The organism is Nocardia sp. FBN12 (genome assembly GCF_050320175.1).
In the GTDB taxonomy this organism is placed as follows: Bacteria; Actinomycetota; Actinomycetes; order Mycobacteriales; family Mycobacteriaceae; genus Nocardia.
The window spans coordinates 3,408,728-3,464,768 of the sequence record NZ_CP190048.1 but is presented as its reverse complement, the minus strand read 5'-3'; the positions used below and the strand labels follow the sequence as shown (position 1 = coordinate 3,464,768).

55 protein-coding genes and 2 pseudogenes (2 of these 57 cut by a window edge) are annotated in these 56,041 nt (G+C 67.8%); 33 read left to right on the top strand and 24 right to left on the bottom strand.

The window, feature by feature from the left end:
- From ruvX to ACQHI0_RS16680, 4 genes are all read left to right on the top strand, one after another.
- A protein-coding gene (ruvX, locus tag ACQHI0_RS16695) for a Holliday junction resolvase RuvX (RefSeq protein WP_427908846.1) crosses the window boundary here: on the top strand, positions 1-171 show its end. It extends 393 nt beyond the left edge of the window; only the last 171 of its 564 coding nucleotides appear in the window; its start codon lies beyond the left edge, outside the window; the stop codon is at positions 169-171.
- On the top strand, positions 168-1,718 hold the full coding sequence (locus tag ACQHI0_RS16690) for an endolytic transglycosylase MltG (protein ID WP_427908845.1): 1,551 nt from the start codon (positions 168-170) through the stop codon (positions 1,716-1,718). Before ruvX ends, ACQHI0_RS16690 begins: the two co-directional genes overlap by 4 nt.
- Position 1,719: 1 nt before the next feature.
- A complete protein-coding gene (locus ACQHI0_RS16685; RefSeq protein ID WP_427908844.1) occupies positions 1,720-2,538 on the top strand; it encodes a shikimate dehydrogenase in 819 nt (272 codons plus the stop codon).
- Between the two features lie 86 nt (positions 2,539-2,624).
- Positions 2,625-3,071, top strand: coding sequence for a B-4DMT family transporter (locus ACQHI0_RS16680; protein ID WP_427908843.1), 447 nt, complete (start codon positions 2,625-2,627; stop codon positions 3,069-3,071).
- 111 nt (positions 3,072-3,182) lie between these two features.
- On the opposite strand, the gene aroB is transcribed toward ACQHI0_RS16680, so the two are convergent.
- The 4 genes and pseudogenes from aroB to ACQHI0_RS16660 all read right to left on the bottom strand — a co-directional run bounded on the left by aroB (position 3,183) and on the right by ACQHI0_RS16660 (position 7,859).
- Positions 3,183-4,301 carry a 3-dehydroquinate synthase gene (gene aroB, locus ACQHI0_RS16675; RefSeq protein WP_427908842.1) on the bottom strand — a complete coding sequence of 373 codons (1,119 nt, stop codon included), beginning with the start codon at positions 4,299-4,301 and terminating at the stop codon, positions 3,183-3,185.
- Positions 4,302-5,272: 971 nt separating this feature from the next.
- Positions 5,273-5,767 (bottom strand): annotated as a pseudogene (locus ACQHI0_RS16670) (shikimate kinase); the annotation flags it as partial.
- Positions 5,768-5,994: 227 nt separating this feature from the next.
- On the bottom strand, positions 5,995-7,203 hold the full coding sequence (gene aroC, locus ACQHI0_RS16665) for a chorismate synthase (RefSeq protein WP_427908841.1): 1,209 nt from the start codon (positions 7,201-7,203) through the stop codon (positions 5,995-5,997).
- A 182-nt stretch (positions 7,204-7,385) separates the two neighbouring features.
- The gene (locus ACQHI0_RS16660) at positions 7,386-7,859 is read right to left on the bottom strand and encodes a prepilin peptidase (protein WP_427908840.1); all 474 of its coding nucleotides are present in this window, start codon (positions 7,857-7,859) and stop codon (positions 7,386-7,388) included.
- A gap of 160 nt (positions 7,860-8,019) precedes the next feature.
- Between ACQHI0_RS16660 and ACQHI0_RS16655 the strand changes: the two genes are divergently transcribed.
- The 5 genes from ACQHI0_RS16655 to ACQHI0_RS16635 all read left to right on the top strand — a co-directional run bounded on the left by ACQHI0_RS16655 (position 8,020) and on the right by ACQHI0_RS16635 (position 11,702).
- A complete protein-coding gene (locus tag ACQHI0_RS16655; RefSeq protein ID WP_427908839.1) occupies positions 8,020-9,141 on the top strand; it encodes a M24 family metallopeptidase in 1,122 nt (373 codons plus the stop codon).
- A gap of 64 nt (positions 9,142-9,205) precedes the next feature.
- A complete protein-coding gene (efp, locus tag ACQHI0_RS16650; protein ID WP_427908838.1) occupies positions 9,206-9,769 on the top strand; it encodes an elongation factor P in 564 nt (187 codons plus the stop codon).
- 2 nt (positions 9,770-9,771) lie between these two features.
- Positions 9,772-10,290 carry a transcription antitermination factor NusB gene (gene nusB, locus ACQHI0_RS16645; protein ID WP_378945470.1) on the top strand — a complete coding sequence of 173 codons (519 nt, stop codon included), beginning with the start codon at positions 9,772-9,774 and terminating at the stop codon, positions 10,288-10,290.
- A gap of 3 nt (positions 10,291-10,293) precedes the next feature.
- Positions 10,294-10,560, top strand: coding sequence for a YciI family protein (locus ACQHI0_RS16640; protein WP_427908837.1), 267 nt, complete (start codon positions 10,294-10,296; stop codon positions 10,558-10,560).
- Positions 10,561-10,742: 182 nt separating this feature from the next.
- A complete protein-coding gene (locus ACQHI0_RS16635) occupies positions 10,743-11,702 on the top strand; it encodes a hypothetical protein (RefSeq protein ID WP_427908836.1) in 960 nt (319 codons plus the stop codon).
- 153 nt (positions 11,703-11,855) lie between these two features.
- Here ACQHI0_RS16635 and ACQHI0_RS16630 read toward each other — a convergent pair whose 3' ends face one another.
- The 5 genes from ACQHI0_RS16630 to ACQHI0_RS16610 form a co-directional block, all read right to left on the bottom strand.
- On the bottom strand, positions 11,856-14,324 hold the full coding sequence (locus ACQHI0_RS16630; protein ID WP_427908835.1) for an NERD domain-containing protein: 2,469 nt from the start codon (positions 14,322-14,324) through the stop codon (positions 11,856-11,858).
- Positions 14,325-14,650: 326 nt separating this feature from the next.
- On the bottom strand, positions 14,651-15,274 hold the full coding sequence (locus tag ACQHI0_RS16625) for an alpha-ketoglutarate-dependent dioxygenase AlkB (RefSeq protein ID WP_427908834.1): 624 nt from the start codon (positions 15,272-15,274) through the stop codon (positions 14,651-14,653).
- Positions 15,275-16,302: 1,028 nt separating this feature from the next.
- Entirely contained in the window at positions 16,303-16,581 is a 279-nt protein-coding gene (locus ACQHI0_RS16620; protein WP_427908833.1) for a hypothetical protein, read from the bottom strand.
- A gap of 96 nt (positions 16,582-16,677) precedes the next feature.
- The gene (locus ACQHI0_RS16615; RefSeq protein WP_427908832.1) at positions 16,678-17,481 is read right to left on the bottom strand and encodes a class I SAM-dependent methyltransferase; all 804 of its coding nucleotides are present in this window, start codon (positions 17,479-17,481) and stop codon (positions 16,678-16,680) included.
- A gap of 400 nt (positions 17,482-17,881) precedes the next feature.
- Positions 17,882-18,790, bottom strand: a complete 909-nt coding sequence (locus ACQHI0_RS16610; RefSeq protein ID WP_427908831.1) for an NAD(P)-dependent oxidoreductase — start codon at positions 18,788-18,790, stop codon at positions 17,882-17,884.
- A gap of 64 nt (positions 18,791-18,854) precedes the next feature.
- Here ACQHI0_RS16610 and ACQHI0_RS16605 point away from each other — a divergent pair, with 64 nt between their 5' ends.
- On the top strand, positions 18,855-19,259 hold the full coding sequence (locus ACQHI0_RS16605) for a MerR family transcriptional regulator (RefSeq protein ID WP_427908830.1): 405 nt from the start codon (positions 18,855-18,857) through the stop codon (positions 19,257-19,259).
- A gap of 169 nt (positions 19,260-19,428) precedes the next feature.
- Here the strand turns inward: ACQHI0_RS16605 and ACQHI0_RS16600 are convergent, their stop codons facing one another.
- From ACQHI0_RS16600 to ACQHI0_RS16590, 3 genes are all read right to left on the bottom strand, one after another.
- Positions 19,429-20,160: a dienelactone hydrolase family protein gene (locus tag ACQHI0_RS16600; RefSeq protein ID WP_427908829.1), complete on the bottom strand. Its 732-nt coding sequence runs from the start codon at positions 20,158-20,160 to the stop codon at positions 19,429-19,431.
- Positions 20,161-20,388: 228 nt separating this feature from the next.
- Entirely contained in the window at positions 20,389-20,853 is a 465-nt protein-coding gene (locus tag ACQHI0_RS16595) for a YybH family protein (RefSeq protein WP_427908828.1), read from the bottom strand.
- A gap of 103 nt (positions 20,854-20,956) precedes the next feature.
- Complete coding sequence (locus tag ACQHI0_RS16590) at positions 20,957-21,922, bottom strand: quinone oxidoreductase family protein (RefSeq protein ID WP_427908827.1); 966 nt, start codon at positions 21,920-21,922, stop codon at positions 20,957-20,959.
- Positions 21,923-22,021: 99 nt separating this feature from the next.
- Between ACQHI0_RS16590 and ACQHI0_RS16585 the strand changes: the two genes are divergently transcribed.
- Entirely contained in the window at positions 22,022-22,597 is a 576-nt protein-coding gene (locus ACQHI0_RS16585) for a TetR/AcrR family transcriptional regulator (RefSeq protein ID WP_427908826.1), read from the top strand.
- Positions 22,598-22,631: 34 nt separating this feature from the next.
- On the opposite strand, the gene ACQHI0_RS16580 is transcribed toward ACQHI0_RS16585, so the two are convergent.
- Both ACQHI0_RS16580 and ACQHI0_RS16575 read right to left on the bottom strand, forming a co-directional pair.
- Entirely contained in the window at positions 22,632-23,672 is a 1,041-nt protein-coding gene (locus ACQHI0_RS16580) for a sensor histidine kinase (RefSeq protein ID WP_427908825.1), read from the bottom strand.
- A 55-nt stretch (positions 23,673-23,727) separates the two neighbouring features.
- Positions 23,728-24,411 carry a response regulator transcription factor gene (locus ACQHI0_RS16575; RefSeq protein WP_427908824.1) on the bottom strand — a complete coding sequence of 228 codons (684 nt, stop codon included), beginning with the start codon at positions 24,409-24,411 and terminating at the stop codon, positions 23,728-23,730.
- Between the two features lie 89 nt (positions 24,412-24,500).
- Here ACQHI0_RS16575 and ACQHI0_RS16570 point away from each other — a divergent pair, with 89 nt between their 5' ends.
- The 4 genes from ACQHI0_RS16570 to ACQHI0_RS16555 all read left to right on the top strand — a co-directional run bounded on the left by ACQHI0_RS16570 (position 24,501) and on the right by ACQHI0_RS16555 (position 29,352).
- A complete protein-coding gene (locus tag ACQHI0_RS16570; protein WP_427908823.1) occupies positions 24,501-25,091 on the top strand; it encodes a M15 family metallopeptidase in 591 nt (196 codons plus the stop codon).
- Positions 25,092-25,150: 59 nt separating this feature from the next.
- Positions 25,151-26,410: a DoxX family protein gene (locus ACQHI0_RS16565; protein WP_427909187.1), complete on the top strand. Its 1,260-nt coding sequence runs from the start codon at positions 25,151-25,153 to the stop codon at positions 26,408-26,410.
- A gap of 276 nt (positions 26,411-26,686) precedes the next feature.
- Entirely contained in the window at positions 26,687-28,219 is a 1,533-nt protein-coding gene (locus tag ACQHI0_RS16560; RefSeq protein WP_427909186.1) for an FAD-dependent monooxygenase, read from the top strand.
- Positions 28,220-28,440: 221 nt separating this feature from the next.
- Positions 28,441-29,352, top strand: coding sequence for an EamA family transporter (locus ACQHI0_RS16555; RefSeq protein ID WP_427908822.1), 912 nt, complete (start codon positions 28,441-28,443; stop codon positions 29,350-29,352).
- A 13-nt stretch (positions 29,353-29,365) separates the two neighbouring features.
- Here ACQHI0_RS16555 and ACQHI0_RS16550 read toward each other — a convergent pair whose 3' ends face one another.
- From ACQHI0_RS16550 to ACQHI0_RS16535, 4 genes are all read right to left on the bottom strand, one after another.
- Positions 29,366-29,734: a DUF6463 family protein gene (locus ACQHI0_RS16550; protein ID WP_427908821.1), complete on the bottom strand. Its 369-nt coding sequence runs from the start codon at positions 29,732-29,734 to the stop codon at positions 29,366-29,368.
- Positions 29,735-29,768: 34 nt separating this feature from the next.
- Complete coding sequence (locus tag ACQHI0_RS16545; protein WP_427908820.1) at positions 29,769-30,587, bottom strand: SDR family oxidoreductase; 819 nt, start codon at positions 30,585-30,587, stop codon at positions 29,769-29,771.
- A 99-nt stretch (positions 30,588-30,686) separates the two neighbouring features.
- On the bottom strand, positions 30,687-30,977 hold the full coding sequence (locus ACQHI0_RS16540; RefSeq protein WP_427908819.1) for a hypothetical protein: 291 nt from the start codon (positions 30,975-30,977) through the stop codon (positions 30,687-30,689).
- A 254-nt stretch (positions 30,978-31,231) separates the two neighbouring features.
- A complete protein-coding gene (locus tag ACQHI0_RS16535) occupies positions 31,232-31,789 on the bottom strand; it encodes a TetR/AcrR family transcriptional regulator (protein WP_427908818.1) in 558 nt (185 codons plus the stop codon).
- Between the two features lie 100 nt (positions 31,790-31,889).
- Between ACQHI0_RS16535 and ACQHI0_RS16530 the strand changes: the two genes are divergently transcribed.
- From ACQHI0_RS16530 to pyrF, 8 genes are all read left to right on the top strand, one after another.
- A complete protein-coding gene (locus ACQHI0_RS16530; protein WP_427908817.1) occupies positions 31,890-32,738 on the top strand; it encodes an SAM-dependent methyltransferase in 849 nt (282 codons plus the stop codon).
- Positions 32,739-33,044: 306 nt separating this feature from the next.
- Positions 33,045-33,680: a bifunctional pyr operon transcriptional regulator/uracil phosphoribosyltransferase PyrR gene (pyrR, locus tag ACQHI0_RS16525; RefSeq protein WP_427908816.1), complete on the top strand. Its 636-nt coding sequence runs from the start codon at positions 33,045-33,047 to the stop codon at positions 33,678-33,680.
- Positions 33,681-33,756: 76 nt separating this feature from the next.
- Positions 33,757-34,710, top strand: a complete 954-nt coding sequence (locus tag ACQHI0_RS16520) for an aspartate carbamoyltransferase catalytic subunit (RefSeq protein WP_427908815.1) — start codon at positions 33,757-33,759, stop codon at positions 34,708-34,710.
- Complete coding sequence (locus ACQHI0_RS16515) at positions 34,707-36,005, top strand: dihydroorotase (RefSeq protein ID WP_427908814.1); 1,299 nt, start codon at positions 34,707-34,709, stop codon at positions 36,003-36,005. The genes ACQHI0_RS16520 and ACQHI0_RS16515 overlap by 4 nt, the downstream gene beginning before the upstream one ends.
- A gap of 12 nt (positions 36,006-36,017) precedes the next feature.
- A complete protein-coding gene (locus tag ACQHI0_RS16510) occupies positions 36,018-36,524 on the top strand; it encodes a transporter (protein WP_427908813.1) in 507 nt (168 codons plus the stop codon).
- The gene (gene carA, locus ACQHI0_RS16505; protein ID WP_427908812.1) at positions 36,521-37,636 is read left to right on the top strand and encodes a glutamine-hydrolyzing carbamoyl-phosphate synthase small subunit; all 1,116 of its coding nucleotides are present in this window, start codon (positions 36,521-36,523) and stop codon (positions 37,634-37,636) included. The genes ACQHI0_RS16510 and carA overlap by 4 nt, the downstream gene beginning before the upstream one ends.
- The gene (gene carB / locus ACQHI0_RS16500; RefSeq protein WP_427908811.1) at positions 37,636-40,998 is read left to right on the top strand and encodes a carbamoyl-phosphate synthase large subunit; all 3,363 of its coding nucleotides are present in this window, start codon (positions 37,636-37,638) and stop codon (positions 40,996-40,998) included. Before carA ends, carB begins: the two co-directional genes overlap by 1 nt.
- 48 nt (positions 40,999-41,046) lie before the next feature.
- Positions 41,047-41,871 carry an orotidine-5'-phosphate decarboxylase gene (gene pyrF, locus ACQHI0_RS16495; RefSeq protein WP_427908810.1) on the top strand — a complete coding sequence of 275 codons (825 nt, stop codon included), beginning with the start codon at positions 41,047-41,049 and terminating at the stop codon, positions 41,869-41,871.
- An 88-nt stretch (positions 41,872-41,959) separates the two neighbouring features.
- Here pyrF and ACQHI0_RS16490 read toward each other — a convergent pair whose 3' ends face one another.
- Positions 41,960-42,331 (bottom strand): DUF6463 family protein, encoded by a 372-nt coding sequence (locus ACQHI0_RS16490; RefSeq protein WP_427908809.1) that lies wholly within the window; start codon positions 42,329-42,331, stop codon positions 41,960-41,962.
- Positions 42,332-42,361: 30 nt separating this feature from the next.
- Here ACQHI0_RS16490 and ACQHI0_RS16485 point away from each other — a divergent pair, with 30 nt between their 5' ends.
- The 8 genes from ACQHI0_RS16485 (at position 42,362) to ACQHI0_RS16450 (ending at position 50,271) form a co-directional block, all read left to right on the top strand.
- The gene (locus tag ACQHI0_RS16485) at positions 42,362-42,952 is read left to right on the top strand and encodes a TetR/AcrR family transcriptional regulator (protein ID WP_427908808.1); all 591 of its coding nucleotides are present in this window, start codon (positions 42,362-42,364) and stop codon (positions 42,950-42,952) included.
- Between the two features lie 348 nt (positions 42,953-43,300).
- Positions 43,301-43,621 carry an integration host factor, actinobacterial type gene (mihF, locus tag ACQHI0_RS16480; protein ID WP_056815410.1) on the top strand — a complete coding sequence of 107 codons (321 nt, stop codon included), beginning with the start codon at positions 43,301-43,303 and terminating at the stop codon, positions 43,619-43,621.
- Positions 43,622-43,627: 6 nt separating this feature from the next.
- The gene (gene gmk / locus ACQHI0_RS16475) at positions 43,628-44,212 is read left to right on the top strand and encodes a guanylate kinase (RefSeq protein ID WP_427908807.1); all 585 of its coding nucleotides are present in this window, start codon (positions 43,628-43,630) and stop codon (positions 44,210-44,212) included.
- Positions 44,213-44,239: 27 nt separating this feature from the next.
- Positions 44,240-44,518, top strand: coding sequence for a DNA-directed RNA polymerase subunit omega (rpoZ, locus tag ACQHI0_RS16470; protein WP_056810542.1), 279 nt, complete (start codon positions 44,240-44,242; stop codon positions 44,516-44,518).
- Positions 44,519-44,545: 27 nt separating this feature from the next.
- Positions 44,546-45,763 (top strand): bifunctional phosphopantothenoylcysteine decarboxylase/phosphopantothenate--cysteine ligase CoaBC, encoded by a 1,218-nt coding sequence (gene coaBC, locus ACQHI0_RS16465; protein WP_266290483.1) that lies wholly within the window; start codon positions 44,546-44,548, stop codon positions 45,761-45,763.
- Positions 45,764-45,967: 204 nt separating this feature from the next.
- Positions 45,968-47,179 carry a methionine adenosyltransferase gene (gene metK / locus ACQHI0_RS16460; RefSeq protein ID WP_427908806.1) on the top strand — a complete coding sequence of 404 codons (1,212 nt, stop codon included), beginning with the start codon at positions 45,968-45,970 and terminating at the stop codon, positions 47,177-47,179.
- Between the two features lie 14 nt (positions 47,180-47,193).
- Positions 47,194-49,542: a primosomal protein N' gene (locus ACQHI0_RS16455; protein WP_427908805.1), complete on the top strand. Its 2,349-nt coding sequence runs from the start codon at positions 47,194-47,196 to the stop codon at positions 49,540-49,542.
- Between the two features lie 141 nt (positions 49,543-49,683).
- Positions 49,684-50,271 carry a TetR/AcrR family transcriptional regulator gene (locus ACQHI0_RS16450; RefSeq protein WP_427908804.1) on the top strand — a complete coding sequence of 196 codons (588 nt, stop codon included), beginning with the start codon at positions 49,684-49,686 and terminating at the stop codon, positions 50,269-50,271.
- Positions 50,272-50,331: 60 nt separating this feature from the next.
- On the opposite strand, the gene ACQHI0_RS16445 is transcribed toward ACQHI0_RS16450, so the two are convergent.
- The 4 genes from ACQHI0_RS16445 to ACQHI0_RS16430 form a co-directional block, all read right to left on the bottom strand.
- Positions 50,332-50,778: a type II toxin-antitoxin system RatA family toxin gene (locus ACQHI0_RS16445; RefSeq protein ID WP_427908803.1), complete on the bottom strand. Its 447-nt coding sequence runs from the start codon at positions 50,776-50,778 to the stop codon at positions 50,332-50,334.
- A gap of 16 nt (positions 50,779-50,794) precedes the next feature.
- Positions 50,795-52,030: an aspartate aminotransferase family protein gene (locus ACQHI0_RS16440; protein ID WP_427908802.1), complete on the bottom strand. Its 1,236-nt coding sequence runs from the start codon at positions 52,028-52,030 to the stop codon at positions 50,795-50,797.
- A 70-nt stretch (positions 52,031-52,100) separates the two neighbouring features.
- Positions 52,101-53,132, bottom strand: a complete 1,032-nt coding sequence (locus tag ACQHI0_RS16435; RefSeq protein WP_427908801.1) for an SDR family oxidoreductase — start codon at positions 53,130-53,132, stop codon at positions 52,101-52,103.
- Positions 53,133-53,420: 288 nt separating this feature from the next.
- Entirely contained in the window at positions 53,421-54,137 is a 717-nt protein-coding gene (locus ACQHI0_RS16430; RefSeq protein WP_427909185.1) for an MMPL family transporter, read from the bottom strand.
- 26 nt (positions 54,138-54,163) lie between these two features.
- Between ACQHI0_RS16430 and ACQHI0_RS16425 the strand changes: the two genes are divergently transcribed.
- Complete coding sequence (locus tag ACQHI0_RS16425; protein WP_427909402.1) at positions 54,164-54,553, top strand: hypothetical protein; 390 nt, start codon at positions 54,164-54,166, stop codon at positions 54,551-54,553.
- 197 nt (positions 54,554-54,750) lie between these two features.
- On the opposite strand, the pseudogene ACQHI0_RS16420 reads toward ACQHI0_RS16425, so the two are convergent.
- Positions 54,751-55,758, bottom strand: a pseudogene (locus tag ACQHI0_RS16420) (MMPL family transporter); the annotation flags it as partial.
- 126 nt (positions 55,759-55,884) lie between these two features.
- On the opposite strand from ACQHI0_RS16420, the gene ACQHI0_RS16415 reads away from it, so the two are divergent.
- On the top strand, positions 55,885-56,041 hold the beginning of the coding sequence (locus tag ACQHI0_RS16415) for a TetR/AcrR family transcriptional regulator (RefSeq protein ID WP_427908800.1). 440 nt of this gene lie beyond the right edge of the window; 157 of the gene's 597 nt are visible here — the first part of the coding sequence; it begins with the start codon at positions 55,885-55,887; its stop codon lies off the right edge, out of view.

Here is a 56,041-nt window from a genome sequence, read left to right as displayed (position 1 = left end):
GCTGCACGTGCGCTGCGCGACAGTGGAGTTCGCGCACGTGGCCAGCGGCAGATGATCGACCAGGCGGCAGCCGTGTCGATTCTGCAAGGATGGTTGGACGAGCGGAGTTCGGTGTTGAACGACTACTTGAAGGACTCAGCGGATACGGCGAGGGTCGGAGACGATGCATGACCGACCGATGGACCAGGGCCGAGGAACGCTACCGGGCACGGGAAGCTGATCGGCGCTATCCCCGCCGCGACGACTGGGGCCTCGATGCCCGCACGGTGCGCGACGACGAGTACCAGGCGCCCGATCGCGGCGAGTGGGACGAGGACGGAACCGACGTCATCCCCCGCTACGAGGACGAGATCTACGACGACCACGTGGTGGCCGACGAGCTCGAACCGGAACCGGACCCCGAGCCGGTCGTCCCCCCGCGGCGCATCGGGCAGCGCGCCGCGGTAGCCGAGCGTGGCCGCCCGCGCCCGGCATCGGGCCGGAGCAAACAGCCGGGTCGGAGTAAGCCGTCGGGCCGGGGTAAGCCGTCGGGACGCGCCAAATCGCGGATCGCCTCGCGCAAGGCGGCCGAGCGCAAGAAGCGACGCCGCAATATGTGGGTGATCGCGGCGGTGTTCGTCGTGCTGTTCGTCTCCGCCGCCGGTTTCGCCGGCTACAAACTGATGGGCAGCCTCGCCCCCGCCGAGGATTTCGCGGGCCCGCCCGGCGAACTCGTGGTGGTCCAGGTGCATTCCGGTGACACCGCCACCCAGATCGCCGACACCATGCACGACAAGGGTGTCGTGGCCAGCTCGGCGGCGTTCTACGAAGCGGCCGTGCGCAATTCGAACATGAACAACGTGCAGCCCGGTTTCTACGCGGTCCAGAAAACCAGTCCGGCGGCACACGCGGTGACCTCGCTGGTGTCGAAGAACTCGCGCGTCGGCAATGTCGTGATCTCCGAGGGACGTCAGCTGCACAACCGGACCGATGTCCACACCGGTGCCCCCACCGAGGGCATCTACACCAAGATCGCGGCCGCCAGCTGCCTCGGCGCCGGTACCGCCGCCAAGTGCGTCACCTACGAGCAGCTCGACGCCGCGGGCGCGAGCACCGACCTGGCCGCGCTCGGCGTGCCCGACTGGGCCAAGGCGGCGGTCGCGGCCGCACCGGACCGGCGTCGGCAGCTCGACGGGCTGATCTCGGCGGGCACGCTGGATTTCGATCCCAGTGGTGGCGCGGTGCAGATTCTGCGGCAGTTGATCACCGCGAGTGCGGCGCTCTACGAGTCCACCGGGCTGCTGCGTTCGGGTGCCGAAACCCAGCTCGACCCGTACCAGACGTTGATCGCGGCATCGCTGGTCGAACGCGAAGCGCTGGCGCCGGACATGCCGAAAGTCGCGCGGGTCATCGTCAACCGGCTGCGGATCGACCAGCCGTTGCAGTTCGACTCGACGGTGAACTATTCGCTCGAGGAGACCGAGGTCGCCACCACCGACGCCGACCGCGGCACCGTGACGCCGTGGAACACCTACGCGATGTCGGGCCTGCCCGCCAACCCGATCTCCGCGCCGTCGCTCAAAGCCCTGCAGGCGATGGAGAATCCGGAGCCGGGCAAGTGGCTGTACTTCGTCACGATCGACAAGAAGGGCACCACCCTGTTCACCGAGAGCTACTCCGAGCACCTGCGCAATATCGTGAAGGCCGAGCAGAGCGGCATTCTCGACAGTGGGCGCTGAGATGAGCCGCAAGGCCGCGGTGCTCGGTCTGCCGATCGCGCATTCGCGCTCACCCCAGCTGCACCTGGCCGCCTACCGGGCGCTCGGTTTGCCCTGGAGCTACGAACGCATCGAGTGCTCGGCGGAGCAGCTGCCCGGTGTGGTCGCCGGGCTCGGGCCGGAGTGGGTCGGGTTGTCGGTGACGATGCCGGGCAAGGAAGCGGCGCTGGCGGTGGCCGTCGAGCGCACCGAACGCGCCGTGCTGGTCGGCTCGGCCAACACGCTCGTGCGCGCCGATGGCGGCTGGTCGGCGGACTGCACCGATGTCGACGGCGTGCTCGGTGCGCTGCGCGGTGGTGGTGTCTCCGCTCTCGACGAGGCTGTCGTGCTCGGGGCCGGTGGCACGGCCAGGCCCGCGTTGCTGGCGCTGTCGGAACTCGGCGCGAAGACCGTCACGGTGATCGCCCGTGATGCCGGACGGGCACGGAGCGCGCTGGAACTGGCCGATCGACTCGGGATGCGAGCGAGGGTCGTTCCGCTCGACGAGGAGCAGGTGCGCGCGGTGTGCGCGTCGGCCGGTGCGGTGGTCAGTACGGTGCCTGCGGAGGCCGCCGCGATGATCGCATCGGCGGTGGCCGCCGCCCCGGTCGTGCTCGACGCCATCTACAACCCGTGGCCGACTCCACTGGCGACCGCGGTCGAGGCGGCCGGGCACACGGTGGTCAGCGGGCTGCAGATGTTGCTGAATCAGGCATTCGGGCAGGTCGAGCTGTTCACCGGACAGCCAGCACCGCGTGCGACGATGGCGGCCGCACTGGCGGAGTCCGCCCCGCGGCAGTAGCCGACGGCTTCGCCGCACGATCATGATCTCCGACTGATCCGCAGAATTGATACCGGTTCTAGTTTTAGCCCGCTAAGGTGTTGTCCATGACCGCTTGGGTGTTACGAGCCACCGTCCTCGGCGCGCTGGTCGTCGCCTGCCGCGTCCTCCTCGATGGCTTCGCCATGGTCTCTTGGCCCACCTATGGGACCTTCTGGCGGGCGGCGTGCCTGCTCGTGATCATCGCGGCGGCCGTCACCTGGGGCGTGCGCGACGGCCGGACGGGCGACGACGGCCTCATCGTCCGCTGGTTGGCCGCGGGGCTCGGTGCAGGCCTGGCCAGCTCGGCGGTGTGCTGGGCCCTCGATCAGATCCCCGGCATCGAACTCGGCGACGCGGGCATCCTCTACGAATTGACGTCGGCGGCATCGTTCATCATGCTGCTGGTCTTCCTGCCCGCGATGGTCGGTGTCGCTTTCGGTCACTCCCGGGCTCGGCGGTCGAGTGAAACCGCCGCTCCTGCAACGGAACAACAGTTCGCCACCGCGAACTGAGCGGAATCTCGCTCTCCGGCAACCGAATCAGACCCGGCAACGAGATGTGTGACCGAATCCGTACGCTCCCGGTCGGGTGCTGAGGGAGCGTACGGACAGCCAGCGCGGACCTCAGAGCAAGATCGGGGTGCTGCCAGGGGTGGCTTCGCGGGCGATGGCCGAGTAGGCCGCGGCCAGGAGCGACGGGTCGGGGCCCTCGAGACGGCCGGGCTTGGCCAGACCGTCCAGGATCACGAAGCGCAGGACGCCGGAGCGGGTCTTCTTGTCGGTCTGCATCGCGTCCAGCAGATGGGGGAGGGCGTCGCCGTCGTAGGTGACGGGCAGGCCGACGCTTTCCAGGATGGTGCGGTGCCGGTCGGCGGTCGCGTCGTCGAGGCGACCGGCCAGGCGGCCGAGTTCGGCGGCGAAGACCAGGCCGACGGAGACCGCGGCGCCGTGACGCCAGCGGTAACGCTCGCGCCGCTCCACGGCGTGGCCGAGGGTGTGGCCGTAGTTCAGGATCTCGCGCAGGCTTGATTCCTTGAGGTCGGCGGCGACCACGTCGGCCTTGACCTGGATCGCGCGGCGGATCAATTCGGGCAGCACCTCGCCGGTGGGGTCGAGGGCGGCCTCGGGATCGGCTTCGATGAGGTCGAGGATCACCGGGTCGGCGATGAAACCGGCCTTGATGATCTCGGCCATGCCCGCCACGATCTCGTTGCGCGGCACCGTTTCCAGGGTCGCGAGGTCGACCAGCACGGCGCTGGGCTCATGGAAGCTGCCGACGAGGTTCTTGCCCGCCTCGGTGTTGATACCGGTCTTGCCGCCGACCGCCGCGTCGACCATCGCCAGCAGCGTGGTCGGCACGTGCACGATGCGCACTCCGCGCATCCAGGTGGCCGCGACGAAGCCGGCCAGGTCGGTAGCGGCGCCACCGCCCAGACTCACGATGGCGTCGTTGCGAGTCAGGCCGATCCGGCCGAGCACCTCCCAGCAGAACCCGGCCACGGCCAGCTCCTTGCCGTCTTCGGCGTCGGGGATCTCGATGCGATGCGCGTCGATCCCGGTGTCGGCCAGTGCTTTACGCACCGCCTCGGCGGTTTCGGCCAGTGGCGGCTGATGGAAGATCGCCACGGTTCGCACGGCATTGCCGGCGTTGACCGCTTCGACGAGATCGCCGAGCAGTCCGCGGCCGATGATCACCGGGTACGGGTCGGCGGTGCGGACCTGGATGATGTTCGGCTCTGTCACGTGCGCTGCTCCGATTCTTTCTGGTCGTTGTTGTTGCGTCGTCCGTTGCGTCGCCGCGGCTGACTGCGTCGCCTGCGTTCGTTGGTACTCGTCGCACGGTCCGCGTCACCGGACGGTCCGGCCCGCTGAACCTTTTGCGGCGCCCCGGCCCGGCCTTCCGGCGAAGGGGTCGCCGCCGAACCCGAAGATTCGGCGGACTCGCCACCACGATGACCCGCCCGTCCCGGGGCGCCTGCCTCGCGGCTGGCCGACCGTCTACCTCGGCCGGTAGTGCGGTTGCTCGCCTGGCCTTTCGTGACAGCGCCGCGCCCGCCTGCTCGACCACTGGGAGCGCCGCGGCTGCTCGCCCGCCCCCCGGTACCGGCAGCACGGTCGCCTGGCTGGTCGGTGTCGGCTTGGGGAGTGCTCGGCTGGCTGGTGCCGGCGTTGCGAGTGCTCGGCTGGCTGGTGCCGGTATTGCGGTCGCCCGGCTCGTGCGGACCGGCGTTGCGGTTACCCGGCTGCGTTTCGGCGTTGCCTGTTCGTGCGTCCGCGCGGCTCGCCGGGTTCTCGGACACGGAGCCGCCCGTGTCACGCGTGGTGACGCTGGTCGCCGAACGGATGCGCGCGCCACCTCGGCGCGACCGACCGCGCCGGGACCGTCGACTGCCGGTCGTGCGCGACTCACCCTGCGCTGCACCAGCTGTGCGGGCGGCGCCGGTGGTGTCGTCGACTGTCGCGCCATCGGCCGCGGAGTGTGGTGCCGCCGAACGGTTCCGGTCGTCAGTGCCTGCGCGACGTTCGGTCGCCACCACACCCGCCTGCTCGACTCCGCCTCGGCGCGCGGCGGCGGCGCGCGCCCTGGCACGCCGCCGGTTCTTGGACCGATTGCTGCCCGTTCCCGGCCTGCCGGCGACCGAACTCGAAGCGGGAGAGATGTTTCCGGCGTTGGCGCGGGTGGGTGGGAGATCGGTGCGCACCGATTCCAGACCGAGTTTGGCCAGGATCATCCGCACCACCCGACCCGGACTTCGCCCGTCGGTCCGCACGCGCACCGAGGCGATCTCACGGTAGAGCGGGCGGCGCTCGCGCATCAGATCCCGGTACTTGGCCGCGGGGTCGACACCGTTGAGCAGCGGGCGGGTACTGCTCGCGCCCGTACGCCGAACCCCTTCGGACACACTGATTTCCAGGTAGACGACCGTCGCGCCACGCAGCAGATCCCGGGTCCGTGCGGACAGCACCGACCCACCGCCGAGGGAGACCACGCCGTCGTGGGAGAGCACAGCGCGGCGCACCACGTCTTCTTCGATCCGGCGGAACTCGGCCTCGCCGTCGGTGGCGAAGATGTCGGGAATGGTCCGCCCGGTATCTGCCTCGATCCCGGCGTCGGTGTCGTAGAGCGCGACCCCGAGTTCCCTCGCCAGCTTGCGCCCGATCGTCGACTTCCCGGACCCCGGCAGCCCGACCAGCACCACCCGCGCCACCGGTGTGGTCCGGGCGTCCGCGTCGGTGCCGCTGGCTTCGGAGCCGGCCGTCAGCGGATCTTCGGCCTCGACGGTTGCCCGAGCGTCAGGTTCTGCGGTTGTCCGAGCTCGGGCGTTCTCGGCGGCCGACGCCTCGGGCTCCACGGTCGTCGCGGTGACCGGCTCGGCGCTCGCCGGTGAGGGGCCCGCGTCGCTCTCCGGCGCGGTCCCCTCCTGCCCCTGCTCGGTCACGGGGTACGGCTGTCCGCGGGCACGTGTGGGCGGCTGCCGATCCGCTTGACGTAACTGGTGATGTTGTCGACGGTCTCGGCCAGCGAGTCGCCGCCGAACTTCTCCAGCGCGGCCTGCGCCAGCACCAATGCCACCATCGACTCCGCGACCACAGCCGCGGCGGGCACGGCGCACACATCGGAGCGCTGGTGGATGGCGACGGCTTCCTCGCCGGTGGACATGTCGACCGTCGACAGCGCGCGCGGCACGGTCGAGATCGGCTTCATCGCGGCGCGCACCCGCAGTGCTTCGCCATTGGTCATGCCGCCTTCGAGGCCACCCGCGCGGTTGGTGGAACGCAGCACACCGTCGGGGCCGGGGCGCATCTCGTCGTGGGCCTGGCTGCCGCGCCTGCGCGCGGTCTCGAACCCGTCGCCCACCTCGACACCCTTGATCGCCTGGATGCCCATGAGGGCGGCGGCCAGGCGCGAATCGAGCCGCTGCTCCCCGCTGACGAACGAACCGAGCCCGATGGGCAGGCCGTCCACGATCACCTCGACGACACCGCCAAGGGTGTCACCGTCCTTCTTCGCCGCCTCGATCTCGGCGATCATGGCCGCCTCGGCCTCGGCGTCGAACGCCCGCACCGGGCTGGCATCGATCGCGTCGAGATCGGTCGGGCCCGGCGTGACACCGGTGGTGTTGGCCGCGGTGCCGATGGACACCACGTGCGAGATCACCTCGACGCCGAAGGCCTGGCGCAGGAAGTTGCGCGCGAACGTGCCTGCGGCGACCCTGGCCGCGGTCTCGCGGGCGCTGGCCCGCTCGAGCACCGGGCGGGCGTCGTCGAAGCCGTACTTGAGCATCCCGGAGTAATCGGCGTGCCCGGGGCGCGGACGGGTCAACGGCGCATTGCGCGCCATCCCGGCGAGCTCGGTCTCGTCGATCGGATCGGCCGACATCACTTCGGTCCACTTGGGCCACTCGGAGTTGGCGATCTCGATCGCGACCGGACCACCCATGGTGCGGCCGTGGCGCACGCCACCGACCAGGGTGACCTTGTCGGCCTCGAACTTCATCCGGGCGCCGCGCCCGTAACCGAGCCGGCGGCGGGCGAGCTGTGCGGAGACATCGTCCGATGTCACCTCGACTCCGGCGACCATCCCTTCCAGGAGGGCGACGAGAGCGGGACCATGGGATTCTCCGGCAGTTATCCAGCGCAACACGCCGACCATCTTCCCATGTCGACACGTGTAGCCGGGAATGCGGGCCGACGTGACGAGCGGCACGTCGGCCCCGCGCCTGGCCGGGCGGTGGCGGTCGCCGCCCTGATCCGGCCGAACCGACCTCCCATGGGCCGCCGACGTAACCGCGTCCCCGGGAGCATCCCGGCGCGTCGCACCGGTGGTCATGCCAGCGCCATCGCGGTCACCGTGGCCAGGCACATCGCCGGACCGTGTGGAACCAGCCGTCGTGCCGGTGCCGCACGCACCTGCCCCGAATCGCGACCCAGCACCGCACGCAGCCGGTCACTGCCGAGCAGCACCGCCGCGACGGCCGCGGTGAGCACCGGTGCGGCGATCGCGGCCCACACCCAGGCCGGTGGCCCGGCGATCGCCGCAGCGGCACCGAGCGCTACCGCGAGCTTCACATCCCCGGCCCCGAGTGCGGCCGGGGAGAGCAGGTGGGTGACCAGATACGGCATCGTCAACAGCGAGGCGCCGATTACCGCGGTCCCCAATTGCCCTGTCGACAGGGCGAACAGGAACACCGCGGCCGCCCCGACGCCGGTCAGCGCGTTGGGAAGCCGACGGGCGTGGATATCGATGACGCCGAGTAGCAAGCACCAGGCGATGAGGCAACAGAACGCGGCAGTGGTCATGGGTTCGATCGTGCTGCGTCGCGACCACCAGAAGTGGGCCTCAGCAGAGAATGTGGACAACTTCCTTGCATGTGAACAAAGCCGTCTCCAGTTGTCCGCCGACACGGAATCAACGGCATCGCGTGCCGACGTGTCGCGTGTTCAGCGGTAGCGTTGACCCATGTGTGCTGAATTCACCGCTCCTGATTACGCGGCCCGGCGCGGTGCCCTGCGGAGCTTGCTGGTGGAAAACGGTGTCGACGCGTTGCTGGTGACCGATCTAGTCAACATCCGCTACCTGACCGGCTTCACCGGATCCAATGCCGTTGTGCTGGTGCACTCGTGGGATATGCGCGGTGCCGAGGACCGCACCGTCATCGGCACCGACGGCCGCTACTCCGCGCAGGTCGCCCGACAGGTCCCTGATCTGCAGGCCGAGATCTGCCGGGCCACCGCGCGCCGGATCCTCGAGCTGACCGGGGAATGGCAGCTGGGCCGTGTCGGCTTCGAGAGTCATGTGGTCACCGTCGATCAGCACACCTCGTTCCAGGAACTGCGCACCGGCCTGCAGCTCGCCCCCACCTCGGGCTTGGTCGAACAGCTGCGCATGGTGAAGGACCCCTACGAGGTCGACCAGCTCAGCGCCGCGTGTACGGCAGCGGACAAGGCCCTGGCCACCTTGCTCGAACGCGGCCTGGTGCGTCCGGGACGCACCGAGAAGCAGGTGGCCCGCGACCTCGAGTGGGCGATGTTCGAGCACGGAGCCGACGAGATCTCCTTCGAGACGATCGTCGCCGCGGGCGTCAATTCGGCCATCCCGCACCACCGCCCGACCGACGCCGTCCTTGCCGTCGGCGACTTCGTGAAGTTCGATTTCGGGGCGACCGTCAGCGGCTACCACTCCGACATGACCCGCACGCTGGTCCTCGGTCCCCCCGCCGACTGGCAGCGCGAGATCTACGAACTGGTCGCCCGCTCGCAACGCGCGGGCACCGAGGCGCTCAAACCCGGTGCGCAGACCAGCGAGGTCGACGCCGCGGCCCGGATGATCATCGAAGACGCGGGGTACGGCCCACAGTTCGTGCACGGTCTCGGACACGGGGTCGGGCTGCAGATCCATGAAGCACCCGGAGTGGCGAAAACGAGTACCGGTACACTTCTGGCTGGTGTGGCGGTGACCGTCGAACCTGGTGTATACCTTCCCGGCCGCGGCGGGGTCCGGATCGAGGACACGCTCGTGGTGCGCGAAGCGGGCCCGGAACTGCTCACCCGCACCAGCAAGGACTTGATCGTCGTCGACTGACGTCGGCGCGCAGAACGCAGTAACCCCCAGTACGCAGTAAAACGAACGAGGAGATCCGAGGACAGTGGCGGACACCAGCGACTTCAAGAACGGCCTTGTGCTGAAGATCGACGGTCAGCTCCAGCAGATCATCGAATTCCAGCACGTGAAGCCGGGCAAAGGCCCCGCGTTCGTGCGGACCAAGCTGAAGAACGTCGTGTCCGGCAAGGTCGTCGACAAGACCTTCAACGCGGGCGTCAAGGTCGAGACCGCGACCGTCGACCGTCGCGACATGACCTACCTGTACCACGACGGCAGCGACTACATCTTCATGGACGGCGACACCTACGACCAGATCGCCATCCCGGAGGCGACCATCGGTGACGGTGCGCGCTTCCTGCTGGAGAACATGGGCGTGCAGGTCGCCGTGCACGAGGACGCGCCGCTGTTCGTGGAGCTCCCCGTCACCATCGAGCTGGTCGTGCAGCACACCGATATCGGCCTGCAGGGCGACCGTTCCACCGGCGGCACCAAGCCCGCCACCCTGGAAACCGGCGCCGAGGTGGCCGTCCCGCTGTTCATCAACACCGGTGACAAGCTGAAAATCGACTCGCGCGACGGCAGCTACCTCGGCCGCGTCAACGGCTGATCGTGACCGACTCCCCGGCAGACAAGAAGGGCTCGTTCAAGAAGCTCGGCGCACGCCACAAGGCGCGCCGCCGGGCCGTGGACTTGCTGTTCGAGGCGGAGGCGCGCGATGTCGACGTCTCCGTGCTGCTCTCGGATCGCGCTGAGCTGGCGACCCGCGACCAGAGCGTAGCCCCCGTGCACGCCTACACCACCACCCTCGTCGAGGGCGTCGCCGACGACCTCGACCGGGTCGACGGCACCATCGAGGGTTACCTCCAGGACTGGACCCTGCAGCGGCTGCCCGCCGTCGACCGGGCCATTCTGCGGATCGCGGTGTGGGAACTGTTCCACGCCACCGACGTGCCCCCGGTCGTCGCGGTCGACGAGGCTGTGGAGCTGGCCAAGGAACTGTCCACCGACGACTCCCCGTCGTTCGTGAACGGCGTGCTCGGCCAGGTGGTGCAGGTGGCACCCCAGGTCCGCGCCGCGGCGGCCGCAACGGCCGCGACGAAGGCCGCGCGCGGCGAGACGGAGTCCTGAGGCGTGGCGCGCAAGTACCTCGTGCTGGCCGAGCGCACCCCGAAGTTCGACACCTCGGTGATCGAACCGCACCGCACCTTCCTGCAGGAGCTGCTGGCCGAGGGGCAACTCCAGGAAAGCGGCGGGTTCACCGACGGCACGGGTGGCGCCTACGTCATCCTGGCCGAAAATCTCACCGCCGCAACAACAATTGCCCACGCCGACCCGCTCCACACTACCGGCGCCTCGGATCTGACGATCTACGAATGGGAAATCACCGTCTCAGCGTGAATCCCGTTGTCACAGCCGCACGTTCATCCTGAACGTGCGGCTGTCGTCGTCCGCGGGCCAGGCGGGTCGGCCGTTGGACGCGTGGCAGTTTCACGATCGGGGGTGCGAATCACGGTGGTGTACAGGATGATGCGTAGGAGATAGTCGCGGTCGCCCGCTCGACCGCAGCAGTGGGGGAGAAGATGAGCGACAACCTGACGCTGAGCAGCTGGCACATGACTCGGGCGCAATATCTGTGGGCTGTCCTCGGCTTGTTGGTAGCCGGCGGTTCTCTCATCATGGCACGGGGGAACATCCGCGACGTCTTCACCGCGGAACCGGATTTCGTCCTCGGACTGTCGTTGTCGATCAGTACGATCTTCTTCACCAAGGCGTTCTCCCGGTCGGGGATCGCCTCGGCTGTGCACCATATCCACGAACCGCGCGACCCGAATGTCGCTGCAGCACTTGATGCCGCCGTCGATCAGCGACTGCATGCGATGGGACTACACGAGAACGTCGCGCTGCTCAGCCGGGATATCGCGGTGGCGGGCAGGCGAATCAACGAGTTCTACGATCTGCAGGCCATGGAGCCGCGGTTTCACGCGACCGCGCCGCTGCTCCGCGTCGCGCTCACCGATCTCGACGACGCGCTGGCGGTTGTGAGCCGGGTGGCCGAGCGTATCGGCACGACCGAGGTCAATCACGTCTACCACATTCCGGATGCGGTCAGATCGCACCTCAACGATGCCCTGCGCGATGTGCGAGAAGCCTCGGCACGCCGTCACGAATCCTATGAGTCGCTGCGCGCTCAGATCGCCGGCGCGGCAGTGGACGATCTCTGGGGTGTTTTCGCGGTGCTCACCTCCGACACCCTCAAGGCGCAACGCGATCTGGAATCATTGGCGAGCCGGTCGATTCAGACGGTGCCCGCCGATCGGATCGGCGTCTTGCAGGGTTATCTGGCGGCCTCGTTGCTGCGTCTGGAAACCGTGACCGAATTGATCCGTGAGCGGGGCCTCGTGGAGCCGCACACCTTGCAGATCGTTGGCCAGGACCTCCTGCGAGCTCAGGTGAAACTCGCTCGCGCACAACAACTCGGAACCGGTGGGGAGCCGACCGGTGGCAGACCGACCGCGGAACAGGGCGTCCCGACGCCGTAGTCGCCGGGACCCTCGTCGGCACTTGATGGTCCCGACGGCCTCCGCCGGTGGGTGTACGAGGAAACCGGCGGAGGCGCGACCGGCGCTGGGTGGGCGCGGTGTCGGGTGTGCGCTGGGCACGAAGTGATCTTGCTACCTCGAGTGGGCTTCAGGTCAAGGGGTGGCGCGGTCGGCGTGGACCAGCGGGGCGAGGAAGCCGGTGAGCTGGGCGGTCGAGGGTTGGCCGAGGCGGCGGCCCAGGTAGTCGGGGGCGTCGGCCGCGGCTCGGCACCGGTCCGGGTCGGTGTTGGACGGGTCGGCGGAATAGCGCTCGCCGAGCATGGTCGCCTTGGCGACCTCGCGACCGGTATGGAGTTCGTAGACGGCGATCTCGTAGGTGGCGCGGAACAGGTTGACGGTGCGTCCTATCGGTGCGCCGGGGGAGGGGCCGTACTGGCAGGTCTGGACGAGGTCGCGCAGTTCCAGCTGTTTCATGCAGGCGATGAGCTGCACGGTCGACGGATCGCGCGGATTCCATGCGGTCGGGTCGTCCGGGTCGACCATGGCCGTGAGTTCGCCGGACAGGTAGATCGGGCGTGCGCCGTCTCGCTGATAAGGGGCGGCATTCGGGAACGCCTTCTTGTCCTCGCCGCACATCCGGTCGTAGTCCGACATCTCGAATCGGCTCGCCTGCACCGCGGTGATCGCGAAGAACCCGGCCCCGAACAGTGCGATGAACAGCAGCAAAGCGACGCCGGGCCCCACCCGCAGCCCGCGCCGCGGCGTAGTCCGCTCCCGAACGGGACGGTTGTGCCATCGCTCGATCAGCGATGGGCCGTTTCCCCGCCGCCGTGCCCGCCACCTTTCCGGCAGCGTCAGCCGACGCGACGTCCGGTCACGCTCGACCCAATCGGACCAGTGCTCCGGGTTCTCCCGGGGCTCTTCGGGTTCCGGCGAACGGTACGAGGGTGCCACGGCGGGGCTGCTGCTCGTTGTCGATGGGGTACTCCATGATCCGGTCTCGCCGAATCCTGCGGAGGCAGCAGGGCCAGCGGAGGCAGCAGGGCCAGCGGAGGCAGCAGGGCCAGCGGAGGCAGCAGGGCCAGCGGGGGCGGCAGGATCAGCGGGGGCGGCAGGATCAGCGGGGGCGGCAGGACCAGCGGGGGCAGCAGGACCAGCGGGGGCAGCAGGACCAGCGGCGGCGGCAGAACCAGCGGCGGCGGCAGAACCAGCGGGGGCAGCAGGACCAGCGCCTGGAGCGGAACTCGCAGAGGATGCGGAGCCAGTGGAGGAACGGGAACCGGCGGCGGCAGCCGCACCGAGTGCCGCAACGGCACCAAGAGCCGCGGCGGTACCGATCGCGGCACCTGCGCCAGCATTCGGACCCACACCCGCAGCAGCAGGAGTACCGGCGGCGGAGTCGTCCTCCATGACGGTGTCGTGGCGGGGCTCCGAACTGCCGACACCCGTCGAAGGTTCGTCATCGGCCGACGGATCACCCGCCGCGCCTGATTCGATTCCCGGCAGCGACTTACTCAGCGAGACAGCTTTTCCGGAAGCGTCATCCGTCGCCGCAGTCTCGGAAGGCTCGTCGTGCGGCGCGGTAACGCTCGTGAGAGGTTCAGGGGAAGGATCGCGCGGTGGGACTTCTTCGGCGACAGCAGTTTCCGGGAGGTCGGGATCGGGTGCGGACTCGCCGAGTGGTTCGACCTCGGCGGCCGATTCCGCGGGGATGTCCGGATCGCCGACCGGGACCTCGGTGAATTCTTCACTCGCAGTGTGTGATTCCACACCCTCTTCGGTGGGGATCGGTGTCGCGGGCTCTTCGGGGCGAGCCGGCGGGCGGGATCGATGGGCGAGCCGATCGATCGCGGCGAGGAAGGCGGGCGTAGCGGCCTGGGCGGCCGAGGGCGAACCGGTCGGTTCCGCGGGCGAAGCGGAATCCGCTGTCCCCGCGGACGTACCGAGCTCGACTGTGGTCGGGGCAGCGGGGCGCGAGGTGGTTGCCGGGTCGAGTGTGGCCGGAAAGCCCTGTGCCAGCAGCTCATCGGGTGCCGGCAGCAGATGGCCCAGGTTCAGTGCGGCGAACACCCGGGTGACATCATCGATGCTGAGCCGGACGGTGCGTCCGCTCTCCGCTTGGAAATAGTCGTGCAGGGCACTGGCGTCGTCGCGATCGACCAGCACCGCACGGTAGCCGTCGGCGATCCTGGTTTCCTCGATGGTGATCTCGGTGCCGGGCTGGGAGACCAAGGCGATCACCGCGTTCACCCAGCCGAAGATCCCCGTCTGCTGCAGCAAGCTTTTCGCCGCGAACACCTGTCGGCGCACCTGGACGAACGGGTTGGGCACCCGCACGGCGTGATAGAGCGCGGCGGGCTCGCCGTCGATGGTCCACGGCCCGTTCGGCGGAGTGGCGAGCGTGCCCTCCTGGCGGGCGGTGAACCCCTTCACCTCCACGATGGTCACGCTCTGCGGCGTGCACACCAGCGCGTCCACCTCGACCGACCCGCCCCGGCTCTCCGGCACATGACAGCGGAACACGGCCACCCCGCCCGCCCGAAACGCATGGTCACGGAGAGCCGCGCCGACGATCTGTTCTGCGCCTTCGAGTTCGGTCTCGTCCGCGACAACGACGATCACCACGACCCCCTGTGCACCCGACTGCGGACTCCTACCAGGATACGGCCTCCACCAGCCGTATCGAAACCGAATCCTGTTGCTGAGCAACGGCTTCGGCAATGCCGATTACCGATATCACCACGGCGGCCCCGGATTTCGCCCTGCCGCGGCCGCCCGCACCCATTCCACCGGCGGCTTCGTGACCTGACCCGTCAACGTGCTCGACGCCCCCATATTCGGCAGAAGTGAACTCCCCATCCCCGGATCCTACGACCAGTCACCGACAATCCGCCATGTCGGCGAGATCCGTAAATATTGACCAACGCCGATCTGGGCCGGGTCGGTTCTCATCGAACTCCCCGCGGACGGAACTGGATACTGATGCGTGGTCCGACAGGGCGCGCGGTCTTGGGAACCGCGTGTTCCCACGACCGCTGACACGCCCCGCCCATGACCAGCAGATCCCCGTGCCCCACCGTGAACCGCACACTCGCACCCCCGCCACGCGGCCGCAACAGCAGCGAGCGCGGCGCCCCGACCGAGACGATCGCGACCATGGTGTCGTGGGTGGCGCCGCGGCCGATCGTGTCGCCGTGCCAGGCGACGCTGTCGCGTCCGTCGCGATAGAAACACAGCCCGGCCGTTCGAAACGGTTCACCCAGCTCGGCCGCATAGTGCGCGCTCAACGTCGCCCGGGCCTCCACCAGAATCTGATCCGGCAGCGGATCGTTCTCGCCGAAGAACGACACCAGCCGCGGCACATCGACCACCCGGTCATACATCGGCCTGCGCTCGGCATGCCAGGGCACCCGCTCGGCCAACCGATCGAACAGCTGACTCGCCCCGCTCAGCCAACCGGGTAGCGAATCGACCCAGCTGGTCGCGTCGAGCTGGGTGCGCCGAATCGCCCCGATCGAACCCAGGGCAACCGCGTCACCGTCGAACAGTGAACCTTGCAGGGGCAGCGACATGAGCGCCAGTCTACAACGTGTTCGAATGTATGTTCGATTATCACCCGCTAACCTACGCGGTCAGCGAAAGCTAGCTGCGTGTGGCTGACCACCATATCTGTCACCTGATCACGATTTCTGTCACCACCAATGACGACCGCGTCGCGAAACGTCCTGTTAGGACATCTTCTGCGTGATGATGCCAATCGCAGTTCGAAGACCTCGGGAGCAGTCGTTCTGAGCTCTTTGAAGGACCCGGTCTGTCAACCCAATGCTGCTGGTGGGTTGACGTGTTCGATCATGCGCAAGGAGCTCGGCCAGCAGTTCGGCTGCGTCAGCGGGACACTTCAGTGTGCCCAGGATCTGCGTCGCAGTGGAGAGGAGCGCGCCGCACTCATCAGCTGGAAGCGGAGGCCGCCGGTGCGGAGCGGCGCGATGGGTCTTAGTCTGGCCGTTTCGCTGTGTGGAGATTTCTGGTTGCCGCGCTTCGACAGTTCTGTCGACGGCGGTGGCAATCGCTGCGCTTGGCGCGAACGCCCGCGCGGCGGGCCAGGACGAGCTGAGCAGTTCCGTGACGACGCGGAGATCGACGAAGTACTGCGGCGCAGGAGCTTGGAGCCCGCAGCTGATTGCGGTCGATTGGCGGTCTTCCAGCAGCATGGTCAGGTCGCGTTGGACCGCGAGCAGTCTTCTCAGGGTCGGTGTGTCGACGAGGGGAGCGTCATGGACTTGGTCGAGACGGAGGCCGCAGGCAGGCCGGATTGCTCGTTTGCCCTCTCCGGGCTTGACCGGCGGAAATTACTGCAGGAACCGCCAACTCGGTCCAACGGCAGGAGTGCGACCACAGCAGATCACGGCTCAACGGCACCGCGACATACAACCTCATGTCGTAGGTCATGCGGCGCGAAACGAGCAGATCGGTGACACCTCGCGATGGCAAATCGGTGACAGGTGTCGTGATCAACCCACCGCATCCTCGGACCAAACCGCGTCTAGCGGGGACACCTGTCACCAAGAGCGCGACATGCGGCAAAATAGTGCGTCGGGCCTCAAACGGAGGGCAGGCCCGGAACTTTGGGTCCGATTGCCTTGTGTTCCTTCGTGAGTACCAACGCGCCGTCCGTCATCGCGACCGGCCGCACCGGTCCTTTCCAGCCGCACCAGCCGCCGCATTCAGCGACATCCTGGTTGCTGACGCGATTGTCATCGAACTCCGCCGTGATATGCCACGCACGGGCAGGGTGGCCGCATATGGGGCACTGCCCGAAGTAGTTCAGGATTTCCTGCACCTCAGAATTGACGACGTCTCGCCCTTGACCGACCGTCATGACAACCTCCCGTCCTTAAGACTATTCGGCACGTCAGGGAAGGTCCTACGAAGCGGGCATGGCTCCGGTCTCATCTTGCTGCGGCTCACAGGTCGGTCATACTGGCGCGGTGGCCCACGCACGGACCGTGGGTGGGGCGTACAACCATTGCTGTTCGTCTTCCAGCTCGGCCTGCGCAGCGGCTATCACTTCGGGTGGGATACCAAGAGTGACCAGGGTGTCGTGGGTCTGTACCCAGGTGAGGTTCCACATGCGCGCCATCGGTGAGCCTCCGCGAAACATCGGAATCTCAGCTTCGGCGTGAACATCTACGAGCCCGAGTGCCTCCAACTGCGCGGGCAAGCTCCGAGCCCAGGATTGACTCGCGCCCGCGATTTCGGTCGAGCATGCGAAGGCACGCCATACTTCGCCGAATGCACCTGACATTTCATCGAGTACGCCGAGTCCGTCGCCCTCTTCGAGCATGAGAACGCCGCCCGGTACCAGTGCTCGGACCAACCGCTCCAAAACGATGTCCCGGTCAGCAATGTGCAGCAGGACGAATCGGGTATGGACGAAATCGAATGCGCGCTCGGGGATGTCGCCGGTGACGAGGTCGAGTTGGGCAACTTCGCCACCAAGGCCAGGTAGGTCGGCGAGGTGGCGCGGGTCGGCATCGACCGCAAGCACTCGACCGCCGGGCAGTGCGACACTGCACAGCCATCGTGCAAAAGATCCACCACCGGCCCCGGCCTCCAGGCACCGCGATCCGGCATTCACACCCAGCCGTTGCGCAAGCGCGATACTTCCTGAGTCATAGGCCGCGCCAAGCAGGGCAAGGCGTTCGTCAGCGAAACCCCATTCGTTCGGCAGCGTGTAGTAGGGGTCACCCGGTGAGGAAGTTGGTGAAGACCAGCTCATGGCTAGACGCTAAGCCCGGTGACATGCGCCGAAGGCTGGTTTACCGGGCTTCTCCAGGCTAAGTGATCGAATCCACACTGCCAGCCCAACGTCGAACAACGGACCTCGGAACAATCGCACACCGGCATGAGCGGGCGTTCCAAGGCGGGCAACTCGCCTAGGAGGCACCGAACGTGCGGCCGGTGACAACAGTGATGGAAATCTGGTGACAGATAGCTTGGTCAACGCGCGGCGTCTTACCAGCCCGGGCGTCATGAGTGGTGACAGATACGGCGGTCAGCCACACTGCGGCGAGCCGATTGGAGCGATGCCGAAAACACCTGGTCATCGTTCAACCGGACGTTGGTCCTCGTGTGAGCACCGATGCGACGAAGATGCAGGTGCTTCGATCCGCATACGGTCACGAACGCGGCTTTGCCTTCTTGAACAGCTCGTAGATGGCGAAGTAGTTCTGGCTGCCATGCCCCTCGGCGACGGCGCGTTCGGCGAGCTCCTTCATCAGCCGCGGATGGTCGGAGTGGACGCCCTGTTCTTCGCTGGCGCGGGTGATGTGTTCCAGCGCATTCAGATTCATCGCCAGCGTGCCCAGGTCACCTGGATAGTCGGCGGCGTCCAGATCGGGCGCCTGCTCGGCCAGGGACGCGTAATCGACCACGGTCGGCATGAACCAGCCGAGGGCGAGCTCGGCGAATTTCTGTGCCGAGACGTTCGCGGAATCGAGTAGGGCGGTGGCATGGAGCCAGCCGTTGATGGTCGCGTACATCATCTCGAGCAGGGCGGTGTTGTAGAGCACCGCCAGCCCGATATCGGCACCGAGATAGCGCGGGTCGCCCAAGCCTGCCAACGTCGTTCGGTGCCGATCGAAGACGTCCTGGTCGCCGCTGTACAGAATCACCGCGCCGGGTTCGCCCACCAGCGGTGGTGGAACCATGATGGCGCCCTCGAGATAGTCGATGCCGCGCTCGGCCGACCATGCGAGGGCCGCACGCGCTTCGGCCGGCGTGCCGGAGTTGAGGTTGACCAGGACCTTGCCTTCGAGCTCCGCGGCAGCGCGGTCCAAGACCCGATACATGGTCGCGTAGTCGTTGAGGCACACGATGGTGATCGTGCTCGCGGTCGCCGCCTCGGCCACGGTTCGCGCCTGCTGCGCGCCCTGCGCGACCAGTTCGTCGGCCTTGTCGGGGGTGCGGTTCCAGAGGGTGAGGCGATGCCCCTGCTTCAACAGTGCTCTGCCCAGTGCCAGGCCCATGGGTCCGAGCCCGAGGAGGCTGACGCGGTTGTCCTGCACGGTATTCGAGGAAGGTGTCATGCCGGGTAGATTAAAGTCTCACATCAATGTGAGAGTCAACTCGGAACTGGGTGGTGATCCGCAGATGCGCATCGGAGCGCTTTCGCGCCGGACCGGCGTCAGCATTCGCCTGTTGCGTTATTACGAGGAGCAAGGCCTGTTACAGCCCGTGCGGGAGCCCAGCGGGTATCGCGCGTACCGCGAAGACGACGTCGGGACGGTACGCAACATCCGTACGCTGCTGGCGGCCGGCCTCAGCACCCACACGATCGCCCAGATGCTGCCCTGCATGGTCGACGACGAACGAGGCCTGGCGCCCGGGTGCCAGGAAATGCTTCCCGATCTTCATCGTCAGCAGAAACGGATCGCCGAGGCGGTAGCCGATCTGCTGGCCGCACGTTCTGTCCTGGACAGCATCGTGGCAGCGGCGCTACCGCCTGAGTCCGCCGACGCTGACGCCTGCCGCGTGGTCGAGAACACCGCACCGTGAACGTCGCCTCGACCGGCTGCCGCGAATGTCACTTGATCAGGACATCTGTCTCCTAGGTCGCGCAGGAGGCGGCATGACAGTGCCTCGACTGCGGCCACTGCTATCGAGGAGGGCCGGGACCTGTCCTCGATAGCAGCTCCTTGTCACCAGTTGGCCTGACGGCCCGGCATCACTTCAGGTGGCGCGCGAAGAACCGGTTCGCTTCCGCACCGGCGTGCTGCGGTACGCCGGTGTGCCCGCCCATATTGGCGTGCAGCGTCTTCTCCCCGGAGCCGAAGGCGTCGAACAGGTCAAGGGCCATTTGCCGGTCGTTTCCCTCGTCGTCCCATTGCAGCAGAACGTGCAGCGGAATGGTGACGTGCCGGGCCTCCCCGAGTATGGCGCGGGGCACGAAACTACCGGCGAACAGAACGGCGGCCGCGATGCGCGGCTCGACCGCCGCCAGCCGGGTGCCGATGGAGATCACCCCGCCCGAGTAGCCGACCGGGCCCCCGATCTCGGGCAGCGCGAGCAGGGCGTCCAGGGTGGCCCGCCATTCCGGGACCGCCTTGTCGACTAGCGGGAGGATGAGCCGGTCGACGATCTCGTCGTCGACCGGCCCGCCGGCCGCCAGCGCCCGGCGCAGGTCGGCGAGGGCCTGATCGGCGGCAGCCGAACGGGGCCGATCACCGCTGCCGGGGAGCTCGATGGTGGCCACGGCGTAGCCCTGGGCCACGGAGTGCCGGGCCCGGGCCAGCAGTCGCGGGTACGCCTTGCGTAGCCCGAGGGGAGGGGGACTGGCCAGGATCAGCGGCACCGGTGTGGATGCAGATCCGGGCGTCCACAGGATCCCGGGGATCTCGCCGAGGGTGAATTCGCGTTCGAGGATGTCGTCGAGGCGCTGTTCGGTAATGAATTGCACGGTCGTGCCTTTCGGGAGTGCGCTGAACGGCGCTCCCGGACGACCTATCGCCCGACCGTGACCTCGGAGAAGAGCACCCACGTCGATACTGCGTTCACGGGTACCACCTCCTCGTTCTCTGGCACGGACTCCCGAAAGGTAGCAGTGGTCGCAGTCGTTCGCCACCGATTTTCGGTGGCTCCGACATGGACGCACCCAACCCCGCAGGTGATCACGCGAGCGGTCGAGTCAGTCGCTGACAGCGTCAGTCCCCTGCGATACCGCGCTGCCCGCCACATTCGTATTGTGCACCGAACAGACCCACCAGCTGCCGTCTCGTTCCGTGAAAACCCAGGTGCCGCGGTTGGTTACCGAGAAATCCGGTGTTCGCAGCGTCTGCTCGACAGTGACGATCGCGTGCCCGCCGGCAAGGAGTCGCACTGCCAGAATCTCGTAGTGCGCCTCGGCGTCCGGGATATCCCGCAGCGCGGTCTGGTGGTAGGCGTGCAGCTCGTCCCAGTTCGGAAAGACCGAGCCGGCCGGATTGATGAAAACCACGTCATCGGTGAAGACGCTGTCGAACGCCACGGCATCCTTCGCCGCGAGCGCGGCTTCGAGACGTCCGAACACCTTCGTGATCGCGGCTGGAGCGGCGTCCTGATCCGTGGCGACGACGGCGGCCCTCGGGCGCACGCCGTGTGTATCGGCAGTCATCGCTCCAACATACGACTGCAGGTCGCCGAACCGGCTCGGCGGCGGGCTCAGTCCTGCCACCCGCTCGCGTCGAGAATCATGTCCCAGGTGTCCACCGGGTTCGTCACGGCCGCAGCAGAACGGTGCCGAATGCCATCCGATCCTCCAGCATTCGGTGTGCCCGCGCGGCGTCGGCGAGGGGGAGAATCGAGTCGATCGCGGGTGTCAGCAGGCCCTGCGCCGTCGCCGTCAGTGCTGCCGACTGCTGCCGGGCGACTTCGCCGAGCCAGGCGGTGCCCGCGCAGCCGGTGAGGGTCAGCCCGCGCAGGATCAGGTCGGTGGCGCCCAGTTGCGCCGGTGCGCCCGCGAGCCAGCCGTAGCTGAGGATTCGGCCGCGCAGCGGAGTGATCAGATCGAGAAGTGGTGTCAGTGAATCGCCCCCGATCGAATCGAAGACGACGTCGACCGTGCCGTCCGCGAGAAGGTCGGTCAGTCGGTCTGCCCAGTCGGGTGCGGTGTGATCGAGCACTTCGTGCGCGCCGTTGTCGCGTGCGAGCCGGGCCTTCTGTTCGCCGCCCGCGGTGCCGATGACGCGCACCCCCGCGGCGGCGCAGAGCTGGGTCAGGCAGCTGCCGACGCCAGTAGCTGCCGCTTCGACGAGAACGGTGTCGCCAGCGGCGACGGCCGCGGTCCGCATCAGTGTCAGTGCCACCGACCCCGGCATCTGGATCGCGGCGGCGTGCTCGATGGTCAGCTCGGCCGGGATCACCGTCACCGAATCGGCGTCGGCGGCAACGAGTTCGGCATAGGAGCCGAAACCGCTGGTCGACGCGACCACCCGGGCGCCGAGCAATCCCCGATCGACGCCCGCGCCGATATCGATCACCGTGCCCGCCGCCTGGAATCCGAAGACCTCGGGCAGCGGCGCGGGAGCGGGGAACGTCCCTGCCCGGATCTTGGTCTCCGGGTACAGCACCGGCACCGCCTCGGCTCGGATGACGACCTGCCCGGCGCCCGGCCGAGGTTCGCCGACCTCGCGCGCCACCAGGACGTCGGGTCCGCCGGTCTCTGTCATTACGATTGCCTGCATCAGAACTCCATAAGTTGACTGCTGGTCCAGATATCACGAACGATATGGACCGGCGGTCAACTTGTCAACGGATCGGCGGGTGCCGAGAAAGCGGGTGCGATGACCGACCGACGTCCCACTGAACGCGCCGATGCCGCGCGCAACCGTCGGGCGATCCTCGACGCCACCTCCGCGCTGCTGGCCGAGCACGGCGCGGCCGGGGTGACCATGGATCGGGTGGCGGCGGCGGCAGGCGTCGGGAAGGGCACCATCTTCCATCGGTTCGGCAGTCGTGCCGGGCTGCTCTACGAGCTCGTCGCCGAGGGTGCTGTCGAGCTGATGACGGCGGTCTCGAGCGGCCGACCACCCCTCGGGCCCGGTGCGCCTGCTACCGATCGGCTACTCGCCTTCTTCGACGCCATGACGAGCCTGGTCACCGACGACGTGGAACTGATCGCGGCCTATCAGGCGATGCCGCCACACCCACGCAGCGCTGAATTCCACACGTTCTGGGCAGAGCACATCGGCACGCTCCTGCGTGAGGTCCGTCCCGATATCGACGCCGACACCGTGGGCGCACTATTGCTGTCGACAGTCGGCGGGGAACTGGCACAGCAACTGGCCAGGGCGGGCGAGGTCGACCGTTTGCGCTCGGCGATCGAGGAATTGGTTCGTTCGGTGTTGCGCGCTCCCTGACCATGTTGTCCGAGAACAGGTCCGAGCGCTTCTGCTACCGCCACGCTGTGGGCTGGAGTGGCTGACGAGGAATCTGCACGATGACGCGGAGTCCGCCGGCCGGGCGAGGGATGAGAGTGAGAGTTCCGGCGTGTGCCGCGGTGATGCTGTGGACGATCGCCAGGCCGAGGCCGACCCCCGCGTGGTCGGTGCGGATGCGTTCGGTGCCGCGTCGAAACGGCTCGACCAGCGTGGTAACCAGTTCGGGGGTGAGCAGGGGACCGGTGTTCTCGACGGTGAGCACCACGGCCTCGGGGTGCAGTCTGGTCATGACCCACACGGTGCCCCAGGTGGGCAGGTTGTGGACGATCGCGTTGTGCACGAGGTTCGTCGTCAGCTGCAGTAGCAGGGCGTGTGAGCCGATGGTGGGGGTCACCTCGCCTGCGGTCTCGAGGGTGACGCCGTGTTCTTCAGCAAGGGGAAGCAGCGTTTCCGTGGCTTGTTCCGCGAGCAGCGACAGGTCGACGGGTTCGCGGGTGAACGACCGTTGATCGGCGCGGCTGAGCAGGAGCAATGCTTCGGTGAGGTCGATCGCCCGCGCGTTGACGGTGTAGAGGCGGTCGATCAGCTCTCCGGTGTCGCGGGTGCGATCGGTACGGGCCACGTCGAGCAGCGTCTGTGTGATCGCCAGCGGCGTGCGCAGTTCGTGGGAGGCGTTGGCGGCGAATCGCTGCTGTTCGGTGACGTGTGCTTCCAGCCGGGCGAGCATGATGTCGAAGGCGTCGGCCAGTTCGCGGAACTCGTCGCGGTGGCCCGGCAGCCGGATGCGGTGGGCGAGTGATCCGTTCGCGGCTGTGCGGGTGGCGGCGGTGATGCGGGCCAGTGGAGTGAGCATCCAACCGGCGAGAAACCAGCCTCCCACCAGGCCGATCGCCAGCAGGAATGCCATCACGACGATCACGAACGGAGCGAAGGAGCGCACCAGCATGCCGCGATCGATCCAGAAATCGCCGCTGCGCGTGTTGATCCAGCCCTCGGGCAGATACCACAGGTAGTAGACACCGAGTGCGGCGATCAGCAGCGAACCGACGAGCATGATGAAGCAGGCGTAACTGAGGGTGAGTTTGAGCCGAACACTAAACCCGGGCGGCCTACCCACGGTCTTGTCCGTCACGCCCGGTGCTGATGCGGTACCCGACACCGGCCACGGTGGCGATGACCCAGGGTTCGCCGAGGCGTTTGCGTAGCGCGGACACGGTGATTCGCACCGCGTTGGTGAACGGGTCCGCGTTCTCGTCCCAGGCCCGTTCCAGCAGTTCTTCGGCGCTCACGACACCGCCCTCCGCGGCGAGGAGGACTTCGAGCACCGCGAATTGCTTGCGGGTCAGCGCGACGTAGCGGCCGTCGCGGTAGACCTCACGGCGGAACGCATCCAGACGCAGCCCGGCGAGCTCGCGCACCGGAGGCCTGATGTGGGCGCGTCTGCGGTCGAGTGCTCGGAGCCGCAGGACGAGTTCCCGGAGCGCGAAGGGCTTGGTGAGGTAGTCGTCGGCGCCGAGCCCGAAGCCGCTCGCCTTGTCGTCGAGCCGGTCGGCGGCGGTGAGCATCAGGATCGGCAGGCCGCTGCCGGAGGCGACGATGTGTTCGGCGATCTCGTCGCCGGAGGGACCGGGGATATCGCGGTCGAGGACGGCGATGTCGTAGCTGTTGACGCTCAGCAGCTCCAGCGCGGTGTCGCCGTCACCGGCGATGTCGGCGGCGATCGCGTCCAGGCGCAGGCCATCGCGGATGGCTTCCGCCAAATAGGGTTCGTCCTCGACGATCAGTACACGCATAGACGCTCGATTCTCCCCGCCGGGGGATATCGTCGGCATATCTGAAACGGCATACGCGCCGGCAACACCATGCTGCCTTGACTGAGGGCATGAACCACAGTGAACCAGCGACTCGCCGTCTCCGATCGAGTGTCCTCGTTGCCGTTGTCCTCGTCAGTGCGGCGACCGTCGGTGTCCTCGTTTACCAGTCGCTGCCATCCTTGTCCTCGGTCGCGCGATCCATCGACAGCTATGTCGGCGGCCACCGTGGGCCGCCCGGCGCGACGCTCTTCGATGACGAGAATCCGTCCGTGGGCAACCTCGACCCCGGTTTGCTCGCCGCTCTGCGCGAAGCTGCCACCGATGCCGCCGACGACGGGGTCGAGTTGATCGTCAACAGTGGCTGGCGGTCGCCGCAATATCAGGGACAACTGCTGCGCGAGGCGGTCTCGAAGTACGGCTCGGAGAACGCGGCCGCTCGGTGGGTGGCAACCCCCTACACGTCTGCGCACGTAGCGGGCGAGGCGGTCGATATCGGGACCGAGGGCGCGGCATGGCTGTCCGCGCACGGCGCCGCCTACGGGCTGTGTCAGATCTACGCGAACGAACCCTGGCACTACGAACTTCGCCCCGACGCGGGGGAGCTCGGCTGCCCGCCCCTGTACGCCGACCCGACTCATGACCCGAGGATGCAGCCGTGATCACCGCAGCTCCCGTCGCACAGTCCGGTGCGTTCACCCAGCTCGTCCTGCGCTTCTCGATGATCTATTTCGGCCTGCTCTGCCTGTTGCTCACCTATATCCCGTTCGCGTTCCTCGGCATCCTCGGCCGGTGGGTCCGCGACTACCCGGGGCCGTGGAACATGCCCATCACCGACCCCCTCACCGGTCCGGTCGGCAGAGCGGTCTTCGGGGTCGACGCCGAGCTGCACCAGGACTCCGGAGCGGGCGACCAAACCGCCGTCTGGGTGCTGGTGTTCTGCCTGCTGATCATCGCGATGGTGGGCGCCGCGGTGTGGACGGCCGTCGACCGTCGTCGGGTGTCCGCCCGCCTGCTCGCCTGGTTCTCGCTGTTCCTACGGCTCGCACTGGGCGGGCAGATGATCGGGTTCGGGTTCGCCAAACTGATCCCCACCCAGATGCCCGCCCCCGGCCTGGCTCAGCTGTTGCAGCCGTACGGCGAGATGAGCCCGGCCTCGGTGTTGTGGCTGCAGGTCGGCAGCTCGTATCCGTACGAGATGGTGCTCGGTGGGGTGGAAGTGGTGGCGGGGCTGCTGCTGTTCGTGTCCCGGACCGCGGTGCTCGGCGCCGCGTTGACGCTGCTGAGCACGGCGCAAATTCTCCTGCTGAACATGACGTTCGACATACCGGAGAAACTGCTCGCCGCGCACCTGCTGCTGATCAGCGTGTTCCTGCTCGCTCCGTACCTGCGCCGGCTGTCCGATGTCTTCGTGCGGCAACGCGCGTGCGCGCCACTGACCCAGCCTTCGCTGTTCACCGACGCCAGGAGGAACCGCATCGCGGTCTGGGCTGTGGCGGCGTTGGGCCTGTGGGTGGCGCTGGGCAGCGGCTATGACCGCTGGGTGGTCTGGCACGAACAATCCGGTGCCGCGAGCCCCAAGTCCGCGCTGTACGGAATCTGGGAGGTCCGGGATTTCACCATCGACGGGCAGCTGATCCCGCCGCTGACCACCGACGAAACACGGTGGCGGCGACTAGTTTTCGATGATCCACAGCAAGCCACCTACCAGCGGATGAACGGCGAACTGGTACCCGCACGCGCCTCCTTCCGCCCCGGCGGACAACTGGAACTCACCTCGATGAACGCGGTCGGTGCGGTCGACCCGGTGCCACCGTTCGCGACGCTGTCCGCCGAAAAACCCACCCCGGACCGACTACTGCTCCGCGGATTTCTGCACGACCGCTCGATCACGATCACTCTCGAACGACGGGACCCGAACACCTTCACCCTGCGCAGCCGCGGATTCCACTGGGTGCAGGACTACGTGTACTTCCGCTAGTGGACGTCGGGCCGCAACGACGTTTCCGCACAGGCAGATTCGGCTGCCGCGCGGTCTTGGTTCGTTCGCCGCGTCGGCTGGAAACTGTCGGCAGCGCGGGCGGGGTGATGATCATCGGAGTCGGGGCGGGAATGGCGCTAACCGGAACTCACTGACGTCGACGCACTCGCTTCCGTTTCCAACTTATAGCGCATCCGGGGGCTTGCGGCAAGGCCCCGGTGGTGCTGCAGAATCGCTGGGCAACGTGGGGACCAGTGACATTCGGGAGTGACGAAGATGCAAGAGATGACCACCGACGTGATCGTTGTCGGCGCTGGGCCTGCCGGATTGATGCTCGCGGGAGAATTGGGTCGCGCCGGGGTGCGGCCGCTGGTCCTCGAACGCCGCGCGCAGCCGGGTACCGCGCAGAAGGCCAGTGGGCTCGGCGGGCGGATTCTGGACGTGCTGCGGTACCGGGGGCTGCTCGATCGGATGACCGCGGTCAGCGGTGACGCCAGTCCGAAGCCGATCTTCCCGTTCGGCGGGGTGTACCTGGACTTCACCGGCCTCGACGAAACGCCCTTGCACGCCATCGCGATTCCGCAGGCGCGGGTCGAGGAACTGCTCGCCGACGACGCTGCCGAGCTCGGCGCCGAGATCCGCCGCGGGCACGAAGTCGTCGCCATCGAGCAGCACGACGATGCGGTGATCGCGGAGGTGAACGGGCCGGACGGCTCGTACCGGATTCGCGCCCGCTACCTGGTCGGCTGCGACGGTGGCCGCAGCCGGATTCGTGAGCTGGCGGGAATCGATTTCCCCGGCAGCACCTATCCGGAGGTCAACCGGTTGGCAGTGGTGGCGGTGCACGAGTCGGTGACGGTGCTCGACGACGACGGCGGCATCGAAGTGCCCGGTGTCGGCCGGATCGATCCGGGATTCACCCACACCGACAGCGGGGTGTTCGCGCTCGGCCGGGTCAGCGCCGAAGACCGGGTGATGTTCTTCCAGACCACCGAGAACGACGAAGCCGAATACGACAACGACGAACCACTGACCATGTCCGAACTCGGCGACAGCGTGCGACGCGTGCTCGGCGCACAGGTTCCACTCGGTCCGCCGACTCGCTTGTCGCGCTACCAGTTCCAGGACCGGCAAGCCGAAAACTACCGTGTGGGTAGGGTTTTCCTGGCGGGCGACGCGGCCCACCTGCTGCCCGCCACCGGTGCCGCGATGAACCTCGGCATGACCGATTCGGTGAACCTGGCCTGGAAGCTGGCCGCCGATATCCACGGGTGGGCACCGGCCGATCTGCTCGACACCTACCACGCCGAACGCCACTTTGCCGGTGGCCGCGCGTTGCTGCAGACCCGCGCCCAGGCCGCGCTGCGTCAGGGTCAGGATCCGGCCGCCGAGGCGCTGCGCGCAGTGTTCTCCGAACTGCTCACCGACGAACCCGCGCTGCGCCGCATGGGAGCCCTTGTCGCGGGCACCGATCTGCGCTACCCGATCCCCGGAACACACTCGCTCACCGGCACTTTCGTGCCCGACCTGCCCCTGCACACCGACCAGGGAACGACGAGCGTCGCCGAACTCATGCGAGCCGCACGACCGGTCTTCCTCGACTTGGCCGAACGCCCGGACCTGCGCACGATCGTCGAGGAGCTGGCACCGCGCGTCGAGATTCGCGCGGCGAAGGTCGGTGATCGTCTCGCGGATGCTCTGCTGATCCGCCCGGACGGTCATATCGCCTGGGCGGCGACGATCGATGAACCGTCGGACACTGCGGAATCGGCATTGCGCGAGGCGTTGGCGCGCTGGTTCGGCGTCTAGGAATCGACGCGATCGAGACACATGGGGAGTCGCCCTTCCTGCGCGGAAGGTCCGGAGAGGCAGCTCACCATGGTCTGCGCAGCTCGGCGCTGTGGGTCGGCCCGACCAGCCGAGGTCGCCACGTGACGTAACGTCGGCCGAATGTCCGCCCGGCCCAGGATCATTCGGTTCGGGGCCGGGTCCGCGTTGAATTCCGGGCCCGGCTGTGCATTACTCCTGGGATGAATTCGATCTCGGCCACCGAGCGGCCGACGAAGAGCGCGCTGCCCGGCTGGTCGGTGCCGATGGTGTTCATCATTGCCGCGACCTCGCAGTATGTGGGCGCGGCACTCGGCGTCTTCCTGTTCGACACCACCGAGCCGTCCACCGTCGCCTGGTTGCGCGCCGCCGCGGCGGGCGTCGCGCTGCTGGCCTGGCGTCGGCCGTGGCGAACCCGCTGGACGCGGCGGGGCATCGTGGTGGCGGCCGGCTTCGGCATCGTCACCGTGTCGATGAACATCGTGTTCTACGAGGCGATCGCGCGCATCCCGCTGGGCACCGCCGTCGCCATCGAATTCCTCGGCCCGGTCGCCGTCGCGACGCTCGGTTCGCGGCGGGCCAGGGATCTGCTCGCGGTCGCTCTGGTGGCCGTCGGCGTGGTGCTGCTGGCCGGTGTGCAACTCGATGTCGAGCCGGTCGGCGTGGGTTTCGCGCTCGCCTCGGCGGTGCTGTGGGCGGCCTACATCCTGCTCGGCAAGCGAGTGGCCGACACTGGCGAGGGCCAGGATTCCCTCGCCGTCGGCATGGCGGCCGCGGCCGTGTTGCTGGCGCCGTTCGTCCTGATCCCGCAACTGGCGATCGACGCCGGAGTGTTCGCCGACCCGCGAACCTGGCTGCTCGGTCTCGGCGTCGGCGTGCTGTCGAGCGCGGTGCCGTACGCGCTGGACCAGGTGGTGCTGACCGCGGTGGGCCGCGCGCGTTTCGCCCTGCTGCTGGCGTTGCTCCCGGCGACCGCGACCGTCGTCGGCGCGATCGCCCTCGCGCAACGGCCCACCGTGCTGGAACTGGCGGGCATCGCACTGGTCATGCTGGCGCTGACGATCAGTGCACTGCCGACTCGTCAGCCCGCACCGGAGCCACCGGCACCGCTGTGACTGTTCGGCGCGTTCATGCGCGAGCCGCCAGGCTCGGCGATTCGACATGTGCACCGGCGCTGCGGATTCCGCGTAGCAGCAAGACGCCCGCGACCACCACGATCGGTCCCGGAGTCGGTTTGACGATGACCGCGCAGAGTGCGCCCCAGCCGAGCACCATCCAAGCCAGGAAAACCGGCGGAACGATCCCGTGCCGGTCCATCCACATCACGAGCACGCCGACGACGAACAGCGGCCAGCCGAAACCGGCGGGATTCGACCAGAAGGCATTGGCTGCCCCAGTGTCCTCCCACCAATGCCCCCACAGCTCCAATGCCAGCCAGTCATCGAAATAGGACCAACTGGCCGGCATTCCGAGCGTGAGGTGCCCGATCCCGATCACGGCGATGAGCCACGCTCACCCCCTGATCAGCAGGTCACCACCGGGATCGCCGAAACCCGCCCTCGGAGTTGATCACCTGCCCGACCATCCATCGCCCCTCATCGGAAACGAGCCAGGCGATCAACCGAGCCGGGTCATCCGGCACCCCGACCTGGCCGCGCGGAAACGCGGCCCGCACCTCCTCGATCACCGCGAGGTCGCGATCCGCTGTCGCCGCAGTCAGGTACCCGGTATCCACCGGGCCCGGATTGACCGTATTGAGCAAGATCCCGCGCTCGATCAACTCGGCGGCGACGGTGCTCGTGAGCCCGGCCAGCACCGATTTCGCTGCGGCGTAAGCGATTTCCGACCGCATCGGCCCGAGATCCTGGCCGGAACTCATCCAGATGACGCGCCCCCGGTCGCTCACGGGATGCGCCTCGGCCCGATAGCGCCGTGCGAACGCCTGCGTCAGCAACAGCACGGACCGGGCATCGACCGCCCAGTGCCCGTCGAGCATCTCGGCATCGACCTCGAAGAGGTTCCCGTCACCCCCGCTGCGCGCGTGATTCGCGACCAGTATGTCCACCTGCCCGAAAGCGTCGACGGCTTTGTCGACCACCAACTGCGCGGCCGTCGGCTCGGCCAGATCGACTGCGAGATCGGCAACACGCGTGATCTCACCCAGCTCGCGACAGATGTCGCCCGGGTCCTGCGCACCCCACGGCTGCTCCGCATCATGTGGTGCCCAATGCGTCAGGAACAACGCAGCACCCTGCTGGGCCAGCCTCCGCGCCACCGCGAACCCGATCCCGCCCCGCCGACTCACCCCGGTCACCACCGCGACCCGCCCACTCAACGCCGTCGATTCCATGACCTCGATTGCAGCCCACACCCACCCGTGCCGCAACCGAATACCGAATGTCGTCGGGCGATCATCGAGAAGGCTTGTCGCGGAACGGGTTCCGCGAGGTCAGTTGCTCTGGGCCAGGTAGTTGTAGATCTCGTGGACCTCGATGGTGGGTTGGTTGGGCATGCCCACTGCCATGCCGACGGGGCCGAGGGTGGATTCGGCGAAGCTCTGGAATTGCTCGGGGGATTCCCAGACGTCGGTGACGTGGAATCCGGTGTCGGTCTTCCTGACGAAGTGGAATATCAGGCCAGGGCCGCCGGAGCCGCCATGTTTGAAGCCCATCTTCGCGAGGGCCTGGTCGTACTGTTCGAGGGTCGAGCCGGGGAATTCGAGTTCGACGGCAACCGCCATGACGGTCATCTCCTTGCGCGGTCGAGCGGGGTCGGAGTGACTTCGGGCCCGGCAGGCGAACGGGGGGCTCGCGATCGAACATCGTGACCCGGCGCTCCGATCGGATCACGATCGCTCTGGGCGGCGGTGCGAAACTCGCCGCCCCGATGTGGTGCGCGTCACAGTCTAGTCCGCGGGTAGTGGGGCGACAAGCGGCCTCGACAACGGATCGCGCCTAGGCGAGGACGGTATCTCCGATGCTCGACGACGTTCGGCTAACTGATCTTGGCGAGAATGTCGACCGCGATATCCGTTGCGGCGGTGTGCATCTGGTCGTCGGTCAGCTCGAGATCGCCCATCATCGACAGGCTCCAGCTTATCGCGAGCAGCGCTTGCCTGGCGTGATAGATGTCGAGCGGGGCGGCGTCGGGGCCGGTCATGAGATCGGCGAGGACGCGGAATTGGTAGCGCAGGCCCGCACCGAAACCCAGGTCGCGGAACGCGGGCTGGTTCTCGTGCCAGAACCGCACCATGTCCCGGCCGAGGCTGTGCAGTAGCGCGCTGTAGCGGCGCAGGATCTGCTCGGCGCGCTCGTGTCCCGGCGGGGTCTGCTCGGCCCAGGTGACGATGTCGTCGATGCCGCGACGCAGATCGTCGGACAGGCTGACGACGATGTCTTCCTTGGTCCGGAAGTGGTAGTACAGCGCGGCTTTGGTGACACCGAGTCGTTCGGCGATCTCGCGCAGCGATGTCTTCTCGTAGCCGTGCTCGGAGAACAGTTCCATCGCCACTGTGCGAATGCGTTCCCTGGTGTCGCTACGACGTCCGTCCACGGGGCTTTCCTTTGCTTGACGACCGGCTAGGGGGAGCCTACCGTCGCAGAATGACCGAAATCACTAGCCGGTCGGCAAGTTAGTTTGGTAGGAGGGGTAGATGACACACGTGAACGCACCCACCGCAGGGGTGGCACTGACAGCGATCGGCGTCGCGCTGATCCGTGAGCGGGAGTCGCGGAGGCCGGATCGGCTCTACGACGACCCGATCGCCACGGCGTTCGTCGACGCGGCGCGGCGGGACTTCACCCGCACCGAGGAAGGCGCGGCGAAATGGGAGCGAGTCGAGGCCGTGGCCGAACAGTTCTTCGCGGGAAGATCCGTCGGGGTCCGTCTGGTCGACGAGCGGGTGACCGAGGCCGTCGCCGCCGGATGCAGGCAGATCGTTCTGCTCGGCGCCGGTCTGGACACCCGCGCGTTCCGGCTGGGTCTGCCCGCCGACCTCACCGTCTATGAACTCGACCTGCCCGAGCTGTTCGCCTTCAAAGAACCGGTGCTGCGCGCCGCGGGCGCCATACCGACGGCACGCAGGCACGTCCTGCCGATCGACCTACGAACCGACTGGGCTGTCCCATTGCAAGAGCAGGGATTTCGCCCTGACGAACCGACTCACTGGATCGACGAGGGCGCGCTCCCGTACCTCCCGCCCGAGGATCACCGACGAGCCGTCGCGACGCTGACGGCACTGTCCGCGCCCGGTAGCCGATTCGGTCTCAGCCGGTTCGCGGTCGATCCCGAGGCGCCGCCCTACGTCGAACTGCGCCGACTCGTCGCCGGTGACGACGCTGGGATGCCGCCGCTGGACGCCGGGCGTCCGGGGGAGCAGTGGCTCGTCGAGCACGGCTGGCGCACCCGGTTCCGCGCCTGGGACGACCTGATCGTCGCCCTCGGCAGAGACGTGGCGGTGAACGATCCGAAGGTCGGCGTCGTGCTCGCCGAGCGGGTGTGACCGAAGGCGACCACTCGGGCCGGGTCGGTATCAGTTGTCGCGGTCGTCGCGACGAGGTGAACGCGATCACGGACCGGCCCGCGCCGAGTGGTCGCCGCCTCGTTCCACGGCGGTGAAACACGCGCGCTCACTGCGCTTTCGGCGTGACTGTGATCACCGGCACGGCGGCGGTGGTCCACCGGCGCTCCGTGGCCGCGCTCACAGGCGGGCCTACCTGGTCAAAGGCGCCCCGCGGCGCTGATAGGCTGACGGGCGAGTTAGGCATCCTTTAACGGACCGTCCGGTGAGGCGGGGAAGGAGGTCGGCATGGCTGTGCCCGAACGGGCCGCCAGAACCGGCGCGGGCGAAACATCGCAGCGGCACACCCCGGAGTGGGTGGCGGCCGGTCGCGAGCTGTTGTCGCCATCGGACGTGACCAGGACCGTAGCGCGGATCGCGCACCAGATCATCGAGAAGACCGCCCTGGATTCCGGCGACGCCGACGCACCGAGGGTGGTTCTCATGGGAATCCCGACGCGCGGCACCACCCTGGCCAATCGGCTGGCGGACCGGATCGAGGAATTCTCGGGCGTGCGGCCCGCACTCGGCTCCCTTGACATCACCCTGTACCGCGACGACCTGCGCAGCCGCCCGCACCGCCCGCTCGAGCGCACCTCGGTGCCCGATGGCGGCATCGAGAACTCCCTGGTGGTCCTCGTCGACGACGTGCTGTTCTCCGGCAGGACGGTCCGCTCCGCCCTCGACGGCCTGCGCGACCTCGGCCGCCCCCGCGCCGTGCAGTTGGCGGTACTCATCGACCGCGGCCACCGCGAACTGCCGATCCGCGCCGACTACGTGGGCAAGAACGTGCCGACCTCGCGCGCCGAGGACATCTCGGTGCTGATGGTCGAGCACGACGGTCGCGACGGTGTGTATCTGCATCAGGAAGGTCAGGAGCAGTGAGGGAGCGTAGCGACCGAACCATGAACACAGCCATTCGATGGTTCACGCCGGAGCCGAGCGCCAGCGAGGTGGAGGCGTGAAGCATTTGCTGACGGTCGCCGACCTGGATCGCGGCACCGCCACCGAACTCCTCGACGAAGCCGAACGCTTCGAACAGGCCCTGCTGGGCCGCGAGGTGAAGAAGCTGCCGACCCTGCGCGGCCGCACCGTGATGACGGTGTTCTATGAGAACTCCACCCGTACGCGCGTGTCCTTCGAGGTGGCAGGCAAGTGGATGAGCGCCGACGTGATCAACGTGAGCGCGTCGAGTTCCTCTGTCTCCAAAGGTGAATCGCTGCGCGACACCGCCCTCACCCTGCACGCCGCAGGCGCCGACGCGCTGATCGTGCGCCACCCGGCCTCGGGTGCCGCGCACCAGATCGCGCGCTGGATGGAACAGTGGGCCCGCGACGAGGACCGCGTCGCTCCGTCGATCATCAACGCCGGCGACGGCACCCACCAGCACCCCACCCAGGCCCTGCTCGACGCGCTCACCTTGCGCCAGCGCCTCGGCGATGTCGAGGGCAAGCGGATCGTCCTGGTGGGCGACATCCTGCACAGCCGGGTCGCCCGCTCCAATGTCTCGTTGCTCAACACCCTCGGCGCCGAAGTCGTGCTGGTCGCGCCGCGCACTTTGCTGCCCGTCGGTGTGGAGGCCTGGCCCTGCCGGGTCTCGAGCTCGCTGGACGCGGAACTGCCCGGCGCCGACGCGGTGATGATGCTGCGGGTGCAGGCGGAGCGGATGAACGGCGGGTTCTTCCCGTCGGCCCGCGAATACTCGATCAACTACGGACTGTCCGAGCGCAGGCTCGCGCTGCTCGACGACGACGCCGTGGTCCTGCACCCCGGCCCGATGCTGCGCGGGATGGAAATCGCCTCAGCGGTTGCCGATTCGCCGAAATCGGCTGTGCTGCAGCAGGTCTCGAACGGAGTGCACATGCGGATGGCCGTGTTGTTCCGGCTGCTCGTCGGTCAGGAGGAAACGGTATGAGTGAGCTGCTGATCAAGAACGTCAAGCCCTACGGCGAAGGCGATCCGGTCGACGTCCTGGTGCGCGACACCGTCATCGCCGACATCGGACCTGGCCTCACGGCATCCGACGACGCCGAGGTCATCGAGGGCAACGGCCAGATCCTGCTGCCCGGCTTCGTCGACCTGCACACGCACCTGCGTGAACCCGGCCGCGAAGACACCGAGACCATCGAAACCGGTTCCGCCGCAGCCGCACTGGGCGGTTACACGGCGGTGTTCGCGATGGCCAACACCAGCCCGGTCGCCGACTCGGTCGTCATCACCGACCACGTGTGGCGCCGCGGCCAGGAAGTCGGCCTCGTCGACGTGTTCCCGGTCGGTGCCGTCACCGTCGGCCTGCAGGGCAAGCAACTCGCCGAGATGGGCACCATGGCCGCCGGTGTCGGCCAGGTGCGGATGTTCTCCGACGACGGCTACTGCGTCGACGACCCGCTGATCATGCGCCGCGCGCTGGAATACGCGAACTCCCTCGGCGTTCTCATCGCTCAGCACGCCGAGGAGCCGCGCCTGACCAAGAACGCCATCGCGCACGAGGGCCCCAACGCCGCGCGCCTTGGCCTGCACGGCTGGCCCCGCGCCGCCGAGGAGTCGATCGTCGCGCGTGACGCACTGCTGGCCCGCGACGCGAACGCCCGCGTGCACATCTGCCACGCCTCCACCGCGGGCACCGTCGAACTGGTGAAATGGGCTAAGTCCCAAGGCATTTCGATCACCGCCGAGGTGACTCCACACCACCTGCTCCTCGACGACTCGCGCCTGGAAACCTACGACGCGGTGAACAAGGTGAACCCACCACTGCGCGAATCCACCGACGTGGCCGCCCTGCGCCAGGCACTGGCCGACGGCATCCTCGACTGCGTCGCCACCGACCACGCCCCGCACGCCGAACAGGACAAGTGCTGCGAATTCGCGGCCGCCCGCCCCGGCATGCTGGGCCTCGAGACCGCGCTCTCGATCATCGTGCAGACGATGGTCCAGCCCGGCCTGCTCGACTGGCGCGGTGTCGCCCGGGTGATGAGCGAGAAGCCCGCCGCGATCGTCGGACTCGACGACCACGGCCGCCCGCTCGCCGTCGGCGAGCCCGCCAACCTCACGCTGATCGACCCCGACGCCGAGTGGACGGTGCGCGGCGCCGAACTGGCGAGCATCTCGAACAACACACCGTTCGAGGACATGACGTTCCCGGCCGAGGTGACAGCCACTGTGCTGCGCGGCCGGGTAACTGCCCGCGAGGGCAAGGCGGTCGGGATCTAGGGAGGCCAGGAAGTGGAAAGAACGCTGTGGATTGTCGGGCTGCTGGCTTTTTTCGTGCTGTGCCTGTGGTTGATGTACCGGGCCTGGCAGAAGAAGGCCACGCGGCAACGGGCACGCATCGGCGAACTGCCGACCGTGCCGGCCGAACTGGGCGCACAACTACTGGAACCGACCACCGGTATGTACCTGGGCAGCACCATCGCACCCAGCTGGCAGGACCGGATCGCGGTCGGTGACCTGGGATTCCGGGCGACCGCCGAACTGACGCGGTTCGAACGCGGAATTCTGCTCGAACGCGACGGCGCCACGGTGATCTGGATTCCGCAGGAATCGGTGACAGCCGTGCGCACCGAGCGCGGACACGCGGGCAAAGTGATGACAGAAGGCGGTGTGCTGGTAATTCGCTGGACACTGCCGACCGGAACCGAGATCGATACCGGTTTCCGGGGCGACGACAAGACGGTGTACCCGGCATGGATTGCGGATGCGACCAGGGTGACGACGGGAGACGATGAATGACGAAGGCACAAGCAGCCTTGGTGCTCGAGGACGGCCGCGTATTCCGCGGTACCGCCTTCGGCGCACAGGGCCAGACACTCGGTGAGGCCGTGTTCTGCACGGCGATGACCGGGTACCAGGAGACCCTGACCGACCCCAGCTACGCCCGCCAGATCGTGGTGGCCACGGCCCCGCAGATCGGCAACACCGGCTGGAACGACGAGGACGACGAGTCCGCCAAGATCTGGGTCGCCGGTTACGCCGTGCGCGACCCCTCGCGGGTCTCCTCCAACTGGCGCGCCACCGGCACGCTGACCGACGAGCTCGACCGCCAGGACGTGGTCGGCATCGCCGGCATCGACACCCGCGCGGTGGTCCGCCACCTGCGCAGCCGCGGTTCGATGAAGGCGGGCATCTTCTCCGGCGCCGCGCTGGCCGCCGACGAGGAACTCCTCGCGCGGGTCAACGGCCAGGCCTCGATGCTGGGTGCCGACCTCGCCGAAGAGGTCAGCACCGACGCGATGTACACGATCGAGCCGGTCGGTGACCACAGGTTCACCGTGGTCGCGGTCGACCTGGGCATCAAGACCAACACCCCGCGCATGTTCGCCGAGCGCGGCGTGCGCACCCACGTGGTGCCGTCGAACACCTCCCTCGACGACATCCTCGCGCTGAACCCCAACGGTGTGTTCCTGTCCAACGGCCCCGGCGACCCGGCCACCCAGACCGGCGCGATCGCGCTCACCCAGGGTGTCCTGGAACGCGGAATGCCGCTGTTCGGCATCTGCTTCGGCAACCAGATCCTGGGCCGCGCACTGGGCCGTAGCACCTACAAGATGAAGTTCGGCCACCGCGGCATCAACATCCCGGTGATCGAAGAGGGCACCGGTCGCGTGTCCATCACCGCCCAGAACCACGGCTTCGCCCTCGAGGGCGAGCGCGGCGAGGTGTTCGACACCCCGTTCGGCAAGGCCGAGGTCTCTCACATCTGCGCCAACGACGGCACCGTCGAAGGGGTCCGGCTGATCGACGGCCGCGCCTTCTCGGTGCAGTACCACCCCGAGGCCGCCGCAGGCCCGCACGACGCCGCATATCTGTTCGACCGTTTCGCCGGTCTCATGGAAGGAGCCTGATGCCTCGCCGCGAGGATCTGAAGCACATCCTGGTGATCGGCTCTGGCCCGATCGTGATCGGCCAGGCGTGCGAATTCGACTACTCCGGTACCCAGGCTTGCCGGGTACTGCGGTCCGAGGGACTGCGCGTTTCGCTGGTGAACTCCAACCCGGCGACCATCATGACCGACCCGGAATTCGCCGACGCCACCTACGTCGAGCCGATCACCCCGGAGTTCGTCGAGAAGGTCATCGAGAAGGAACGCCCCGACGCCATCCTGGCCACCCTCGGTGGACAGACCGCGCTCAACACCGCGGTCGCGCTGCACGAGAACGGTGTGCTGCAGAAGTACAACGTCGAGCTGATCGGCGCCGACTTCGACGCCATCCAGCGCGGTGAGGACCGGCAGAAGTTCAAGGACATCGTCGCCAAGGTCGGCGGCGAGAGTGCCCGCAGCGCAGTCTGTTACACCATGGACGAAGTCCGCGAGACCGTCGCCGACCTCGGCTACCCCGTGGTCGTGCGCCCCTCGTTCACCATGGGTGGCCTCGGCTCGGGCATGGCCTACAACGAGGACGACCTCGACCGCATCGCCGGTGGCGGCCTGTCCGCCTCGCCGACCGCGAACGTCCTGATCGAGGAGTCCATCCTCGGCTGGAAGGAATTCGAACTCGAGCTCATGCGTGACCGCAACGACAATGTGGTCATCGTCTGCTCGATCGAGAACGTCGACCCGATGGGCGTGCACACCGGTGACTCGGTCACCGTCGCCCCCGCGATGACCCTCACCGACCGCGAATACCAGAAGATGCGCGATCTCGGCATCGCGATCCTGCGCGAGGTCGGCGTCGACACCGGCGGCTGCAACATCCAGTTCGCGGTGGACCCGGCCGACGGCCGCCTGATCGTCATCGAGATGAACCCCCGCGTCTCGCGCTCCTCGGCGCTGGCGTCGAAAGCCACCGGTTTCCCGATCGCCAAGATCGCGGCCAAGCTGGCGATCGGCTACACCCTCGACGAGATCGTCAACGACATCACCGGCGAGACCCCGGCTTCGTTCGAGCCGACCCTCGACTACGTCGTGGTGAAGGCGCCGCGGTTCGCGTTCGAGAAGTTCCCCGGCGCCGACGCCACGCTGACCACCACCATGAAGTCGGTGGGCGAGGCGATGTCGATGGGCCGCAACTTCTCCGAGGCCCTCGGCAAGGTGCTGCGTTCGCTCGAGACCAAGGCCACGAGCTTCTGGACCACCGACGACGGCCAGTGGGCCCCGGCGGACCCGAGTGACCCGGCCTCGGTGCGCGAGGCGATCGAAGCCGTCCTCGCCGACCTGCGCGTCCCGACCGAAGGCCGCATCTACCAGGTGGAGCGGGCACTGCGCTACGGCGCGAGCGTCGCCGAGGTCGCGTTGGCCTCCGGCGTCGACCCGTGGTTCGTCGCCGAGGTGCTCGGCCTGGTCGAGCTGCGTCAGGAAGTTCTCGACGCGCCCGTCCTCGACGAGGACCTGCTGCGTCGCGCCAAGCACTACGGTCTGTCCGATCGTCAGCTGGCGGCGCTGCGCCCCGAGCTCGCGGGTGAGGCAGGCGTGCGCTCGCTGCGTCACCGCCTGCGGGTGCGCCCCGTCTACAAGACCGTCGACACCTGCGCCGCGGAGTTCGAGGCCAAGACGCCCTACCACTACAGCACCTACGAGCTGGATCCCGGCGCGGAGTCCGAGGTCGCGCCGCAGCGCGAGCGCGAGAAGGTCATCATCCTGGGCTCGGGCCCGAACCGCATCGGTCAGGGCATCGAGTTCGACTACTCGTGTGTGCACGCGGCACAGACTCTGTCGGCCGCCGGGTACGAGACCGTGATGGTCAACTGCAACCCCGAGACCGTCTCCACCGACTACGACACCGCCGATCGCCTCTACTTCGAGCCGCTCACCTTCGAGGACGTCCTCGAGGTGTACAACTCCGAAGCCGAGTCCGGCACCGTCGCCGGTGTGATCGTCCAGCTGGGCGGCCAGACTCCGCTGGGTCTGGCGCAGCGGCTCACCGACGCGGGCGTGCCCGTCGTCGGTACCTCCGCGGCCGCGATCGACCTGGCCGAGGACCGTGGCGAATTCGGTGATGTGCTCGTCGCCGCGGGCCTGCCCGCGCCCAAGTACGGCACCGCCACCAACGTGGCGCAGGCGAAGAAGATCGCAGGCGAGATCGGCTACCCCGTCCTGGTCCGCCCGTCCTACGTGCTGGGCGGGCGCGGCATGGAGATCGTCTACGACGAGACTTCGCTCGAGGGCTACATCTCCCGCGCGACCGAGCTCAGCCCCGATCACCCGGTGCTGGTCGACCGGTTCCTCGAAGACGCCATCGAGATCGACGTCGACGCCCTGTGCGACGGCGACGAGGTCTACCTCGGCGGCGTGATGGAACACATCGAGGAAGCCGGCATCCACTCCGGTGACTCCGCCTGTGCGCTGCCCCCGATCACCTTGGGCCGCAGCGATATCGAGGCCGTGCGTCGCTCCACCATCGCGCTGGCCAAGGGCATCGGGGTCAAGGGTCTGCTCAATGTGCAGTACGCCCTCAAGGACGACGTGCTCTACGTCCTGGAAGCCAATCCCCGTGCGAGCCGGACGGTTCCGTTCGTCTCCAAGGCGACCGCCGTGCCCCTCGCGAAGGCCTGCGCGCGGATCATGCTCGGCGCCACCATCGCCGACCTGCGCAAGGAAGGCATGCTGCCGCCCGAGGGCGACGGTGGCCACGTGCCGCTGGACGCGCCGGTCGCGGTGAAGGAAGCCGTGCTGCCCTTCCACCGGTTCCGTCGCGCCGACGGCTCCGGCGTGGACTCGCTGCTCTCCCCGGAGATGAAGTCCACCGGCGAGGTCATGGGCATCGACGCCGACTTCGGCACCGCGTTCGCCAAGAGCCAGGCCGCCGCCTACGGCTCGCTGCCGACCGAGGGCACCGTCTTCGTCTCGATCGCCAACCGCGACAAGCGTGCCATGGTGTTCCCGATCAAGCGCCTGCATGATCTCGGCTTCCGCATCCTCGCCACCTCGGGCACCGCGGAAACTCTGCGCCGCAACGGTATTCCGTGCGAACAGGCACGCAAGCACTCCGACCCGGAAGCCACCGATCCGGCCACCGGAATGCCGGAAGCCTCGATCGTGGAGCAGATCCGCGACGGCGAGATCGACATCGTGTTCAACACCCCCTACGGCAACTCGGGCCCCCGCGTGGACGGCTACGAGATCCGCACCGCCGCGGTGGGCGCGAACATCCCGTGCATCACCACCGTGCAGGGCGCTGCCGCGGCGGTGCAGGGCATCGAGGCCAGCATCAACGGTGGCATCGGGGTGCGTTCGCTGCAGGAACTGCACTCGACACTGCGTGGCTGACCACGCGAGGCGTCCGCGACACCACGACGACAACCAGGAGCAGGATCGATGACGACGTTCGGTAGCCGACTGCAGCACGCCATGCGCGAATTCGGCCCGGTGTGCGTCGGCATCGATCCCCACCCTGCCCTGCTGCGGGCGTGGGGGCTCACCGAGGACGTCGAGGGGCTGGAGGCGTTCGCCGAGATCTGTGTCGAGGCCTTCGACGGCCGGGTCGCCCTGGTGAAGCCGCAGGTCGCGTTCTTCGAGACCTACGGTTCCGGCGGCATCGCGGTGCTCGAGCGCGCCATCTCGGTGCTGCGGGCCTCGGGCACCCTGGTGCTGGCCGATGCCAAGCGTGGCGACATCGGCTCCACCATGGATGCCTACGCCCACGCTTGGCTCGGCGACGGACCGCTGGGTTCGGACGCGGTGACCGTCTCGCCCTACCTCGGATTCGGATCGCTCGATCCGGCGCTGAATCTGGCGCAGGCGAATCATCGTGGCGTGTTCGTGCTCGCCGCGACCTCGAATCCTGAAGGGGCGCAACTGCAACGGATCACCGCCGCGGACGGGCGCACGATCGCGCAGACGATGGTCGACGAGGCCGCGGCCCGCAATGCGGGTGACGGCTTCGGCTCGGTCGGCGTGGTCGTGGGCGCGACGCTCACCGAGGCACCCGATCTGTCGGCCCTCAACGGCCCGATTCTGATGCCCGGTGTGGGCGCGCAAGGCGGGGGAGCGGACTCGATCCGCGCCCTGGTCGCCGAAGCGAACCTGGCTGCTGTCGTGCCCAACGTGTCTCGGGAGGTACTCAACGCGGGCCCATCGGTGACGGCGCTGTGCGACAAGACCGCTCAGCTGCAAGCGGAGTTCGCCTTCCTCCAGGGCTGACGCGACGCACGGGGCGGGGTCACCTGGGCGACGGTCGCGGCGCCGGGCGCTGCCAGGGGCCGTGCTCTGCTTCCTTGCCGTGCAAGGGCTACTCGGGCCCGTCCAGCCGTGCGATCTCAGCGGCGACCCGGTGGTTCCTGGCACGCCACCAACCGAACGCGCCGACGCCGAGGGGCAGCAGCACGGTCACGAACCCCGACACGGGCATGAACACCAGACCGAATACGGTGACCGCGCCGAGCGCGAGCAGCACCGCGCCGGGCACATACCCCAGCGTCCGCTCCAGCGCCATCATCGCGAGCCCGAAACCGACGCTGACCACGCCGAACTGAGTGAACCAGAAGGTGAGCTCCACGTCTTGATCACCGCCGAGCCACACGGCGATGCCGAGCGCGGTGTGCGCCGTGCCGATGAACGTCATGAGGGCGCCGGCAAGGGGAAATCGTGTTTTTGAATCCATATTCATAAACTGTGCCATTAGGCTGATCCGGTGGCAAGACCCCGCCTTTTCACCGATGATCAGGTGCTCGACGCGGCGCGCGATCTGCTCGCCGACCCCGCGATCACCCGTCCCGCCATCACGGCGATCAGCACCGCCGCCGGCGTGCATTCCGGGTCGATCTATGTGCGTTTCGCCTCACGTGACGAACTACTCGCCCGGCTGTGGCTGCGGTCGATCCGACGGTTCCACGAGGGCTTCATCACGGCACTCACCGGCCCCGCGCCGCTGCTGTCCGCCGCTACCTTTCTGCCGCGCTACTGCCGCGCGTACCCGACCGAGGCGCGGGCGATGAAGATGTTCCATCGCGACGAACTCGTCGAGGTCGGCGCCGAGGATCTGCGGGCCGCGATCGCCGGGGTGAACGACGACATGAACGCCGCTCTGCTCGGCGCTGTCGTGACCGAATTCGGGGCCGCCGACGACCGCTCGCTGGCCATCGCGGGCGCCGCCGTGAAGGCGATTCCGTACGGTCTGGTCCGAGATTACATCGCCCGCGCCACCCCGATTCCGGACTGGATCGACGAGGTCGTCGCGACCGCTTCGGGTGCGGTTCTCGACGAGTTTCGGGCCCGATCGTGACGACACGCGGTACGAAATCGAGCGACACGCGGGCTTTTTCAGGAAACCCGCTGGTCGCGCGCCGCCGGGTTTGCCAGGGCGGCACCTGGCCCTCACGCTACCCGGTGGCTATCATCGCCCATATCGGTATAACCGCAGGTGAGGATGCATTTTAGGAATTCGGCGGTACGATCGAGGCGTGGGAATCGGCCGTCACCGCATCGAGTCCGCGCGCGCCATACGGCATCCGTAATCCTGCCCTGACCTGGGGGTCGGGTTCGCAATCGGCGCGCACCGTGGGTACGGTCGCACAGACCGTCCGGGTAACCGGCGGTAGATCTGGCAATGAACGATGAGACGGAGGAACCCGTGGCCCTTCCCCAGCTGACTGATGAGCAGCGCGCCGCTGCTCTGGAGAAGGCGGCTGCCGCTCGCCGCGCTCGGGCAGAGCTCAAGGAGCGCCTGAAGCGCGGTGGAACGAACCTGAAGCAGGTCCTCACCGACGCCGAGTCCGATGAGATTCTCGGCAAGATGAAGGTTTCTGCGCTGCTCGAGGCTCTGCCGAAGGTGGGCAAGGTCAAGGCGGCCGAAATCATGACCGAGCTGGAGATCGCGCCTACGCGTCGTCTCCGTGGTCTCGGTGCCCGGCAGCGCGCTGCGCTGCTCACCCGCTTCGACTTCGACGCCTAAAGTCTGGTGGACAAAAACACGCGGAAGGGCCGGCTGGTAGTACTGGTCGGCCCCTCGGCCGTGGGTAAATCCACGGTCGTACGGTGCGTGCGGGAACGCCTGCCCGAACTGGTTTTCAGTGTGTCGGCCACGACGCGGGACCCCCGTCCCGGCGAGGTCGACGGTCGCGATTACCGGTTTGTTTCCCGAGCCGAGTTCGACGCCATGATCGTGGCGGACGAGCTGCTCGAATGGGCAGACATCCATGGGGGGTTGCAGCGATCGGGCACCCCCGCCGCCCCGGTGCGAGCAGCGCTGGCGAGCGGACTTTCGGTACTGATCGAAGTCGACCTGGCCGGTGCACGGTCGGTCCGGCAGGCGATGCCCGAGGCACTTCTGGTGTTTCTCGCGCCGCCGAGCTGGGAAGAACTGGTCTCGCGGTTGCGTTCGCGCGGCACCGAGACACCCGAGGTGATCGAGCGCAGGCTCCAGACCGCCCGGGTCGAATTGGCGGCCCGTGACGAGTTCGACACGGTCATCGTGAACAGCGAGGTAACCACTGCTTGTGAGCAGTTGGTATCGTTGTTCGTTAGCACAAATTCGAGTTCTTGACCCACTAACCCGCAGGAGCCACTCCTAGTGAGTACAGACATCACCGCAGTACCCGCGTACGACACCCCGATCGGCCTCACCAACCCCCCGATCGACGAGCTGCTCGAGCGCACGTCGTCCAAGTACGCCCTGGTGATCTACGCGGCCAAGCGCGCCCGTCAGATCAACGATTACTACAACCAGCTCGGTGACGGCATCCTCGAGTACGTCGGCCCGCTCGTCGAGCCGGGTCTGCAGGAGAAGCCGCTGTCGGTCGCCATGCGCGAAATCCACTCCGACCTGCTCGAACACACCGAGGGCGAGTGACAATCTCTACTCCGGAGGCGTAAGACCATGCGGATCGTCGTCGGGGTCGGCGGGGGCATCGCCGCCTACAAGGCGTGTGCCCTCGTTCGCCGTTTCACCGAGACCGGACATCAGGTGCGGGTCATTCCCACCGAGTCGGCTCTGCAGTTCGTCGGTAAGGCGACCTTCGAGGCGCTGTCCGGTCAGCCGGTGCACACCACGGTGTTCGCCGACGTGCCCGAGGTGCCGCACGTGCGGATCGGCCAGGAGGCCGATCTCGTCGTCATCGCCCCCGCCACCGCGGATCTGATGGCGCGCGCCGCACAGGGGCGCGCCGACGATCTGCTCACCGCCACCTTGCTGACGGCCCGATGTCCGGTGCTGTTCGCGCCCGCGATGCACACCGAGATGTGGGAGCACCCGGCCACGGTGGCCAATGTCGCGACTCTGCGCGCGCACGGCGCCAACGTGATGTCGCCCGCGTCGGGCCGACTCACCGGCACCGACACGGGTCCGGGACGGCTGCCGGAACCGGAGGAGATCTTCGGTCTGGCCTCGCTGCTGCTCGAACGTGCCGACGCGCTGCCGCGCGACCTGACCGGTCGCCGCGTGGTGATCACCGCCGGTGGCACGAGGGAACCCCTCGACCCGGTGCGCTTCCTCGGCAACCGCAGCTCCGGCAAGCAGGGCTACGCCCTGGCCAGGGTCGCCGCCCAGCGTGGTGCCCAGGTGACGCTGATCGCGGGCAACACCATCGAGCTCGCGCCACCCGCCGCGGTCGAACTGGTCCACATCACCACCGCCGACCAGCTCAAGACCGCCGTCGACAAGCACGCGCTCGGCGCCGACGCGGTGATCATGGCTGCCGCGGTCGCCGATTTCCGTCCGACCCATGTGGCCGCCGCGAAGATCAAGAAGGGCGCCGACGAACCCGACGTGATCCCGCTGACCAAGAACGAGGACATCCTCGCCGGCTTGGTCGAGGCCCGCACCGAGGGACGGCTCGCCGGTACCGCGATCGTCGGTTTCGCCGCCGAGACCGGTGACGACAACGGCGACGTGCTCACCCACGCCCGCGCGAAACTGGCACGCAAGCGCTGCGATCTGCTCGTGGTCAACGCGGTCGGCGAGGGCAAGGCGTTCGAGGTCGACACCAACGACGGCTGGTTGCTCGGTGCCGACGGCACCGAACAGGCCCTCGATCACGGTTCGAAGGCGTTGCTGGCCAGCCGGGTGCTCGACGCGCTGGTCCCGTTGCTGCGCTGACCGGGTAGTTCACGCGAAAGCTGTTGCGCTACAACGATGGTCGCGCAGTGTACCGTCCGCGCGGGTGTTCGCGGGGTGGCTTGGTATTTACTCGCCACCATGTCGGTGGTTTGGAATAGTCTTGATGAGAAGGGTTGCGCGGTAACACCGAGAAGTTACCGTCACAAGCCGAACGAGTAACCCGTTGAGGGAGAGGGAATAACTGTGCGTACGACAGGTAGTCGGCTATTCACCAGTGAGTCCGTGACCGAGGGGCATCCGGACAAGATCTGTGACGCGATCAGCGATTCCATCCTCGACGCACTGCTCGCGGAGGACCCGAGCAGCCGGGTCGCGGTGGAAACCATGGTCACCACGGGGCAGGTCCATGTCGCGGGCGAGGTCACCACCTCCGCCTACGCCGACATCCCGCGGATCGTGCGCGAGAAGGTCCTCGAGATCGGATACGACTCCTCCGCAAAGGGATTCGACGGTAACTCCTGCGGTGTCAACATCGCGATCGGCGCTCAGTCGCCCGATATCGCCCAGGGTGTCGACACCTCGCACGAGGCGCGCGTCGGCGGTTCCGACGACGCGATCGAGCGCCAGGGTGCCGGTGACCAGGGCCTGATGTTCGGCTACGCCACCATCGACACGCCCGAGCTGATGCCGCTGCCGATCGCGCTCGCGCACCGGCTCTCGCGCAAGCTGACCGAGGTGCGTAAGTCGGGTGTGCTGCCCTATCTGCGTCCCGACGGCAAGACCCAGGTCACCATCGAATACGAGGGTGACCGCCCGGTCCGGCTCGACACAGTCGTCATCTCCACCCAGCACGCCGCCGATATCGACCTGGACAACCTGCTCGCCCCCGATATCCGCGAGAAGGTCGTCGACGCCGTCATCGGCGATCTGAACCTGCCCAGCCTCGACACCTCCGACATCCGGCTGCTGGTCAACCCCACCGGCAAGTTCGTGCTCGGTGGACCGATGGGCGACGCGGGCCTGACCGGCCGCAAGATCATCGTCGACACCTACGGCGGCATGGCCCGCCACGGTGGCGGCGCGTTCTCCGGCAAGGACCCGTCGAAGGTCGACCGCTCGGCCGCCTACGCCATGCGCTGGGTCGCCAAGAACGTCGTGGCCGCGGGCCTGGCGGATCGCGTCGAGGTGCAGGTCGCGTACGCGATCGGCAAGTCGGCCCCGGTCGGTCTGTTCGTCGAGACCTTCGGCACCGAGAAGATCGACCCGACCAAGATCTCCACCGCCATCTCCGAGGTCTTCGACCTGCGTCCGGGCGCGATCATCCGTGATCTCGACCTGCTGCGCCCGATCTACGCGCCGACCGCGGCCTACGGCCACTTCGGCCGCACCGATGTCGACCTGCCCTGGGAGCACACGGACCGCGCCGACAAGCTGCGCGCGGCCGTCGGCCTGTAGTAGTCACGGACCGCGTGACAGCGGACGATTCATCGACAGCAGCGGGACACCCCATCGCGAGGGTGCTCCCGCTGCTTTCGCCTGCCCACCTCGACCGCGACTTCGACTACCTCGTCCCCGCCGAACTGGACGAGATCGCGCAACCGGGCGTGCGGGTGCGCGTGCGGTTCGCCGGTCGCCTCGTCGACGGTTACCTGCTGGAGCGGCTCCCACACAGCGACCACACCGGCAAGATGATGTCGCTCGAACGCGTCGTCTCCGCGGAACGCGTCCTCACCCCGGATATTCTGCGACTGGCCACTGCTGTCGCCGCCCGCTATGCGGGGACGCGCGCCGATGTCCTTCGCCTGGCGATTCCCCCGCGTCACGCCCGCACCGAAACCGGCGGCACGAAGAAGGCCGATGTCGTGAAGAAGTCGGCGCGTTCGGCGTCCGACGTTGTCGTTACCGCCGATGATTCGACGTCCGAGCAGGCGGAGTCACCCGCCGCCGATGAGCAAGGCGCGGGCATCGCGGCGCCGGGAGCGGTTGATGTCGAGCATCTTTCGCGCTCGACCGCAGCAGCTGGCTCGACCGCAGCAGCCGGCTCGACCGCAGCGGCTGGCTCGACCGCAGCGGTCGGCTTGAACGGTGAGGGTGCGTCTACCGGTGTGAACAGCTCCACCGGTGCGGACGGCTCGGCCTCGGTGGGTTCGGACAACGTCGGCGATTCGACCACGGTGGTCGGCGCAGTGGCAGCAGGTGGGTCGGATTCGCCGTCTCCTGAGGTCGACGCGTCGGCGTGGGGTCGGTATGCGCACGGCATGGGCTTTGTCAGCGCAGTGGCGCAAGGTAGGGGTGCGCGAGCGGCGTGGCAGGCGTTGCCGGGGGAGGACTGGGCGGCGCGGTTGGCGGAGTTGGCGGCGACGGTGGTGGCCGCCGGGCGCAGTGCGGTGTTGATGGTGCCGGATCAGCGGGATCTCGATCGATTGCTCGCCGAATGTGTTGCGCTGGTGGGGGATCGGGCCGTCGGGTTGTCGGCCGGATTGGGGCCCGCGGCGCGGTATCGGCGGTGGCTGGCGGTGCTACGGGGGCAGGCGCGGATCGTGGTGGGGACTCGGGCGGCGGTGTTCGCGCCCGCACGGGATCTCGGGTTGATCGCGATGTGGGACGACGGCGACGACACCTACGCCGAGCCGCGCTCGCCCTATCCGCATGCTCGTGAGGTGGCGATGTTGCGGGCGCACGAGACAGGAGCCGCGTTCGTCGCCGCCGGGTTCGCGCGGACGGCCGAGATTCAGGCGGTCGTCGAATCCGGTTGGGCACGTGACCTTCTCGCGGAACGTCACGTGTTGCGTGAGGTGACGCCCAGGATCAGCGCGCCCGGCGACAGCGATTTCGCGCTGGAGCGGGATGCGTTGGCGCGGTCGGTGCGGATGCCCGGTGTGGCGTTCGCCGCGGCACGGTCGGCGATCAAGGAGAACGTGGCGGTGCTGGTGCAGGTGCCGCGGCGGGGGTACGTTCCGTCGCTTGCCTGCGCGAAGTGCCGGACACCCGCGCGGTGTCGGCACTGCAACGGCCCGTTGGCGTTGCCGCACTCCACGAATGGGGAAGCGGCGAGTCCGCAGTGCAAGTGGTGTGGGATCACCGAGGCCGCGTTTCGCTGTCAGGCGTGTGGGGCGCGAGCGCTGCGGGCGACCGTGATCGGGGCGGCCCGGACCGCGGAGGAACTCGGGCGTGCGTTCTCGGGGGTTCCGATCCGGGCCTCGGGAGGCGGGGAGGTACTCGACACCGTCGAACCCGGCGCCCAGGTGGTCGTCGCGACGGTCGGCGCCGAGCCGCTCGTTCCCGGTGGCTACGGGGTGGCGCTGTTGCTCGACGGATGGGCCCTACTCGGCCGCGCCGACCTGCGCGCGAGCGAGGACACCCTGCGCCGCTGGATGGGTGCCGCCGCCTTGGTCCGCCCGCGCGGCCAGGTGATCGTCATGGCCGAGCCCTCCCTGCCGACCGTGCAGGCGCTGGTGCGCTGGGACCCGGTCAACCACGCCGCCGCCGAACTCGACGCCAGGGCCGAAGTCGGGTTTCCGCCGGCGATTCGGCTGGCGGCCGTGGACGGGACGACCGATTCGATCGCCGAACTACTCGACGCCGCGGAACTTCCCGACGGCACCGAGATCCTCGGTCCCGTCCCGCTACCACCGACCGCGCGTAAACCCTTCTCGGGCAGCGACTCTCCGGCCGAAGTCGAACGAATGCTGTTGCGCGTGGCCCGGTCCGATGGCGCTCCGCTCGCCCGCGCGTTGACCGCGGCGCAGGCGGTGCGCAGCACGCACCGGTCCGATGCGCCGCTGCGGGTGCAGATAGACCCGGTCGATATCGGGTGATCCGCGCCTAGGCCTACATCGCCCGATCGCGTTGTGCCCAGTGGGCGTCCGGGGTGGCTGCGCGGCCGTGACGGTCGTCAGGGAGACGGGGCGAGTTCCTCGGGCGACGGCGCCTGACCTGCTCACTCTATAGTTAGTTGTATGACTGAATCGGACGCGCAGGTCAGACCCCCGATCGGGAAGCAGCAACGCCTGGTCCAAGCGGCGATGCGCGTGTTCTACCAGCAGGGCATCGAGAAGACGACGATCGCGGATATCGCGCGCGAGGCCGACGTGCCGGTCGGCAATGTCTACTACTACTTCAAAACCAAAGACCAGTTCATCGCCGCGGTCATCGAGCTGCACGGACAGGTGCTGGTGGGAGCTGTCGCCGAGCTCGCGGAGCTGCCCGGCCCTGCCGAGAAATTGAAGGCGATGGTGCGCAGCTGGGTCGAGCAACGGGAGATGGCGGCACGATTCGGTTGCCCGACCGGTTCACTCGCCGCCGAACTGGACAAGCGCGAGGATGCCTTCGGTGGGGAACCGGCGCGGGTGATCGGGCTACTCGTGGAGTGGGCGCGCGAGCAGTTCGCCGAGCTGGGCCGCGCCGATGCCGACGAGCTCGCGATCGCGTTCGTCGCCGCCTATCAGGGAATCTCCTTGCTCACCAACACCTTCCGTGACCCGGAGCTGATGGTCACCGAGGGGGCGCGGCTGGAGCGATGGATCGACGAGCTGGCCCGGAAATAGGGGCGCGTTCTGCCGGGCACGTCGTTGGGCTCGGCAGAACGCCTGGTCAGATGGCTTGGATCAGGATCCGACGGCTACCGACGCGCTGATGGCGGTCATCAGCTCGTCGATGTTGTCGTGCAGGGCGCGGGTGGCGATCGGGTCGAGCATGGCGGCCAGGCTCGGCATGCCGAGATCGAAATCGGCGTCGAAGCTCACCACGGCGTCGGCGCCGTCGGCGGCCACCTCCCAGCGGCCCTCGAACGCGACCAGATCGCCGGCGACCTGGACGAACGAGTAGGTGCGGGCGGCGGTGTCGAACAGGTCGCGTTCGGTCCAGCGCAGCGAGCCGTCACGGAAACGGACCTCCCACTCGCTGGTGGCGGCGCCACCGTCGGCATCCCAGTTCACCTCGACCTGCTGCACACCGTCGGCGATGTGGGGGTAGCTGTCGAGATCCTTGAGCTGAGCGAAAACCGTGTCGGCGTCGATGTTCTCGATGCGTCGGCTGAGCGAAACAGTAGGCATGGCAGAACTCCTGTGATCAGACGTGTGCGAGTAGTGCGGTGAGTGCGTTGTCGAGGGCGACCAGGACGGTGCGCTCCTGGTCGTCGGTGAGCACGGCGGGCGGGGTGAGCCGCACGACCGCACTCGCACCGAGCGAGTGATTGACGATCACCCCGTGTGCGAGCAGATCGGTGACCAGCTCGGCGGCCAGATCGGGCCGGGTGAACTCGATGCCGATGAGCAGGCCGCGACCGCGTACCTCGCGGACGGTGCGGCCCACGTACTGCGCGCACAGGTCACCGACCGTGGCGAGCATCCGCTCACCCAGTTCCGCCGCGCGTGCGGCGGTGTCACCGGCGACGAGCGCACCGACCGTGGCGATCACGGCCGCCGCTGCCAGGGGTGACCCGCCGAAGGTCGACGAGTGCAGTGTCGGGTCATCGGCGAAGGGCCGAAACGCCGTGGCGGTGGCGAGCACCGCCGAGACCGGAACCACGCCACCGGACAGCGCCTTGCCCACCAAAAGCACGTCAGGGCAATCGATCTCGGGCTGGTGCGCCCACATCGTGCCGGTGCGGCCGAGGCCGGTCTGGATCTCGTCCACGATCAGGAACGCGTCGTTGGCCCGGCACAACCGCTGCACGGCGGCGAGATAACCCGGCTGCGGGATGACGACGCCGCCCTCACCCTGGATCGGTTCCAGGATGACCGCCCCGCGTCCCTCGGCCGCGACGAGCTCGGCCTCGAGTGCCGAGATGTCGTCGTAGGGAATCGCGGTGGCGGACAGCAACGGCTGAAAACGGCGCTGGTACTCCGGTTTCGGCGTCACCGCCAGTGCGCCGGTGGTCTTGCCGTGGTACCCGCCGAGCATGGTGATCAGCCGGTCCTTGCCATGTGCGCGGGCGATCTTGAGCCCGAGCTCGGTGGCCTCGGCGCCGGAATTGAGGAACGCGACGGACTCGAGCCCCTCCGGCGCGATCGACACCAGCGCCCGAGCGGCCTCGGCGACCTTGGGCTCCAAGAGCAGCCGGGTCGCCAGGGGGTGGGTGCGTACCTGTTCGACCACCGCGGCCACCACCGGCTCGGGGCAGTGCCCGAGCAGGAACACCGCATACCCGCCGCAGTCGATGAAGGAACGGCCGTCGGCGGTCTCGACGATCGCGCCGTGCGAGGCCACTTCGACCGGTGCGCTCACGAATTCGGCCAGGGCCGCGCGCCCACGACCCAGATGTGCCCGATAGAGCTCGACGATCTCGGCGCGTTCGATGGTCATGCTGTCTCCATTCGGCATGCTCGGGCTCCCTCCGTGGTTACACAGGCGGCCGCCTCCGGGCGCTGACCGCTCATGCCGCGACCGTCTCGGGTAGCCAGTACGCGCGCACGGTGCGGGTCAGCAGATCGCGCGCGGTGTCCAGACTCGGCTGGATACCGACGAACGGACCGGTGCCGAGACTGGATTCGAACGGCGCGTCGGTGAACAGCGACGCCATGGCGAGCAGATTGTCGAACTTCTTGCGTGCCTTGGCGTCGAGCACATCGCCGAGCATCGGCAGGATCAATCGCTGCACCGCCTCGATCTGGAAGTAGCGCGGGCTGTCGAGCTCGGTGCCCTCGGCGCCGTAGAGCTCACGGCACAGCTCGACGATCGCGCCGGTCTCGATGGCGTGGTCACCGGCGGTGAGCCAGTACTCCGAGCCGTCGGTGTCGGCCGTGGCGAGGCGGGCCAGCGCCGACGCGACGACATCCTGGGCGAGGAAGTCGACCTGGGCGGTGTCGCTGAACGGCACGAACGGCAGTGCGCCCTTGACGTAGGCGCCGAGGAAGGTGTGCAGGCCCTGGTGGCGGATGATCTGCCCGGTCGCCGAATCGCCCATGAGCAACGACGGACGAGCGATCACGTAGGGCACGCCCGACTCGCGCACCGCCGCTTCGCCGTCGATCTTGGAGCGCAGGTACATGTCGCGACCGTCGGCACACCCGGTGCCCGTGACGACCAGCGCCGACTCGGCGCGGGCGACGAACGACGAACTGGTGTGCACCAGATCGGCGCCGGCGACCTCGCAGAACCGCAGCACATTGCGCGTGCCGTTCACGTTGATCGAGCGGATGGTCTCTTCGTCCCGATTGAAGTCGACCATGGCCGCCACGTGGATGACCCGGTCGACCTCGTCGGCGATGCGCTGGTAGTCGTCGCCGAGACCGAGGTCGGGCTGTCGGATGTCGCCGCTGAGCCAGGTGACACCGGGACGCGCGGCCCCGGTCTTGCTGTGGCCGACGGCGTAGATGCGATGGTCGGGCAGTAGTTCGACCAGTGCGCCGCCGATGACGCCGGACGCGCCGGTGATCAGGAAAGTGGACTCACGGTTGATGCTCATGTTCCCTCCACTCCGGGGCGGGGAACGAACGAATTCGTCGTGCACCCGGTAGTAGTTCGGTGGACCCGAGAAGCGGATGTGTTACGTCGTTGTGACCTCCGCGAAATCCAAAGTAGCCCAATGGATTTCGATTTCCGGTGACGTCCAGATGAACTCGGGGAGGCGATCGGGCCATTTCCCGGTGCGATCGGCGACCGTGTGATTTTCCGCCTCGGAAGCCGTGAAAGCCCACGTCAACGGCGCCCGGCGCGAAACTCGCCGGGCGTCGTCGACGCGGGTGAAATCCGCTCAGGCCGTGACGACTTCACGCTCCGGTCGGCTGCCGGTCACCTTCGGCAGTGACTCACCCTCGATGTCGACGTGCGGCAGCAACCGCTCCAGCGGGCCCGGCAACCACCACGCCCAGCGGCCGAGCAGCGCCATCACGGCGGGGATCAGGGTCATCCGCACGATCAGCGCGTCGAACAGCACGCCCACGCCCATCGCGAACCCGATCGGGCCGATCATGGTGTTGTGGCTGAACAGGAATCCGGCGAAAACCGCGATCATGATCACCGCCGCCGCCGCGACCACCCGCACGCTGTGGGCGTAACCGGTGCGCACCGCGGTGAGCGCGGAACTGTCTCCGGTGACGTAGGCCTCGCGCATCCGCGACACCAGGAACACCTGATAGTCCATCGCCAGCCCGAACAGCACACCGATCAGCAGGATCGGCAGGAACGCCAGAATCGGTGCCGGATGGTGCACATTGAGGACCGAACCCAGCCATCCCCACTGATAGACCGCCGTGGTCGCGCCGAGCGCCGCGGCCAGGGAGAGCAGGAAGCCCAGTGCCGCGGTGAGCGGAACCAGCAGTGAACGGAATGCCAGCATCAGTAGTGTCAGGGCCAGGCCGACGACGACGATCAGGAACGGTGCCAACGCGGCGGAGAGCTTGCGCGCCACGTCGATCGCGATCACCGTCTCGCCCGTCAGGTGCAGGGTCGCACCGTGCTCGGCCCGCAGGTCGGAATGGAATGGAATGGAATGGAATGGAATGGAATGGAATGGAATGGAATGGAATGGAATGGAATGGAATGGAATGGAATGGAATGGAATGGAATGGAATGGAATGGAATGGAATGGAATGGAATGGAATGGAATGGAATGGAATGGAATGGAATGGAATGGAATGGAATGGAATCGCCCCGCCGCGCCGGATCGACTTCACCAGCGTGGCAGTGTCTTCCGAGCTGGGCTCGGTGGTCGGGACGACCACGAACTGGGCGGTGTCCGCGGCGGCGTTGACCTCCGGCGGCAGCGTCATCGCGACGCCGGGCAGCGCGGTGATCTGCTCGATCGCGGCCTTGGTCTGTGCCTGTATCCGGCCCGGTTCGCCCTGCACCACCGCCACGAGCGGCCCGTTCAGGCCGGGTGTGTAGGCCTTGGCGAGCAGATCGTAGGACTGTCGCGCGACGGTATCGGTCGGCTCCTGGCCCGCGTTGGGCAAGCCGAGACGCAGTCCGAGCGCGGGCAGTGCGATGACGGCGAGCACGCCGATGCCCGCCAGCAGGGTGAGGATCGGCCGCTTGGTCACCGTGTCGCCCCAGCGGTTGGGCCGCTGTGCCGCCACGATCGAGGCCAGGCCCCGCCCACGCGGAATCAATCGCTCGCCGGCGAAGCCGAGAATCGCGGGCAGCAGCGTAATCGCCAGCAGCACAACGACGCCGACGCTCGCTGCCGCCGCCAGACCCATCCCGGTGAGGAACGGGATCCGCGCGATCGCCAAGCCGCACAGGGCGATCAGCACGGTGGCGCCGGCGAAAACGACCGCGCTGCCCGCCGTTCCGATCGATCGCGCCGCCGATTCACGCACCGGCATCGCCTCGGCCAGCTGCTGACGGTGTCGCGACACGATGAACAGCGTGTAGTCGATACCGACCGCCAAACCGAGCATCAGCGACAGTGCCAACGTGGCCGACGACGCGTCGAACAGCGTGGAGGCCGCGACCACGCCACCGGTGCCGATACCGACTCCGACCAGCGCGAGCAGCAACGGCAACCCCGCGGCGAGGAGTGAACCGAAGGTGATGACCAGAACGGCCATCGCGATCGCCACACCGACCGCCTCGGACGGCCCGACGAACGAGGCCTCGGTGTAGAACGGGCCGCCGGTGAGCATCGGCCGCAGTCCCTGCGCGCTCAACCGGTTGTGGACCGTTTCCACGGACTGCTTCGCGGTCGGGTTCACCGGGGTGGCGAAGGTGATGTCGACGAAGGTGACGTCGCCCTTCTCGGACACCGCGAACACGGCCGGGGTGACGCCATCGATGCCGGGTGTGCCGCTCAGCGTCGCCAGTTCGGCATCGATCTGGGTCAGCGGCAGCGGTTTGCCGTCGGGTGCCCGCACGACGAGCCGGGCGGGCGCTTCGCCCTGCGTAGTCGGTGCGCCCTTGCCGAAGCTGTCCTTCAGCACGATCTGGGCGCGGTCGGATTCGGTGCCGGGAATGTCGAACCGATCGGAAACCCTGGCGCCCAAGGTGATTCCGACGAGTGCGACGGCAGTGGCGATGAGTGACCAAACGGCGACCACCCACCACGGATTGCGAAAACAGAGATCGCCGAGGCGATAGAGAGCCCGCGCCATGGTTACCCCTCCAGGGTATTTAACCTACAACTGGCTGATTACCTACATGTGTAGGATAAGCCCGGTCGCCCGGCGGACGTCAACGTGTCGCGCGACACAACGACCCGTGGATGTGAAGGTGGAGATGTGATTCGAACGCAGCCGGCCGGGCGCAAGCCGACCTCCGACGATCCGCGGGTGTTGCGCAGCCGCGGTCTACTCCAGGACGCGATCCTCGAGCTCGGACTCGAAGGCCCGGTCGACGGCATCGCCATTTCCGACATCACCGGTCGTGCGGGCGTGA

What these genes read in the sequence shown, in the direction of transcription:
- ACQHI0_RS16690 (WP_427908845.1), top strand. Translation starts at nt 168, where the DNA reads ATGACCGACCGATGGACCAGGGCCGAGGAACGCTACCGGGCACGGGAA.
- ACQHI0_RS16685 (WP_427908844.1), top strand. Translation starts at nt 1,720, where the DNA reads ATGAGCCGCAAGGCCGCGGTGCTCGGTCTGCCGATCGCGCATTCGCGC.
- ACQHI0_RS16680 (WP_427908843.1), top strand. Translation starts at nt 2,625, where the DNA reads ATGACCGCTTGGGTGTTACGAGCCACCGTCCTCGGCGCGCTGGTCGTC.
- ACQHI0_RS16660 (WP_427908840.1), bottom strand. Translation starts at nt 7,859, where the DNA reads ATGACCACTGCCGCGTTCTGTTGCCTCATCGCCTGGTGCTTGCTACTC.
- ACQHI0_RS16655 (WP_427908839.1), top strand. Translation starts at nt 8,020, where the DNA reads ATGTGTGCTGAATTCACCGCTCCTGATTACGCGGCCCGGCGCGGTGCC.
- ACQHI0_RS16635 (WP_427908836.1), top strand. Translation starts at nt 10,743, where the DNA reads ATGAGCGACAACCTGACGCTGAGCAGCTGGCACATGACTCGGGCGCAA.
- ACQHI0_RS16625 (WP_427908834.1), bottom strand. Translation starts at nt 15,274, where the DNA reads ATGTCGCTGCCCCTGCAAGGTTCACTGTTCGACGGTGACGCGGTTGCC.
- ACQHI0_RS16620 (WP_427908833.1), bottom strand. Translation starts at nt 16,581, where the DNA reads ATGACGGTCGGTCAAGGGCGAGACGTCGTCAATTCTGAGGTGCAGGAA.
- ACQHI0_RS16615 (WP_427908832.1), bottom strand. Translation starts at nt 17,481, where the DNA reads ATGAGCTGGTCTTCACCAACTTCCTCACCGGGTGACCCCTACTACACG.
- ACQHI0_RS16610 (WP_427908831.1), bottom strand. Translation starts at nt 18,790, where the DNA reads ATGACACCTTCCTCGAATACCGTGCAGGACAACCGCGTCAGCCTCCTC.
- ACQHI0_RS16605 (WP_427908830.1), top strand. Translation starts at nt 18,855, where the DNA reads ATGCGCATCGGAGCGCTTTCGCGCCGGACCGGCGTCAGCATTCGCCTG.
- ACQHI0_RS16595 (WP_427908828.1), bottom strand. Translation starts at nt 20,853, where the DNA reads ATGACTGCCGATACACACGGCGTGCGCCCGAGGGCCGCCGTCGTCGCC.
- ACQHI0_RS16590 (WP_427908827.1), bottom strand. Translation starts at nt 21,922, where the DNA reads ATGCAGGCAATCGTAATGACAGAGACCGGCGGACCCGACGTCCTGGTG.
- ACQHI0_RS16585 (WP_427908826.1), top strand. Translation starts at nt 22,022, where the DNA reads ATGACCGACCGACGTCCCACTGAACGCGCCGATGCCGCGCGCAACCGT.
- ACQHI0_RS16580 (WP_427908825.1), bottom strand. Translation starts at nt 23,672, where the DNA reads ATGCTCGTCGGTTCGCTGCTGATCGCCGCACTCGGTGTCTACTACCTG.
- ACQHI0_RS16575 (WP_427908824.1), bottom strand. Translation starts at nt 24,411, where the DNA reads ATGCGTGTACTGATCGTCGAGGACGAACCCTATTTGGCGGAAGCCATC.
- ACQHI0_RS16570 (WP_427908823.1), top strand. Translation starts at nt 24,501, where the DNA reads ATGAACCACAGTGAACCAGCGACTCGCCGTCTCCGATCGAGTGTCCTC.
- ACQHI0_RS16565 (WP_427909187.1), top strand. Translation starts at nt 25,151, where the DNA reads ATGATCTATTTCGGCCTGCTCTGCCTGTTGCTCACCTATATCCCGTTC.
- ACQHI0_RS16560 (WP_427909186.1), top strand. Translation starts at nt 26,687, where the DNA reads ATGCAAGAGATGACCACCGACGTGATCGTTGTCGGCGCTGGGCCTGCC.
- ACQHI0_RS16555 (WP_427908822.1), top strand. Translation starts at nt 28,441, where the DNA reads ATGAATTCGATCTCGGCCACCGAGCGGCCGACGAAGAGCGCGCTGCCC.
- ACQHI0_RS16545 (WP_427908820.1), bottom strand. Translation starts at nt 30,587, where the DNA reads ATGGAATCGACGGCGTTGAGTGGGCGGGTCGCGGTGGTGACCGGGGTG.
- ACQHI0_RS16540 (WP_427908819.1), bottom strand. Translation starts at nt 30,977, where the DNA reads ATGGCGGTTGCCGTCGAACTCGAATTCCCCGGCTCGACCCTCGAACAG.
- ACQHI0_RS16530 (WP_427908817.1), top strand. Translation starts at nt 31,890, where the DNA reads ATGACACACGTGAACGCACCCACCGCAGGGGTGGCACTGACAGCGATC.
- pyrR (WP_427908816.1), top strand. Translation starts at nt 33,045, where the DNA reads ATGGCTGTGCCCGAACGGGCCGCCAGAACCGGCGCGGGCGAAACATCG.
- ACQHI0_RS16515 (WP_427908814.1), top strand. Translation starts at nt 34,707, where the DNA reads ATGAGTGAGCTGCTGATCAAGAACGTCAAGCCCTACGGCGAAGGCGAT.
- carA (WP_427908812.1), top strand. Translation starts at nt 36,521, where the DNA reads ATGACGAAGGCACAAGCAGCCTTGGTGCTCGAGGACGGCCGCGTATTC.
- carB (WP_427908811.1), top strand. Translation starts at nt 37,636, where the DNA reads ATGCCTCGCCGCGAGGATCTGAAGCACATCCTGGTGATCGGCTCTGGC.
- pyrF (WP_427908810.1), top strand. Translation starts at nt 41,047, where the DNA reads ATGACGACGTTCGGTAGCCGACTGCAGCACGCCATGCGCGAATTCGGC.
- ACQHI0_RS16490 (WP_427908809.1), bottom strand. Translation starts at nt 42,331, where the DNA reads ATGGATTCAAAAACACGATTTCCCCTTGCCGGCGCCCTCATGACGTTC.
- coaBC (WP_266290483.1), top strand. Translation starts at nt 44,546, where the DNA reads ATGCGGATCGTCGTCGGGGTCGGCGGGGGCATCGCCGCCTACAAGGCG.
- ACQHI0_RS16450 (WP_427908804.1), top strand. Translation starts at nt 49,684, where the DNA reads ATGACTGAATCGGACGCGCAGGTCAGACCCCCGATCGGGAAGCAGCAA.
- ACQHI0_RS16445 (WP_427908803.1), bottom strand. Translation starts at nt 50,778, where the DNA reads ATGCCTACTGTTTCGCTCAGCCGACGCATCGAGAACATCGACGCCGAC.
- ACQHI0_RS16440 (WP_427908802.1), bottom strand. Translation starts at nt 52,030, where the DNA reads ATGACCATCGAACGCGCCGAGATCGTCGAGCTCTATCGGGCACATCTG.
- ACQHI0_RS16435 (WP_427908801.1), bottom strand. Translation starts at nt 53,132, where the DNA reads ATGAGCATCAACCGTGAGTCCACTTTCCTGATCACCGGCGCGTCCGGC.
- ACQHI0_RS16425 (WP_427909402.1), top strand. Translation starts at nt 54,164, where the DNA reads ATGGAATGGAATGGAATGGAATGGAATGGAATGGAATGGAATGGAATG.